Source organism: Gemmatimonadota bacterium (assembly GCA_016719105.1).
In the GTDB taxonomy this organism is placed as follows: Bacteria; Gemmatimonadota; Gemmatimonadetes; order Gemmatimonadales; family Gemmatimonadaceae; genus SCN-70-22.
On the sequence record JADKAQ010000020.1, the window covers coordinates 115,343 to 173,013 of the forward strand.

The following is a 57,671-nucleotide window of genomic DNA, read 5'->3' on the forward strand; positions in this document are numbered from 1 at the left end:
ATCAGGTGGTGATCGTCGACGCCGACCAGAAGCGGCGCGTGACGATGGCGCTCCCGGCGACGATGCTCCAGTCGATCGCCAAGGACCTCGGTCCCTGGCAGCGTTAGGCGCTCAGCGCCTCGCTGGCCACGCGCGCGCACTCGGCGAGCACCGCCGCCCCTACGAAGATCGCCCCGTCGGCGGCGTGGAAGCGCGGCGAATGCGCGGCGACCGCCTCGCCCCCGGCTTCGCGTGCGCCGATGCGCAGGAAGCACCCCGGGATCTTCTCCATGTAGAAGGCGAAGTCCTCGCCCCCCATGTTGGTGATCCCGAACGGGACCACGGCCCCGTCGCCGAGTACCGAGGTCGCCGCCGCGCGTGCCCACTCGGCTTCGCGCACCGGGTTGACGATCGGCGGTGTCCCCAGCTCCACCACGACCTCTGCCTTCACACCGTAGGCCTCGCCCACCTGCGTCGCGAGTCGTCTCACCTCTTCGCCCAGGCGCCGGCGCGTGTTGGGGTCCATCGCCCGCAGCGTTCCGGTGAGGATGGCCCGTTCGGGGATGACGTTGGAGGCGACCCCCGCGTGGATGCTGCCGACCGTGCACACGGCCGGAGCCGCCGGGTCGAGGCGGCGGGCAACGATGGTCTGCAGCGCGGTGATGACGGCGGCGGCGGCGACGACGGCATCGGCCGATTCGTGCGGGCGTGCGCCGTGCGCGCCGCGCCCCACGAGGGTGATCGTGAAGCTGTCGGCCGACGCGGCGAGCGGCCCGGCCTCGGCGATCACCTGCCCGACCTCGAAGCGGCGGTCGACGTGTCCGCCGAAGATGGCCGCCACGCCATCGAGCGCGCCGCTCGCCAGGATGGCGGGGGCGCCGCCACCGACCTCCTCCGCCGGCTGCAATACCACGAGGACGTCACCGCGTGCCGGGCGGCGCGCCAGCTCCATCGCGGCGCCGATTGCCCAGGTGGCGTGCACGTCGTGGCCACAGGCGTGCATCACCCCCGGCACGGCGGAGGCGTAGTCGAGCCCTGTCTCCTCCTGGATCGGGAGGGCGTCGATGTCGCCGCGCACGGCGACGACAGGGGCCGACGGGTCGCGACCCTTGAAGCGGGCGACGACCCCGGTGTTGGCCACCCGCGTCACCGACATCGCCCCTAACGACTCGGCGACCGCCGCCAACCGGTCGGAGGTGGCGTACTCCTTCCACGAGAGTTCGGGGTGCCGGTGCAGCTCGCGCCGGAGCGCGACGAGGCGGGTGATCTCCTCGTGAGTGAAGCGGTCGCGCGCGCGCGGTGGGGCGTCGAGGTAGATCGGGACGCCCGTGGTGGGCGTCACGATCATCACGGGCTCCCTACTCACCCAGGCGCTCCAGGCGCACGGTGAGGTCGTCGATGCGGCCGACGTCGATCGTGACGCCGAGTCCGGGGCGGTCGAGCGGGACCTTGACCATCCCGTCCGGCGTCATCGTCCATTCGGGGGTGACGACGTCGCGCGCCCAGTAGCGCGCGCTCGGGCTCACGTCGCCCGGCTTCTGGAAGTTGGGGAGCGAGGCCAGCGCCACGTTGTACGCGCGCCCGATCCCGCTCTCCAGCATCCCGCCGCACCACACGGGGACGCCGTTGGCTTCGCAGAAGTCGTGGATGGCCAGCGACGGGCCGAAGCCGCCGACACGTCCCGGCTTGATGTTGATGATGCGGCCGGCACCCAGCGTGACCATGTCCTGCGCGCGGTCGAGCGAGGTGATCGACTCGTCCAGGCAGATGGGCGTCTTGAGGCGGCTTTGCAGCTCGCGGTGACGGACGATGTCTTCCCAGTCGAGCGGCTGCTCGAACATCATCAGGTCGAGGTCGTCCATCGCCACGAGGGCGTCGGCCGTGTCGAGCGTGTACGCGTTGTTGGCGTCGGCCATGATCGGGGCGGTGGGAAACGCCTCGCGCACGGCGCGCACGTAGGCCACGTCCTTCCCCGGCTTGATCTTGATCTTGATCTTGCGATAGCCCTCGGCGAGCGCGGCCCCGGCCTTCTCGACCAGCTTTTCGGGCGTGGCCTGGATGCCTAACGAAATCCCCACCGGGATCTCCTCGCGCGTCCCCCCGATGAGGCGGGCCAGCGGGATCTGCAGGCGCTCGGCCTCTACCCCCCACATTCCCATCTCGACCGCCGCCTTGGCCATCATGTGCCCGCGGAAGTCCTGCTCGAGCACGGCGTGGACTTCGCCCGGACCCTGAAACGGCTTGAACAGCACCCGCGGCGCCACCCACTTGGTGATCGCCATCCACGCCGTGTCGATCGTCTCGGACGTGTAGTTGGGCGTGTCGTCGGCCACGCACTCGCTCCAGGCCACGGCGCCGCTGGCGTCGCGCAGCTCGAGCAGCGCGCAGCGACGCTCGGTCATGGTGCCCGAGGAGATCTGGAACGGCTCACGCAGGGGCAGCCGGATTTCACGCAGGGTGATGCCTGTCAGGTGCAACATGCGAGTGGAGACCGGGGACGGGAGAGAGGAGCGCGCTAGCGCGCGACTTCCAGGACGTAGTACGGATGGGCGCCGCTGGCCGGACGCACGAAGCGCGTGACCGTGTGGCCGCTCGCGTGGAGGGCATTGAAGGCCCCGCGCACGGCCAGACGCCAGTACATGGCGTCGTCCACGCTGTCGCGCTGCACCACCGTCAGGTCGTGCGGCACCTGCACGCGAACCGCCGGGCCGACAGCCTCGGGATCGAAGGCGGGGCGTCCGTCACTCCCGAGCGGGTTGGCGAGCGGGAGGGCACAGTCGCCTGGCCCCTCCGCGTCGAGGGTGCTGGACGGGGAGTACGGCTTGCTCAGCGCCCACGAGATCACCAGGCGATCGGTGGGAAGCTCGCCGTGCAGCGTGCTCCCCGTATTGGCGCCGTAGATGTTCTCGACGTACTCCACCGGCCGGGCGCCCAGGCGGTTGATATTGAAGTGCGCGTTGCGCGCCACGAGCGGGTCGGCTGTCCATAACATCGTTTCGACGCCAAGTTTCTGGACGCGTTCGCGCTGGAAGTGCTTGAGGCGGTCGCCGATGTGGCGTCCGCGCGCTTCCTCGCGCACCGCCAGCATGTCCGACCAGTGCGCGGGCTTCCCCTCGCGAATGCCGGTCATGCCGAACACGAACCCGATCATTCGTCCGTTGCCATCGAACGCCCCGGCGGTCACCCCGCCGATCTTCTGGGAGACCCGCAGGATGGCGCCGGGGACGCGCTCGGAAAAACCACGCCCCCAGGTCTCTTCCTGCAGGTCGACACAGGCGGTGTATTCATCGAGCGTCGCGAGGTCACGTATGGTGACGCTGTCGAGCGGATCGGTCATGCCATGGCCTCGAGGGGCGAGTACTCTTGCGTCACATCCGGGAGGGTCATAGATAAATGCACAGGGCAGAATTGTATACAAATTTCGGCGAGGAGAAAAGGGCCGGTTTTTCTCGAGCGGGGGAGGGCGTGTGACGGGAGCGACGAAGAAGGGACCACCGCAGCGTGCCGCACGACCCGAGATTGTCTATCGCAAACTCCGGGAACTCATCGTGCGCGGACAACTTGCCCCCGGAACGCGCATTGTCGAGACCGACGTGGCGCAGCGGCTCGGCGTGAGCCGAACTCCCGTACGGGGCGCGCTCCAGCGCCTCCAGCAGGAGGGGTACATCCTCGACTCCCCGGCCCTGCAGCAGTCGCGCCCCACGGTTGCCCCACTCACGCGTGAGGATGCGCGTGAACTCTTTTCGATCGTGGCCGAAATCGAGGGACTCGCGGCACGTTTTGCCGCACAGCTCCCGGCCGCCGCTCGCGAAAAGCTCGTCGCCGACCTGACCAGCATCAACGAGCAGTTCCGGAAGGCGGCCGACGCCAAGCAGCAGAACCACAATCGCCTGTGGGAGCTGGACGAGAAGTTCCACCGCCGCTACGTGGAGAGTGGCGCCGGCGTCCGACTCCTCACCCTCCACGACGCCGTCAAGCCGCAAGCCGAGCGCTACGAGCGCATCTACGTCTCACTGCTCTCCCGCGACCTCTCGCCCTCCGTGGCCGAGCACGTGGCCATCATCAAGGCGATCAAGACCGGCAATGCGGATGCAGCCCAGCTCTGCGTGCAGTCCAACTGGCGCAACGCCGCCGACCGACTCGGCAGCGTGATCACCAACGTGGGCGAACGCGGGCAGTGGTAGACCGCCACCGGCGGCCCAACCTCCCGTTCCCCGAGACGACATGAACGAGGCGTTCCAGCTGCACGCGACCGGTGGAGTCCTCACGGTCACCTTCAATCGCCCGGAGCGCCTCAACGCCTTCCGCCGAGCCGAGTATCATCGCTTTCGCGACCTGCTGGCCGATATCGAGGACGACCCGTCGGTGTGCGCCGTCGTCCTCACCGGGAGCGGGCGCGGCTTCTGCGCCGGCGAGGACCTCAAGGAGCTCGACGCCAGCGTCGCCGAGGCGCCGTCGGTCACGCGTGAGAACGCGTTGGTGCTGCAGGACATCACGCGACGGATCGTGCGAAGCCGCCTGGTCTACATCGCGGCGGTGAACGGGGTCGCCGCGGGGTTTGGTGCCGAGGTGGCGTGCGCGTGCGACGTGCGCCTGGCGGGCGATGGGGCGCGCTTCGTCTTTCCCGAGGTGAAGCGAGGGCTCTTCATCACCAACGGCATCTCGTACACGTTGCCGCGCCTGGTGGGCGACAACTGGGCGGCGACGCTCCTCCTCACCGGCGATCCCATCGACGCCGCGACGGCGCTGCGCATCGGGCTGGTCTCGCAGCTCCTTCCCGGCGACGGACTCGTGGCCGCGGCGCAGGCGATGGCGGCCACGGTTGCGGGCAATGCGCCGTCGGCGGTGCAGCACACCAAGCAGATCCTGCGGGGCGACGGCGACGCCCTGGAGCACGCGCTGGCGCAGGAGGTCGAGTATCTGGAGCGCGTCCTCGCGACCGGCGAGTATCTCGAGGGGGCGCGCGCCTTCGTCGAGAAGCGCCCTCCGCGCTTTGGCGAGCGCGGTCGATAGAGAGTTCGTCCGGTCGCAACCACGCCTGGGGTCGTCATGCTGAAGCGGATCGTGCTGGGGATCGTTGGCCTGGTCGTTGGCCTCGTCGTCGCGGTGCTGGTCCTTGCGGCCATGGCGCGCGACGCCGGCGACGTGCGCGTCCCCGCGGGGATGCGGCGCAACCAGGCGCTCTATGTTCCCATGCGCGATGGTGAGCAGATCGCCATCGACGTCTGGTACCCCGCGACCCTTGCAGCTGGCCAGCGCATTCCGGCGCTGATCAAGGCGACGCGCTACGTGCGCGCCACGCGCCCCGGGCTCCTGGCCAGGGCGGCGATCGCCATCGGCCAGTTCTCGTCGCTCGACCGGCGATTGGGGTCCATCCTCGATGCCGGCTATGCGGTCGTCCTCGTCGACGCGCGAGGGAGCGGCGCCTCCACCGGGCGTCGGGCCATCGAGTGGTCGCCCGACGAGCTGGCCGACTACGGAGAGATCGTCGACTGGATCGTGAAGCAACCGTGGTCCAACGGGCGGGTCGGCGCGTGGGGGGTGTCGTACGACGGGAACACCGCCGAGATGCTGGCCGCAACCGGGCGCCCGGCGGTGAAGGGGGTGGCGCCGCTGTACGACGACTACGATCCGCCGCTCGACCTGGCGATGCCCGGGGGGGTCCTGCTGTCCGGCTTTCTCTCCGAGTGGGGGGGCGCGAACAACCGGCTCGACGCCAACGACTACTGCGGGCTCACGCGCGCGACCGGACTCACATGCGCCGTCCAGCGGCTCTTCATCCAGGGGATCAAGCCGGTCGATGCCGACGTGGGGGGGCGCATGCTCGACTCCATCGTGGCGGCGCGCAGGAACTACGACATCATGACCGACATGCGGGCGATCGAGAACCCGCGCGACACCTTCCCCACGTCGCGGCTCACCTTCGGCGACATCTCGCCCTACGGGATGCGCGACAAGGTGGAGCCGCTGGCCACGCCGATGCTGGTCCGCGTGGGATGGCTCGACGCCGGGACGGTGAACGTGGCGTTAGGCAGGTTCTTCTCGCTCAAGACGCCGCAACGCCTCGAGATCGGGCCGTGGAGCCACGGAGGGGGCGAGCACATCGACCCGTTCCTCCCCGACTCGACGGCGACCGTCCCGTCGTCGGCGGAGCAGCAGCGCGAGATGCTGGCCTTCTTCGATGGGTTGTTGAAGGAACCAGGTGGGAAGGTCCCCGCGCATGAGATCCGCTACTACACGATGAACGACGGGCGCTGGCGCACGACGACGCAGTGGCCACCGGCGGGGATGGCGCCGGTGCGCTGGTACCTCGGGACCGGGAAGACGCTCGGACGGGTCGCGCCCACGGACAGTGTCGGGGCGGACACGTACACCGTCGACACGACGGCGACGACGGGGGCGCACACCCGCTGGCACACGCAGCTCGGGGGCGACGACGTGACCTATGGCGACCGTGCGGCGGCGGACGCGAAGCTCCTGACCTACACGAGCGAGCCGCTGCCGGCCGACGTGGAGATCACCGGGGTCCCGGTGGTCTGGCTGCGCGTGGCGTCGACGCACGATGACGGCGCCTTCTTCGCGTACCTCGAGGCGGTTGCGCCTGACGGCAAGGTGACCTACGTGACCGAAGGGATGCTGCGGGGGCGGCACCGGAAGCTGTCGACGGCGCCGCCGCCGTACCGCACCTTTGGTCCCGTGCACGCGTTCACCCGGGCCGACGCGATGCCGCTCGTCCCCGGCGAGGTGGCGGAGGTCCCCTTCGAGCTGTTCGCGACGTCGGTGCGGTTGCGGAAGGGGGACCGCATCCGGCTGGCGTTAGGTGGGGCCGACCGGTCGATGTTCGCCCTGTATCCCCCGGCGGCGACCCCGACGTGGACGGTGCACCGACACTCGGCAGCGCCGTCATGGCTGGAGCTCCCGATGCAGGAGGTCGGGGCGCCGCAGCCGTAGGGGCGGCGCCGGCGGGGGGTGTTGAGCGGGCCGCTGCCGTCGGCCTCCGCCGTCTACCTGGGCAGTCGACCTACTGGTCCGTCTCCCCGGTCCGCCTCCCTTCCGGCCCCCCGTTTGACCCCCCCGACGAGCGCCCCCGGTCAGAATTCCGCCGCTGCGCGACGCCTTCGGCCCCGGGGGGCGACGGGCGCTCGCGTTGCGCGCGGCACGCGGAATTGTATACAATTGTAGGCCTCCCGATCCGGACACACCCTGCATGGTTCCGCCCACCGTCCCGCCGTCGTCGCGTGCGGCGCGCGCGTGAGGATGGCGTACCCGGTGGCAGCCCGCGTCGCCCGGTCGTTGGTCGTTCGATGATCCTCTCCCTTTCCCGGCAGCTTCCGATGGCTTCTTCCCTGCGTTCCCTGCTGGCGTGCGCACTCGGTGCCGCGACGCTGGCCAGCTGCAAGACCGCCCCGACGCCGGCGCCCTCGCCCGCGGTCTCGGCGCAGGCGAGCCGAGAGGCGCTGGATGGGCGCGCGCGACTGGGCGGCGCCGACTATGACGTAGTGATCCGCAACGGCCGGGTGATCGATGGGATGGGAAACCCCTGGATCCTGGCCGACGTGGGGATCATCGGCGGCAAGTTCGCCACCATCGGCAAGATCGCCGGGCGAGGCGTGAAGGAGATCGACGCCAAGGGGCTGTACGTATCGCCCGGGTGGATCGACATGATGGACCAGTCGGGAGGGGTGCTGCCGCGCAACGGGCTGGCGCAGAACAAGCTGTTGCAGGGGGTGACGACGGCGATCGGCGGCGAGGGGGGCTTCCCCGTCCCGGCGTCGCAGATTCCGCAGTACTTCTCCAACCTGGAACAGCAGGGCATCAGCATCAACTTCGGCAACTACTACAGCGCCACGCAGGCGCGCGTCGCGGTGCTCAAGTCGTTCAACCGCGCCCCCACGCCGGGCGAGCTGGACCAGATGCGGGCGAGCATGGACACGGCAATGCGCGCCGGGGCGATGGGAATGACGACGGCGCTCATCTATCCGCCGAGTTCGTACAGCACCACCGAGGAGCTGGTCGAGCTGGCCAAGGTCGCGGCGCGCTACGGCGGGACGTACGCGAGTCACATCCGCGGCGAGGGGAAGGAGGTCGTGCAATCGGTGCTCGAGCTGATTCGCATCGCCGAAGAGGGGGGGCTCCCCGGGGAGGTCTTCCACCTGAAGGTGGCGTATCGCCCGGGGTGGGGGGTGCTCATGGACTCCGTGCGCCAGGTGATCGAGGCGGCACGCGCGCGCAACGTGGACGTGGCGGCCGATCTCTACGTCTACACCGCTGGTGGGACCGGGCTCGAGGCGACGATTCCCGCATGGGCGGCCGACGGCGGCCGCGACTCGCTGCGCAAGCGGCTCGCCGACCCGGCCATTCGCGCGCGGCTCAAGCGCGAGGTGGAGACCGGGTCACCCGGCTGGTGGAACATCATCGAGGCCGCTGGCGGGTGGGAGGGCGTGGTGCTGGTGAACGCGCAGAATCCGGCCAACACCCGGTACCAGCGGAAGTCGATTGCCCAGATCGCGAAGGAGATGGGGAAGGAGCCGGCCGATGCGGCGTGGGACCTGGTGCTCGAGGGGACCGGCCGCGTGATGGCGATCTACCACATGATGAGCGAGCAGGACATCGAGACGGCGCTGCGCTTCCCGTGGACGAGCATCGGAAGCGACGCCGGTGCGGCGCTCAATCCCGGCGCGGTGGACCAGACGGGGCTCCCGCACCCGCGCATGTACGGCAACGCGGTGCGCGTCGTCTCGCGGTATGCACGCGATCGCAAGGTGCTGTCGGTGGAGGAGGCGATCCGCAAGCAGACCTCCTGGCCGGCGACGCGCATGCGGCTGGCGGGGCGTGGCTCGATCAAGGAAGGGAATTGGGCCGACGTGACGATCTTCGACCTCGCGACGCTCGACGACAAGGCGACGTACGACAGCCCGCTTGCGACGCCGACGGGGATCGCCTACGTCCTGGTCAATGGCGTGGTCTCGGTCGAGCAGGGGAAGCACACGGGGGTGCGCGCCGGGCGGGTGCTGTACGGTCCCGGGCGCGTCGTCGCGCGTTAGGCATGGTGTCCCGTGGCCCGGCACCAGCCGGGTGCGCGATGGCAGGTGGAGGGTGTGGTCAGGCAGGTCACGTTGGCCCGCTGTGGTGCGACCAATGACGGGCGCGCGCGGCGTGGCATCACTCTAAGGAGCGGGAGAGACGTACGATGTTGACTGGCGAGCGGAAGACGCGGAGGATGGCAGCGCGTGGCCTGGTGGCGTTGCTGCTGGCGAGCATGGCCGCAGCGCCGGCCGGGGCGCAGAAGGCGAAGGGCGCCGCCGCGCGATATGCGCAGCTCGACGCCTACGTGGCGGCGGCGATGAAGGACTGGAAGGTGCCGGGGATCGCCCTCGCGATCGTCAAGGACGACTCGATCGTGTACGCCAAGGGGTACGGCACGCGCACGATCGGGAAGCAGGAGCTGGTGGATGCCAACACCATCTTTGCGATCGGCTCCGCCTCCAAGGCGTTCACCGCCGCCCTGGTGGCGATGGCGGTGGACGAGGGGAAGATGAAGTTCGACGAGAAGGTGACGGCCTATCTCCCCGGCTTCCAGCTGTACGATGGCTACGCCGGGCGTGACCTCACCATTCGCGATGCGCTGTCGCACCGCAGTGGCCTCTCGCGTGGTGACCTCATGTGGTATGCGGGCGAGTTCTCGCGCGACGAGATCCTGCGTCGCGTGCGCTACCTCAAGCCGAGCTGGGGGTTCCGCGGGCTGTTCGGCTACCAGAACATCATGTTTCTCGCCGCCGGCGAGTCGGTGGCGGGGGTGGAGAAGCGCTCGTGGGATGACCTGATCAAGAGCCGGATCTTCACGCCGCTGGGCATGTCCTCGTCGTCGACGTCGGTGCGTGAACTGGCGGGGAAGGACAACGTCGCGACGCCGCACGGTGAGGTGAACGACACGGTGGTGGCGATTCCGTGGAAGAACATCGACAACATCGCCCCGGCCGGCTCCATCAACTCGAACGTGCGCGACATGGCGCAGTGGCTGCGCCTGCAGTTGGGGCGCGGCAAGCATGGCACGCAGCAGTTGATCACGACGGGGAACCATGGCGAGATGTGGATCTCCAACACGACCATCCGCATGGAAGGGCCGCTGGCGCACTACATGGCGCCCGGTGGCAACCTGTCGGCGTACGGGATGGGGTGGTTCCTGCAGGACTTCAGCGGGCGCCTGGCGGTGCACCACGGCGGCAACATCGACGGGATGTCGGCCATGGTGGCGATGCTGCCTGACGAGAAGCTGGGCGTGGTGATCCTCACCAACAAGAACGGGACGCCGGCGCCGGGCGCGATCTTCCCGTACGTGTTCGACCTGTACACCCGTGACACGCCGCGCGACTGGAACGCGGAGTATCACAAGATGATCGACCCGGTGATGAAGATGGCCAAGGACGCCGAGTCGGCGGCCGACAAGGCGCGCGTGCTGGGGACCAAGCCGTCGCTCGAGCTGGCGAAGTACGCGGGGACGTACGCCGACTCGATGTACGGCGACCTCACCATCCGCCAGGCCGCGGGCGGGCTCACCCTCAAGTACGGGATCTTCGCCGGGACGCTGGAGCACTGGAACTATGACACCTTCCGTGGCACGATGAACAACCCGTCTGCGGGGAAGCCGCTGGTGACGTTCGTGCTCGGCGCCGACGGCAAGCCGGTGGAGGTGAAGATCCAGGGGTTCGAGGACGGGACGTTTCGCGCCAAGCCGCCGGCCGCCAGCAGCAAGCCCGGCGTGTCGCTGACGCGTGAACAGCTGCAAGGCCTGGTGGGGCGTTACAAGCCGGAGCAGCTCCCGCTCGATGTCGACGTGCAGCTGGTGGGCGAGGCGCTCAAGCTCACCGTCCCCGGGCAGCCGACCTACACGCTGGTTGCCGAGTCGCCGACGCGCTTCCGCATGACGGGGCCGCCGGGGATGCCCGACGGCTTCTTCTTCGAGTTCGACGTCACGAATGGAAAGGCGACCGGGGCCACGCTGGTGCAACCGGCGCCGCAGCCCTCGCTCAAGCTCAAGAAGCAGTAGCGGGGGCGCGGGGGGCGCCGACCGCGCCCCCCGCGTTCCACCGCTGCCCATCGTCGCGCCATCCCGCGCGCGCGATACCCAACCACCCACCGTCCTCCCCAGGGCCTGCACATGCACGGAGCACTTTCCAGAGCGGCGTTAGGCATCGTGACGCTTTCCACCGTCTCGCTGGCACAGCGGCCGGCGGCGCGCGGCATCCCGGCGGACTTCGATGCGACGGTGGCCCGGGCGATGGCGACCTTCAAGGTCCCGGGGCTCGCCGTGGCCGTCGTGAAGAACGACTCCGTCATCTTCGCCAAGGGCTACGGAGTGCGGGCCCTCGGCGCCCCGGAGCCGGTGACCCCCCACTCGCTCTTTGCCGTCGGGTCCACCTCGAAGGCATTCACCGTGGCCGTGCTGCAGCAGCTCGAGCAGGAAGGGAAGCTCAGGCTGGACGACCCGGCCACCCAGTACCTGCCGTCATTGCAGCTGTACGATCCCTACGTCACGCGCGAACTCACCGTGCGTGACCTCGTCACGCACCGCAGCGGGCTGCCGACGGCCAACGCCGTCTGGTACGGGACGCCGTACTCGCGCGAGGAGATCCTGCGGCGCCTGCGCTATCGCAAGCCCAGCGCCTCCTTCCGTTCGACGTGGCAGTACCAGAACGAGATGTTCCTCGCCGCGGGACAGGTGATTGCGGCGGTGGACGGGCGCAGCTGGGACGACGCAGTGAAGGCGCGCCTCTTCACCCCGCTCGGGATGCGCGCGTCGGGGACGTCGGTGCGCGAGCTGGCTACCATGCCCGACGTGGCGCAGCCGCATCTCGAGCGCGACGGGACGGTGCGGCGCATTCCCTATCGGAACATCGACAACATCGCCCCTGCCGGCTCGATCAACTCCAGCGTGCGCGACATGGCGCAGTGGATCCGCTTCCAGCTGGCGAAGGGGAAGTGGGACGGCGCGCAGCTGCTCAACGAAGCGGCGTTCGATGATGCCCGCCGCCCGTACATGGCGATGCCGTCCTCCCCGTTCAGCGAACTCACTGCGCCCGGGGCGCAGCTCGTCTCCTACGGAATGGCATGGATGCTCTACGGCTGGAACGGTCGCACGATCGTGGAGCATTCCGGCGGGATCGACGGGATGACCGCGGAAGTCGCGCTCGTACCGGAGGAACGGCTGGGGCTCGTGATCCTCGCGAACCTGTCGACCGTGGCGCCGCAGGTGCTGCAGAGCTACCTGCTCGACAGCTTCTTCGGCGCACCCAAGCGGGACTGGACCGGCGAGGTCTCGACGAAGATGGCGGCGCTCGAGAAGGCCGGCGCCGACGCGATGGCCAAGGCAGAGCGGGAACGCACGAAGGACTCCCGCCCGACGCTGCCACTCTCGGCGTACGCGGGGACGTATGCGGACTCGTTGTACGGCGACGTGGTGGTGCGCGAGGCGAACGGGGCGTTGCAGCTGACGTTCCTCGGCAATCGCGAGGCGCGCCTCGAGCACTGGCAGTTCGACACGTTCCAGGCACGATGGGACGACGTGATCCTCGACAAGACGATGGTGCAGTTCTTCCTCGACGCGTCGGGGAAGGTCGATCGTGTGCGCATCGGGATGTTCGCGGGCGAGACGGGCGATTTCGGCCGCCGGCCGGCGAAGTAGCGAGTCGATTCCCCCACGTAGCGCATACGCCGTTCACGCGTCGGGTACGCGAAGCACGGCAGGCTGCACCTGACGGACCGCGCGCCCCCGGATGCCAGGCATCCTGGGGCGCGCGTCATTCCCGGGCTGCCGGGGCGATTGGTGGGACTGCGTCGCGCGGCGGGCGACCCTTACGCGAACAGCCCGACCTGTCCCCCGGTGTGCCAGAACATGACCGTCTCGCCATCACGGAACGTCCCGCCCCGGGCGTACGCGATGAGCCCGGCGAGCGCCTTGGCGGTGTACCAGTGGTCGGTGAAGAGCGCCTCGGTGCGGGCGGCCAGCGATTGCGCCTCGCGCGACGCGTCGCTGGGGATGCCGTAGGCGTCGCCCACGAACGACGCATCCGCCGCGAAGCGCGATTCAGCGCCGAGGGCGCCGGCGGGGAGGGCGAGCAGCGTCTCGATCCCGCTGCATAACGAGATGACGATCTGGCCGATATCGGCCACGGGGTCGTCGGCGCTGATCCCGATGACGCGGGTGGGGAGGCCGAAGAGGGCACAGCCGGCGATGAGGCCGGCCTGGGTCCCGCCGGAGGAGGTGGCGTGCACGATGACGTCGGGGACGATGCCCTGGCGCACGATCTCGCCGACGCCGAGGGCGAGGCCAAGGGCGCCGAGCGGGGTCGACGCGCCTAACGGGACGATGAGCGGGTTGCGCCCCTCGGCACGCAGCGTGGCGGCGAGCGCTTCCATCGCCGGGATGCGGTCGGTGCGCTGGGCGACGTAGGTGACGTGGGCGCCGAGCAGCTGGTCGAGGAGGGCATTCCCGGACAGGCGTTCGGGCGGCGTCCCGTTGGCGACGATGTGGCAGGCCATCCCCAGACGGGCGGCCGCGGCCGCGGTCGCGCGGCAGTGGTTGGACTGGACACCACCACAGGTAATGAGGGTGTCGACGCCGTCGCGCTGTGCCTGCGCGGCGACGAGCCCGAGCTTGCGCACCTTGTTGCCGCCGAATCCGAAGGGGAGGGCGTCGTCGCGCTTGACGACGAGCCGGGCTCCCATGCCGATGGCCTCGCGGAGGCGGGGGGCGTCATCGATGGGGGTGGGGAGGGCGCCCAGGGCGATGTGGGGGAGGGCGAGGAGGCGATCGCGGGCGGCGGCGAGAGGCATCTCGGGAATGGGAGGCGGGATCAGGGGGTGTTCAGGGGGACGGCCTGTGCGGCGCGGGTGACGCGAGCGGCGCGGGTGGCGGCGGGGGCCCCCCCCCGACAACAAGATGCGTGCAAACTGCCGTTTCGCACCATCGATCCATCTCGGGCATCACCATATCATTCCTTCGGCCGGGCGGACGGCATCGCTGCGCGTCGCGCCTCTCTCTGCATCACCTGTTCGTCGCACGCGTGTCTTCCTCGATCGACGCTGAACTGTCCGACAAGTGGCGACGTGGCCCCGGCATCTTCGTGGTCATCGACGCCCGTGGTCCCGCCGGCGATCGCATTCACGCGATCCAGCGCGCATACGACCCCAAGCTGGCCAACTACCTCCCGCCGCACCTCACGCTCGCCGGATCGTCCGGCGTGGGGCCGATCGATCCCAAGACGTCGCGCGAGCGGCTGCGCGAGGTGCTGGGCGAGATCGCGGCCAGCACGGCGCCGATGACGCTCGCGTTCAAGGCGCCGATCCGCTTCATGCAGTCGGACATCATCGTCCTGCCGCTCGATCATCACGGGCCGCTGCGCGACCTGTACGAGCGCATCGCCACGAGCGGGCTCGCCTTCCAGCCGGCGCGCTTTTCGTTCACCCCGCACGTGACGCTCTCGTTCTTCCGCACGCTCACCCCGCTGCAGCGGCGCGAGCTGCTCGCCGTGCGCCTCGAGGAACCGCTGGTGGTGGACCACATCCGCTGCTCGCTCACCGACGAGCCGCTCCCGCCGCGGGCGCTGTTCGAGCTGCCGCTCACCGGGGATCGTTAGGCCACCTGATGCCCGACTCGCCCACCGTGCCGACGTCCCCGCCCTCGTTGGCCGAACCGACGCCCGAGGCGTTGCTCGCCACGCTCACGGCGGACGCGTCGGCCGAGGCGGCGCACGCCATCGTCGACCTCGCCGTGGAGTACCTCGCGCGTGCCGGGAGCGGGGAGGGGGCGGTGTCGCGGGGGACGCCGCCGCTGCAGCTGGCGGCTCGCTTCGAGGAACCCCTCCCCGCGCACGGGGTCCCGCTCGCCGTCGTGGCCCAGCGCCTGCGCGACGACGTGCTCGCCGAGGGGAACCGCCTCGTGCATCCCATGTACGTCGGGCACCAGGTCTCGCCCCCGCTACCGGTGGCGATCTGGACCGACGCGGTGATCTCGGCGCTCAACAACAGCCAGGCCGTGCGCGAGATGTCGCCGGCCGGGACGTTGGTCGAGCGGCAGGTGATCCGGTGGATGGGGGCGCTGGCCGGTTTCGGCCCCGCGAGCGGCGGAACCTTCACCTCGGGCGGGACGGAGGCCACGCTCACCGCCCTCCTTGCCGCGCGCGGCCGGGCGATGCCTAACGCCTGGGAGGACGGCGTGGGGGCGGTGCCGCCGGTCGTGCTCTGCGGCGCACACGCGCACTACGCCGTGAGTCGGGCCGTGGGGATCATGGGGCTCGGCGTAAAGCAGGTGATCGTCGTCCCGTCCGACGGCTATCGCATGGACGCGCGCGAGGTCGCCCCCACGCTCGCGCGCCTGCGCGACGCCGGGCGCCCGGTGCTGGCGGTGGTGGCGACGGCGGGGAGCACGGCGACCGGCGCCTTCGACGATCTCGAGCGGCTCGCCGACGCCTGTGCGGCGCAGGGGACGTGGCTCCACGTCGACGCGGCACACGGGGCGTCGGCGCTCTTCTCCGCGCGGCACCGCGACCGGTTGCGCGGGATCGCGCGCGTCGACTCGCTGGCCTGGGATCCGCACAAGATGATGCTGATGCCGCTGGCGGCCGGGATGGTGCTCGTGCGCGATGCGGCGGTGCTCGATCGCGCCTTCGCCCAATCGGCCCCGTACCTCTTTCAGCACGGGGCCGAGGCGATAGTCCCGGACATCGGGCCGCGTGCGTTCCAGTGCTCGCGTCGCGGCGATGCCGTCAAGGTGTGGGCGGCACTCCTGCGTTACGGGCAGACGGGGATCGCCGGTTTCTACGACCACCTGTGCGCGCTCACGAGCGCCTTTCACGGGATGGTGGAGGCGCATCCCCGGTTCGAAGCGTTGCACCTCCCGGAGACCAACATCCTCTGCTTTCGCTACACGGGCGGCGCGGCGACCGACGAGGGGGCGCTCGACGAGTTGAACCGCCGCATGCGCGAGCGATACAACATGTCCGGAGAGGGGTGGATCACGTCGACCCTCCTCGACGGACGGCGCGTGCTGCGCGTGACGATCATCAATCCGCGCACCACCGAGGTGCACCTCGCGCAGGTGCTGGACGGGCTCGATCGGGTTGGCGCCGCGCTCGCCTGACGAGTCGCGGCGCAGTACTAAAGCGCCTTCTTGATCGCCGCCTCGATGTCCTGGTCGCCGCCGGCCCCCGCGTAGACGATCTTCCCCGCCTTGTTGACGACGATCACCGTCGACGTCGCCTTCACGCCGTACACCGCGTCGGCTTCGCCCTTGCGATCGTAGAAGGTCTCCACGTCGAAGCCGTACTTCTCCATGTGGAGCTTCACGCGCTGCGGCGACTGGTTGAACGAGACCGCGAGCCCGAGGAACTTCACCTGGGTGCCGTACTTCTTCTTGGCGGCAATGATCTTGGGCTCGAGCTGCTTGCAGTTCTCGCACCAGGTGGCCCACACCTCGATGAGGAGGGGCGACTTCCCGATGAACGGCGCCAGGTTCGCCGGCTTGCCGTCGAGCGTCTCGACCTTGAGGTCTGGGAGCGTGGAGCCTAACGGGAGGTCGATGGCGTACTGCGCCCGGGCCACCGCCGGCGCGGCGAGCACGGCGCCGCCCACGAGTGCGACGATAGCCAGTCGACGCGCGAGGGCGCGGGCACGGAGAACGATCATATCAGGAGTTGCCCCATCTTCACGAGGTAGTACTCGGCGACGCCGAGCATCACGATGCCGAAGACCTTCTTGACGCGCACCATCCACAGCCCGGCTTTCGGGAGGCGCGACACCGCCCCCGACGATACCCCCACGACGACCAGGAGGGTGCACATCCCGAGCGAGAAGGCGAACAGATAGATGAAGCCGAGCCACGCGCTTTTCGTTTCGGTGACCCAGGTGAGGACGGCGATCATCACCGGCGCCGAGCAGGGGGCGGCGACGAGTCCCGACATCGCCCCCATGGCCAAGGCCCCGCCAAAGCGGCCACCGCTCCCCGCCGTGGCGGCGCGCTGCGTGAGAAAGGCCGGGAGGCGCACCGGGATCACGTCGAGCATCGAGAGCGCGGCCAGCATCAGGACGTTGGCCATCGCGAAGTACAGCCACGGGTTCGTGCTGACCCGCCCGAACATCGTCCCGGTCATCCCGGCAAAGAGCCCCAGTCCGGCGTAGACCAGCGAGAGCCCAAGGACGTACGTGAGGCTCAGGAGCAGCGGGCGCAGGCGCGAAGTCGGGGCTCCTGTGCTACCGGCCGTCTCGCCGCCGACGATCGCCGCCGTGATCGGGATCATCGGGTAGATGCACGGGGTCAGCGACGTCAGGACCCCGGCCAGGAAGAGGAGCGGGAGGGCGGTGGCCGGAGAGCCCGAGAGCTTGTCGGTGATGGCGGAGAAGTCCATACGTGGGATGAAGGCTATCCGTCGGACCCCGGTTCCGCTCGCCGCGGCCCCGACGCTCTCCGCAGTGCGAGATCGCTAGGCGACCGGTCGATCGAGGATGGTCCTCACGCGCCGGACGAGCGCTTCGGGTGCGAAGGGCTTTTCCAGCAGCTCCATCCCCGGCGCGAAGGCCCCCCGCTGCAGGAAGGCGTTCTCCGTGTAGCCCGAGACGTACAGCACGCGCAGAGACGGCTGCGACTGCAGCATCTCCTGCACCAGGGCGAGCCCGCTCATGCGTGGGAGGACGATATCCGAGACCACCATCGCGATGCGTTCGCGTTCCTGCCCGAAGATCGCCAGCGCCGACTCGGCCGAGTGCGCCTCGAGTACGCGATAGCCGAAGCGCTTGAGCGCGTAGCTCGACACGCGACGCACGCGCTCGTCGTCCTCCACCACGAGCACCGTCTCGGCGCCGTTGAGTCGTGCGACGACTTCGGGGGCGCGGCGCGGCGCGGGGACGTCGTCGTCGGCGGCGCGCGGGAGGTAGACCTTGAACGTGCTCCCCTTCCCGAGTTCGCTGTACACCGAGATGTGCCCGCCCGACTGGCGGACGATCCCGTAGGACGTGGCCAGCCCCAGCCCGGTGCCGCGGTCGCGGTCCTTCGTGGAGAAGAACGGCTCGAAGAGGCGCGAGATGGTGAGCGTGTCCATGCCGCTCCCCGAATCCGTGATGGCGATCATCACATGTTCGCCCGCCGCGGCGTCGGCATGCGTGGCGGCGTAGGCCTCGTCGAGCATGAGGTTCGCGGTCTCGATCGTGAGCAGTCCGCCGTCCGGCATCGCGTCGCGCGCGTTCACCACCAGGTTCATGATGACCTGCTCGAGCTGTCCCGGGTCGACCATGACCGGGGTGATGGCGGTGTCGAGGAAGGTCTGCACCTCGACGTCCTCGCCCAGGACGCGCGTCAGCATCTTCTGCAGGTTGCCGATGATCTCGTTGACGTTCACGAGATGTGGCTGCAGCACCTGGCGCCGCGAGAAGGCGAGCAGCTGTCGGGTCAGCGCGGCGGCGCGGTCGGCGGCCTGCAGGACCTGGTCGATATCCTCGCGCGCGCGACTGGAGGGGAGCTGCTCGTCCATGGCAAACGAGGCAAAGCCACGAATCGCCGTGAGCAGGTTGTTGAAGTCGTGCGCCACGCCGCCGGCGAGCCTCCCGACCGCCTCCATGCGCTGGGCGATCGCCAGCTGTTCGCCCACCTGCTGCTCGACCGTGATGTCGGCGATCGAGCCGATGACGCGCTCGGCGATGCCGCTGACCCAGGCGATCACGGCGCGCCCCTCGACCATGGCGAACGTGCCATCGCCCCGCTGGAAGCGGTAGCGTCGCGTGCAGTGCTCGTGCTGCGAGCGAATAGCCTCGGCGAGCAGGCCGGTCGGCGCCGGCGCGGTCCTCGGGATGCATGCGCGACTCGAACCAGGCCATCGACGGCTCCACCTCACCCGGGGCGTAGTGAAACAGGTCGTAGATGGCGGCGTTCCACTGCAGCTCGCCCGTGGCCGGATTCCACTCCCAGATGGCCTCCTTGGTGACGCTGGCGAGCAGGCGGTGCCGTTCTTCGGAGATGCGCAGCGCCTCGAAGGCGAGCACACGCTCGGTGACGTCGCGGGCATGTGCCATGCGCGCGGGACGCCCGTCGAAGTCGACGTCGTGCGAGTCGACCTCGACCGAGAGAAGCGAGCAGTCCTTGCGACGGTGGGTGAAGGTGCCGGAATGCCGCACGCCGGGGCCGACCTGCTGAGCGCGATCCGCACACTCCGAATTCCGACGCCGGGCGGATGTCGAAGATCGTCATCGCCAGGAACTCGTCGTGCGAGTAGCCATAGGCGTCGATCGCCGCCTCGTTCACGGCGAGGAACCGATGGGACTCGCGGTCGATGACCCAGAGTGGGACCGGACTCCCCTCGAACATGCTGCGATATCGCAGCTCCGATGCCTCCAGTCGCGCACCAGACTCCACGCGCTGCGCCAGCTCCTGCTGCAGCGAGCTCACGAGCTGCGCGTTTTGGACGGCGAGGGCTGCGTGTTGCGCGAGGGTGGCAACGAGATCGGCATCGTCCGCGGTGAACGGTCGCGCGTCTCCCAGGGCGAGCAATTGCAGGATGCCGAAGGTCCGCCCGTGCGCATGGAGTGGCGCCACGAGGAGTGCGGCACGAGGAGATGCGGACTGCCTCTGTCACCCGCTGGCGCCGACGGCCAGGGGAGGTCGGCGCTGGAGCTGATGCGGTAGATGCGCGTCTCCCCGGCGTCGAGCAGCGCACGCGTCGCGGCATGATCGAGCGACAAGGGCTGCAGTAGTCTGGTGGCAGCCGTGCCGGCAGCGTCGGTGGCGTCGGGTGAGGAGGCGGTGGCGACCCGGTGCAGCGCCCCGTCCTGCACCAGGTCGAAGGTGGCGGCGTTGGCGAGCTGCGGGACCACGAGTTCCGCGAGACCATGGAGCATGCCCTGAAGGTCGACGCCGGAGGCGACGAGCGAGGTCATGCGCGAGGAGCGAGAGGCGCTCCCGGTGTTCGGCAGGTGCCGAATCGGTCATCGGGGCCACGGGTCGGGAGCCGTGAAGGGCAGGGCGCGGGGGCGGGACGCGTGAAGCGGAGTCTGGGGGGAGGAATGGCGGCCGCGTGAGCGTGAAGGCCGGAATGGAGCTGCCGCGAGGCCATCGCGGCGTCGCCGACCTCGTCCCCTGATTGTCGGCGGGGGCGAAGGCCTCGGGTCGGCGGGCCGCTCCCCGCCCGTCTGCGGTTAGATTCCGTATCCCGTCGACGCCGCGTGCTGCAGGCGCGCCGTCCGGGTCCCCGTCTCCCGTCCCCCGTCTCCAAAGCAATGGCTCCGCAGTTCATCTACGTCATGAAGGCGTTGACCAAGGTGGTCCCGCCGTCGCGCGTCATCCTCAACGACATCTGGATCTCCTTCTATCCCGGGGCCAAGATCGGCGTCCTGGGGAGCAACGGGGCCGGGAAGTCGTCCCTGCTGCGCATCATGGCCGGGGTCGACAAGGACTGGAACGGTGAGGCCTGGGCGGCGCAGGGGACGAAGATCGGCTACCTCCCGCAGGAGCCGCAGCTCGACCCGACGCTCACCGTGCAGGGGAACGTCGAGTTGGCAGTGAAGGAGCAGCGCAACCTGCTCAACCGCTTCAACGAGATCTCCATGGCCTTCGCCGAGCCGATGAGCGACGAGGCGATGCAGAAGCTCCTCGACGAGCAGGCCAAGGTGCAGGACAAGATCGACCACATGGACCTGTGGAACCTCGACAACAAGATCGAGGTGGCGATGGATGCGTTGCGGCTGCCGCCGGCCGACGCCGACGTGACGACGCTCTCGGGCGGTGAGAAGCGCCGCGTGGCGCTCTGCCGCGTCCTGCTCGAGCAGCCCGACATGTTGCTGCTGGACGAGCCGACGAACCATTTGGACGCCGAGAGCGTGGCGTGGCTCGAGCACTTCCTCGCCGACTTTGCCGGGACGGTGGTGGCCATCACCCACGATCGCTACTTCCTGGACAACGTGGCCAAGTGGATCCTCGAGCTCGATCGCGGGAGTGGCTTCCCGTACGAGGGGAACTACACGCAGTGGCTGGAGCAGAAGAAGACGCGCATGGCGCAGGAAGAGAAGTCGGCCAGCGCGCGCCAGAAGACGCTCGAGCGCGAGTTGGAGTGGGTGCGCATGGGGGCCAAGGCGCGTCAGGCCAAGAGCAAGGCGCGTATCCAGAAGTACGAGGAGCTGGCCAGCGAGGCGCAGCAGGAAAAGGTGACGCAGAACGAAATCGTCATCCCGCCGGCGCCGCGGTTAGGCAACGACGTGGTGATCGCCAAGGGGCTCAAGAAGTCGTACGGCGACAAGCTGCTGTTCGAGAACGTGAACTTCGACCTCCCGCGCGGTGGCATCGTCGGGATCATCGGCCCCAACGGGGCGGGGAAGACGACGCTCTTCCGGATGATCACGGGGCAGGAGACGCCCGACGAAGGGACGCTCAAGATCGGCGACACGGTGCAGATCTCGTACGGCGACCAGACGCGCACGCTCGATGGGGCGCGCACGGTGTGGGACGAGATCTCCGGCGGGCGCGAGATGATCCCGGTGGGGAAGAAGGAGATGAACTCGCGCGCCTACGTCGGCTCGTTCGGCTTCAAGGGGAGCGACCAGCAGAAGCTCGTCGCCAACATGTCGGGCGGCGAACGCAACCGCTTGCACCTGGCGAAGACGGTGATGATCGGCGGCAACCTGCTCCTGCTCGACGAACCGACCAACGACCTCGACGTCGATACGCTGCGCGCGCTGGAAGAAGCGGTGCTCGACTTCGCCGGCTGCGCGGTGATCATCTCCCACGATCGCTGGTTCCTGGACCGTGTGGCGACGCACATCCTGGCCTTCGAGGGGAACTCGGAAGTGGTCTGGTTCGAGGGGAACTACCAGGGCTACATCGAGGACCTCAAGAAGCGGAAGGGGCCGGATGCCGACCAGCCGCATCGGGTGCAGTACCGGAAGCTGGTGCGGTAGCCCCAGAAGACGGGAAGACGGGAAGACGGGAAGACGAGAGGGAATACCCTCGAGCGCCGAGTGCTGCGCCCGCGGGTCCGTATCTCGTCTTCCCGTCTTCTCGTCCTCCCGTCTTCCCTCTTCTCAGGCGAAAGGCACCACCGCCACGCTCATCGGCGCGTGATGCAACACGCCGCGCGATACCGACGCTTCCCACAGACGTTCGAAGCCGTGGCGCTGGTGCGAGCCGACCACGAGCAGGTCGACGTGTCGCGCGTGGGCGAATTCGATCAGCGCGCTGTCGATGCGCCCCAGGTTGGGCTCCAGCTGCAACTCGACGGGGGCATCGGGGAGCACCACGGCGACGCGGGCGGCGAGCTCGCTGGTGAGCGCGTCGAGCGTCGCCGGGAAGAGTTCGATCCCCGCCCCCGGCCCCGACGCGCCCAGGCGCTCGTTCTCGAAGGCGGGGTGGACGACCTGGCACACCGTCAGCTGCACGTTGCCCAGCGACGCCAGCCACCCGGCCCAGGCCAGCGCCCCCCGCGCCGAGGTGCCCGAGTCGAAGGCGACGGCCACGCGGAGCGGCGCGCTTCCCGCGCGCCAGCGCTCCCATGCCCCCCCCTCGCGCACCACGAGCACTGGGACGGGCGACGACATGGCCACCCGTCCGGCGACGCTCCCGAGCAGCAGGCGCTCGATCGCCGAATGCCCGACGGCCCCCAGTACCACCAGCGGGACGTCGTGCGACCGGGCGCGCGACACCAGCGCATCCTCCGCGACCCGCGGGTCGAGGTCTCCGTCAGCCGCAACCCCCGCGGCCCGGACGCGCGCGACCTCGGCGGCGAGGCGCTCGGCACGCGTGGCGGCGAGCCCCCCCGCCCCCTGCGACGTGTCAGGGAACGCGGCGGCGTGTAGCCGGGCCCCGGTCGCGCAGACCACCTGCACGGCACTTCCCGCGCGACGGGCCACCTCGGTCGCGGCCAACAGCGCGTGGCCGGCGGCCGGCGAAAAATCGGTTCCGCAGAGGATTGGCATGGCGTCCCTCCTGTCGACGGCAGCCTAACGATGCGCGGGGACGCGCACCAGCACCGGGACCGTTGCCCCGCGCACCACCTTGTCGGCCACGCTGCCGATGAGCAGTCGCGCCGTCGCCCCGCGCCCGTGTGACGTCATGGCGATGAGCGAGGCGCCGCACTCGTGCGCGTAGGCGAGAATGGCCTCGGCCGGGCTCTGGTGCACCGGGATGTGCGTCCGCACCTGCACCCCGTGCGCGCGCAATCGCTCGGCGACCGCGGCGACGTGCCGCACCGCCGCATCGCGCTTGGCGCTGAGACGCTCGGCGGTGTCGGCCGAGTCGACCGCGTCGGCGGCGTCAGCGCTGCCGGCGGTTACGACCTCGAGCGCAGACGGCGGTGGGAGCCAGCGCACCGGGACCACGACGTGCACGAGGTGATACGTCGCCTCGTGGCCGGCGACGGCGAGCGCGTCGGCGATGATCTCCTCGCTGACACTCCCGTCGTCGATCGGGATGACGACGGTCGCGAAGGAGCCAGCGTCGGCCGGCGGGGCGGCGGCTGAGACGTCACGCAGCAGCAGGAGCGGGGTGAGCGTGCTGCGCAGGAGCCCGTCCGCCACGCTCCCCAGCCAGGCGCGACTGATCCCGCTGCGACCGTGCGTGGTCATCACGATGAGGTCGTGCCCCCCAGCCAGCACGCGAGTGGCCAGGCGCTCCACGGGACGTCCGTGCAGGAGGGTGACGCCGGTTGCGACGTCCGGCGCCATCTGCGGGAGGCGGAGGCGGAGCGCGGCGGCGTAGCGCTCGGACTCGACGCGGAGGTCGTGATCGAGGCGGGCGTCGGCGACCGGGGCGCCGCTCGTGGCGAGCGGGTCGGCGGCCTCGGGGACGACGATGACCGCATCGACACGCGTGGCCGCGGTGCGCCGCGCGAGGGCGATGGCGGTGGGGAGGGCGGTCTCGGCGAGCGGCGAGCCGTCGACTGGGACGAGGATAACGCGCATGGACGCCTTCTCCGGTTGGCGATGGAGGCCGAGCGGCGTCGACGATCCGGAAAACGCACGGCCCGCGGGCGCGTGGCCTCTGTCTAACAATGGAGAACCAGAACCGGGACGGCAACGGCAGGCCATGCCCCGAACGCCGCGATTCCCCTACAGCGCGCCCCCGCGCCGGTCGGTTCGCCCGTCGTGGCTACCGGTCGAGGAACTCGCGCGCGGCCATGAAGCCGAGGAAGGTCCCGGCCAGTGCGAGCACCACGCTCGTGACGGCATAGGTCGCGGCCTTGCCGTAGTGCCCGCTCTCCAGGAGGACCGCGGTCTCGTAGCTGTACGTCGAGAAGGTGGTGTAGCCGCCGCAGAAGCCGACGGTGAGCAGGGCGCGCAGCTCGGGCGACATCGCGCTCGAGGCCATCGCCACGCGCATCAGGAAGCCGAGCAGGAGCGACCCGGTGAGGTTGATCGTGAAGGTCCCCCACGGGAAGGTCCCCGCCGCGCGAGGTTGCAGCAGCGCCCCCAACAGGAAGCGCGCCACGCTCCCCGCCGCCCCCCCGATGGCGATGACGCCGATCAGGCGCATGGGTTTGCAGCTGACGAAGTGGAGGACGTCCTCACGCGTCGATCACGGGGCGGAGTCGTGGAACTTGACACTCGTCTCGCGCTCCAGCGCCCAGCGCAGCCCCCACGAATCCTCGAAGAGGATCAGCGGGGCGCCGAAGGCGTCGTACAGGATGTTGCGCCCGCGCTCGCGCCCCACGCGCTCGATGGCGTCCTTGGGGCCGGTGACCCAGCGCGGATAGCGCCCGGCGATCTTCTCCAGGCGGCAGCGCACCCCGTACTCATGCTCGAGGCGGTGCAGCATCACGTCGAACTGCAGCATGCCGACGGCGCCGATGAGCGGCGTGGGACCCGAGACTTCGGTGGGCGAGGTGAAGAAGACCTGCGCCGCCCCTTCCTCAGTGAGCTGTCGCAACCCCGCGTCGAGCTGCTTGCGCTTCATCGGGTCGATGAGGACGACGCGCGCGAAGTGCTCGGGGGGGAAGCGCGGGATCCCGGTGAACTCGGGATTGCCGTCTTCGGCGAGCGTGTCGCCGATGCGGAGGTTGCCGCGGTCGATCACGCCGATCACGTCCCCCGGCCAGGCCTCTTCCACTGCGGTGCGTTCGCGCGCCATGAACTGCTGCGGCGCCGAGAGTCGGACCTTCTTCCCGGTGCGCACCTGGGTGACTTCGAGCCCGGCGACGAAGCGCCCCGAGCAGATCCGCACGAAGGCGATGCGGTCGCGATGCCGCGGGTCCATGTTCGCCTGGATCTTGAAGACGAAGCCCGTGAAGCTCGGGTTGGTCGGCTCGATGATCCCGGTCGTGCTTTCGCGCGGGAGCGGCGGCGGGGCCAACTCGAGGAACTCCCGCAGGAACGGCTCGACCCCGAAGTTGGTCAGCGCGCTGCCGAAGAAGACCGGGGAGAGCTCGCCTCGCATCACGGCGTCGCGATCGAACGGATGCCCCGCGGCGTCGAGCAGCTCGATGTCGTGCAGCAGCTGCGCGTACGGTTCGTCGCCCACGCGCGCGCGCGTGTCGGCGGAGTGCAGCGGGAGGCGCTGGGCGATGGCGCGCGTGGCGCCGTGGTGCTCGTCCTTGCCGAACAGGTGCACCTGGTCGAGCCGCCGGTCGTACACGCCCACGAAGGCGTTGCCGTGGAAGATGGGCCAGGTGATGGGGTGACAGTCGATCCCCAGGTCGGCCTCGACGTCGCTCAGCAGCTTGAGCGAGTCCTCGCCCACACGGTCGCACTTGTTGACGAAGGTGAAGATCGGGGTCCGCCGCTTCTTGCAGACTTCGAAGAGCTGGCGCGTGCGCTCCTCGACCCCTTTGCGGTTGTCGAGGAGCATGACGGCGCTGTCGGCGGCGACGAGCGTCCGGTAGGTGTCTTCGGAGAAGTCCTCGTGCCCTGGGGTGTCGAGGAGGTTGACCGCGAAGCCGTCGTACTCGAACTGCATGACGCTCGAGGTGACGGAGATGCCGCGCTCCTGTTCCAGCTTCATCCAGTCCGACGTGGCGTGCCGCTCGGCGCGGCGCGACTTGACCGCGCCGGCCAGGTGGATGGCTCCGCCGTAGAGGAGGAGCTTTTCCGTGAGCGTGGTCTTCCCAGCGTCGGGGTGGGAGATGATGGCGAAGGTGCGCCGGTGGGAGACGGCGCGTTCGAGCTCGAGGGCGACTTCTGTGGGCATCCTCAAAACTACTGCGTGAGAAGACGAGAAGACGAGAAGACGAGTGGGGTCTGGAGGCCAGGACGCGCGTCCGTCTCCATTGCGTCTTCCCCCCTCCCGCGCTTTTGGCATCTGGCGCGTATACTCTGCCGAGGTCCGTCCCGGGGCCTGTCACAGCATCACCGGAGCCCACATGTCACACTCGCTGGTCCGTTCCCGTTCGTGGCGCCTCGCGGCCGCCGTCCTCACGGCGACGCCGAGCGTCCTGTTCGCGCAGCAGAACGCCGATGCCACCTGGCAGCCGCGCGAGGTCCTGACGAAGGAGACGTACGTCGCGCCGCCGTCGTCGATTGCCCGGCTGGTGAGCGCGCCGCGCCAGAACCAGGCGCCGCTCACCGACCTGAGCCCCGATCGCCGGTACTTCCTGCGGACCATCACGGACGGGCTGCCGTCGGTGCAGGTCTTCGGCAAGCCGCATTACTACTTCGCCGGGTTGCAGGTGGACTACCAGGCCAACCGGGCGCGGTCGCTCACCAATCGTGGGGCGACGTCGCTGGCGCTGGTGGAGGCGACGACGGGGAAGGTGACGACGATCGAGGCGCCCAAGGGGGCGACGATCGCCTCGCCGGCCTGGTCGCCCGACGGGTCGCGCATCGCGTACCTCGCCGACTTCGACAACGCGACCAAACTGTATGTAGCCGATGTCGCCACGGGGAAGTCGCGCCCGCTCGGCACGGGGTCGCTCCTGGCGACGCTGGTCACCGCGCCGGAGTGGTCGGGCGACGGGAGCAAGGTCTTCACGGTCCTCCTTCCCGACGGGCGCAAGCCCGAGCCCAAGCGCCCGGCGATCGAGACCGGGCCGCTGGTGCGCATCACCGACGGCGACAAGAACAAGACGCGCACGTATGCGTCGCTGCTGCGCGATGCGTTCGAGCGGGAGCTGATGGAGTACTACGTCACGGGGCAGCTCGCGGCGGTCGATGCACGGAGCGGGGCCGTCAGCAAGATCGGCGCGCCGGCGATGATCGCCGCGATCGACCCGTCGCCCGACGGCAAGTACGTGCGCGTGACGCGCATGGATGCGCCGTTCTCGTACATCGTGCAGTACACCAACTTCGCGCAGCGCGAGGAGCTGTGGGACGCGGCCGGCAAGGTCGTGACCACGCTGGTGGTGCGTCCGCTGCGTGAAGGGGACACGCCGGTGGCCGATGGCCCCGTGGCGTCGCAGGCGGCCGACACCGCCAGGCGCAACTTCGCCTGGCTCCCCAACGGGGGCGGGCTCACCTTCCTCAAGCAGGATCCGGCGCCAGCGCGCGGGGCCGGTGCCGACACGGCCGAGGCGCCGCGCGGCCCGGGGGCCAACGGGGCGCGCCGCAAGGACAAGCTCTTCACCTGGGCGGCGCCGTTCGCGACCGGGACCGAGAAGGTCGTCCACGAGAGCGACACCCGCATGAGCGGCGTCCTCTTCACCGACGACGCCAAGGTGGCCTTCGTCGCCGAGAACGCGACGGGGACGGGGCATGTGTACGCGGTGTACGTCGACGAACCTGGCAAGCGCTACACGCTGTGGCGCCTGCGCGGGATCACCGCGAGCGTCGGGCGTCGCGGTGGCTTCTTTGGCGGCGGCGGACGTGGCGGGGCGGGCGATGACTCGCTCACGTTCTACCAGAACCCCGGCAACCTGATGGTGCGGCGTGGCAAGATGGGGGTCGACGTGGCGATGCTGTCGAGCGATGGCACGCACGCGTACCTCGAGGGGACGCGCTACTTCAAGGACTGGCAGACGCAGGCCCCGCGCGGCTTCGTCGACAAGGTCGAGATCAAGTCGGCCAAGAAGACGCGCCTCTTTGAAGGGGCGGCGGACACGTTCGACAACGTGGTGGCCGCGCTGGACGACGACTTCAGCAAGGCGGTGCTGACGCGCGAGTCGCCGTCGATGGTCCCCAACACCTTCGTGCGCGAGATGGCGTCGGGGACGCTCACGCCGGTGACGAACAACGCCGACCTCACCCCCGAGTTCACCAACGCCGTGCGCAAGCGCGTCGAGGTGACGCGTGCCGACGGGATCAAGTTCATCGTGAACGTGACGCTTCCCGCCGGCTATGTCGCCGGGACGCGCCTCCCCGGGATGCTCTGGCTCTATCCGTACGAGTACACCGACCAGGCGGGCTACGACCGCACGCTACGCACGGAGAACATCAACCGTTTCCCGCAGGCCGGGCCGCGCACGATCGAATATCTCGTCACGCAGGGGTACGCGGTCGCCAACTTCTCGCCGCCGGTGATCGGTGCGGCGGGGCGCATGAACGACAACTACGTCACCGACCTGCAGAAGAACCTGTCGGCTGTCATCGATGAACTCGACCGGCAGCAGTTCATCGATCGCACCAAGCTGGCGATCGGCGGGCACAGCTACGGCGCCTTCACCACGGTGAATGCGCTGGTGCACACGCCGTACTTCAAGGCGGGGATTGCCGGCGACGGGATGTACAACCGCACGCTCACCCCCAGCGGCTTCCAGAGCGAGCGTCGCGACTTCTGGGAAGGGCAGGAGACGTATCTCGAGATGTCGCCCTTCTTCAAGGCCGACCAGCTCACGGGGGCGCTCCTCATGTACCACTCCATCGAGGACCAGAACGTCGGGACGGCCCCGATCTCCTCGGAGCGCCTGATGCACGCGCTCGAGGGACTCGGCAAGACCGCGTCGCTGTACATGTATCCGTACGAGGACCACGGCCCGGCCACGAAGGAGACGCTGCTGGACCAGTGGGCCCGCTGGACCGCCTGGCTCGACGTGTACGTGAAGCAGGGCGAGAAGAAGCCGGTGAAGGCGCAGAAGCCTATCTCCTGAGAGGACGGGAAGACGGGAAGACGGGAAGACGAGAGAACGGACCTGGGGGGCTGGCACTCGCGTGCCGGCCCCCCAGTGCTCTTGAGCTCACTCGTCTTCTCGTCTTCCCGTCTTCCCGTCTTCCGCTCTCTAGAGCGCTCCAACCTCCGCGTCCTGCGCCGCCAACAGTCGAGCGATCGCTTCTTCCGGCACCGGCCGGGAGAAGAGCGTCCCCTGGCCCAGCTCGCAACCCAGAGCCTGCAGGCTCACGCGTTGCGCCTCGGAGTCGACTCCTTCGGCGACGGTCTCCAGCGACAGGGCCTTGCCTAACGCCACGATGGTGCGGGCCAGGGCGGTCTGCGAGCCGCCGCGGGCGACCCCGCCCACGAAGACGCGGTCGATCTTGAGCATGTCCACCGCCGTCCCCTGCAGGTAGCCGAGCGACGAGGCCCCCATCCCGAAGTCGTCGATCGCCAGGCGCACCCCCAGGTGGTGCAGGCGCTGCATCTGGTCGCGGGCCGCGGCCGACGCCTGCATGAGCGCGGCCTCCGTCACCTCGAGGACCAGCGACGATGCGGAGAGCCCCGACGCCGCCAACGTGCTCCGCACGTCGGCGTAGAAGGTCGGGGCCTGCAGCTGTCGGAGCGACACCTTGGTCGACAGCACCAGCGCCCCGCGCGAGCGGGCCCCGTGCCCGGCGGGAACGGGCCACCGCGCCACCGCGCTGCAGGCGCGCTGGAGCAGCGCCTGCCCCAGTTCCACGATGATCCCGCTCTCCTCGGCCGCGGGGAGCCAGACCGCGGGGGACACCGTGCCGCGCTGCGGGTGCTCCCAGCGCATCGTCGCCTCCACGCCGCGCAGGTCACCGGTGGCCAGCTCGTGGATCGGCTGGAACAGCAGCTGCAATGCGCCGGTACGCACCGCCTCCCGCAGGTCGTCCTCCAGCAGGCGGCGTGCGCGCTCCTCCTCGTGCATCGACGACTCGAAGATCACCCAGCACGACTTCCCCGCCGTCTTGGCCCGGTACAGCGCCACGTCGGCCTCGTGCAGCAGCACCTCGACCGGGTCGCGGTGCCGGTCGCCCGCCACGGCTGCCGCTGCCGCCGTGCCATCGCCGTCCGCGTCGGCCGGGTCGCCGACCGCGATCCCGATGCTCGTCCCGACCCCCACCATCCGGTCGCCGACGGTGAAGGGCTGCGACACCGCTCGCAGGATGCGGTCGGCCACCACCACCGCATGCGCCTCGTCGGGGACGTGCTCCAGCAGGACGGCGAACTCGTCACCGCCCAGCCGCGCCACCAGGTCGCTCCCGCGCGTCGCACTCAGCAGGCGATCCGCGACCTGCTGCAGCACCTTGTCGCCGGCCGCGTGACCTAACGAGTCGTTGACCCCCTTGAAGCCGTCGAGGTCGAGCGCCAACACCGCCACGCGTTCTGACGGGCCGCTGGCCAGCGCCTGCACCACGCGCGCACGAAAATGCCGGCGGTTGGCCAGCCCGGTGAGCCCGTCGTGGTGCGCCTGGTGCGACAACGCCTCGCGCGACGAGCGCAGCTCGTCGACCAGCAGGATGTTGCTCAGCGCCGTGGAGGCCAGCGCCGCCAGCGCCTCGAGGACCGCCACGTCGGCGGGACCGTACGCCTCCGCCTCCCGGCTGCAGATCGCCAGCACCGCCGCCACCTCCTCCCCCACGATGACCGGCGTGCGCATCATCGACCCGGCGCGCGGTTCCGTCGCCACCGTCTTCTCCCTCGCCCCTGACACCCCGCCGCACTCGTCCACCGAGATGAGCGTGCCGCGCTCGTCGATCACGCGGCGCAGGTCGCCCTTGAGCGGAAGCGCGACCGTCTGGTCGTCGTCGGGGGAATCACCGAGCAGGTGCAACGTCCCGGTGCGCGCATCCAGCAGCGCCAGCGCGAACTCCTGCATGTCCAGCACGCGCTCGCACGACTGGCGCAGCACGTCGCGCAGCGCGCGCGCCGAGCCGGCCGCCAGCACGCCGGCCGCGGCGTCGGCCACCGCGGCCATCCGTTCTGCCATCTGCGTGGCGTCGTGGCGGGCGGCGCGCATCGACTCCTCGGCGCGGGCGCGCTCCTCCACTTCATCTTCGAGCGAACGCACCGCCGTCCCCAGCTTCTCGGCGGTGACGTTGAAGCTCACCCCCAGGAATCCGACGTCATCCAGCGCACGCGTCGGCAGGCGCACCGAGAAGTCGCCCTCGGCCAGATCGGCCAGCGCCCGCCGCGCCCGCCGCACGCGATGCATGTAGCGAATCGGGTTCTGCATCGAGAGCCACGAGATGGCCCCCAGGCAGAACGTCTCGACGAGGATGTGCGCGACCGCCTGCTCGTGCGGCCCCATCACGCGCATGCCGATGTAGTGCGCGACCGGGTAGATCGTGCATCCCAGGACCAGCTGCACCCGCGCCGCGCTGGGATGCCCCATCGCGTACCCGGCGACGGCGTAGATCAGGAACGGAATGACGAGGTGCCCGTCGCCGCCGAACGAGACCACGAGGATCCCGAACATGATCGAGTCGAGGAGCTGCATCCCCCACAGGTGGCGCTCGTCGGCGACGCCACGCCGGTTCCAGCTCCCGACCAGCTCGTTGATGAGCAGCATCAGCACCGAGTCGACCACCAGCACCTGCCACGGCCCGTCCAGCACGTCGAACGCGAGATCGAGCGCGCCCAGGGCGAGGCACAGGATCACCAGGCGGAAACGCACCTGAATCGCGCGCTTCAGGAGCTCCCGCTGGAAGATCGTGCGCTCCCGGGCGATCAGGTCGTGCGCGGAGACGCTGGAGCTGGTGGGGGTGACGGGACGGGGCAAAACGGTCCGAGCGACGGGAGGGACGAGCGGGGGGCGAGGGCGGCAGCCTTGGGGATGAGTTTCGGCCGCCCGCTTCCCCCGCTGCAGCGCGCCAGCGCTCATGTGAAACGGCACATGAGGGGGCATGTGGACTTCACAAGTATTCGGCGACAACGTCTCCTCCCCGACAACGCTCCTCCACGAAGCCGCGTAGCTCCGGTGAGCCCTCCAGGCCCGGACCGACGTGCGGTAGGTGGAGGCGCAGCCTCCAGCACCTTCGTCGCGACTCCATGCGGCATTTCGAGATATCCGTGGGCCTCGTCAGTCGCTTTGCGGCGTGTGGGGCCCTCGTCCTCGCCAGCGCGTCGTGCGCCTCGGCGCCGCCACGCACCGTCGGCGGCGTGGCGAGCGTCAGCCCGGCCGCCGGGCGCCCCTGGTCGCCGCCGGCCGGCGCCGGGGCACCGTTCACCCCCGCCGAGCGCGCGGCGTCGCCGCGCGGGGGCGCGCCGCGCGAGGCCAGCGTCCCCGCCGACGTCGCGGGGCGGATCCAGCAGCTGTCGCTGGCCGACGTCGTCGATCTGGCGCTGGGCAACAGCCCGCTCACGCGCACCAGCTGGGCGCAGGCACGCGCCGCGGCGGCGGCGTACGGCTCGGCGAACGGGCGCTTTCTCCCGACCATCACCGGCGACGTGGCCGGCGGGCCGGCGCGCGCCATCTCGGCCAACCCGGCGCGCCTCCCCTCCAACCGCACCACCTGGGTGCCGTCGGTGGCGCTCCAGTACCTCCTGCTCGACTTCGGGGGGCGCGGCGGCGCCGCGCGCGGGGCACGCGAGGCGCTCTTTGCCGCCGATTTCGCCCATAACGCGACCGTGCAGTCGGTGATGCTGCAGACGCAACAGGGGTACTTCGCGTACCAGTCGGCGCGCGGTGTCCTGCTCGCGGCGCTGGCCACGGTCCAGACGGCGCGCGAGAACCTCGCGGCGGCCGATCGCCGCCACGAGGTGGGGCTGGCCACGATCGCCGACGTGCTGCAGGCGCGGACGGCGCTGGCGCAGGCCGAGCTGGCGCAGCAGGGGGCCGACGGGGCGCTGCAGGGGGCGCGCGCGACGCTCGCGCTGGCGATGGGGCTCGAGGCCAACCGTCCCTTCGAGGTCGCCATCGACACCACCCCACTCCCGCTGCGCGAGCTCGGCGAGAGCGTCGACTCGTTGATCGCCCGTGCCGAACGAGACCGTCCCGACCTGGCGGCCGCGCGGGCGCTGGCGCGACAGGGGGAAGCGCAGGTGCAGGTCGCCCGATCCGCGACGCTCCCCAGCCTGACCATGGGAAGCTCGGCCGGGCGCAACTTCTCCAACGCGCCCGCCCTCGAGGGGCAGACCTATGCGCTGTCGTTCGGGGTGCAGATCCCGATCTTCAGCGGGCTCGCGCGGCAGTACGACGTGGTCGTCGCCCGCGAGAACGCGGCCGCCGCACTGGCCCGTGCCGAGCAGGCGCGGTTGCAGGCGGCGGCGCAGGTCTTCACTTCCTACCATGCGCTGCGCACGGCGGCGCAGCGCGTCACCACCTCGGCCAACCTGCTGGCGAGTGCCACGCAGTCCGAGCAGGTGGCGCGCGGGCGGTATGCGGAGGGGGTGGGGAGCATGCTCGACGTGCTGACGGCGCAGGGGGCGCTCGCCGATGCGCGGGCGCAATCGGTCACGGCGCGCTGGACCTGGTATTCGGTGCTCGCACAGCTCGCCCGCGATGCGGGAGCGCTCACTCCGGCGGGGGCCATGGCCCCTCGCGTTTCTCCCGACTCTACCGCTGGATTGCCTCGATGACGTGGTTCGTTTCCCTCGCGCCTGCGGTCGTTCGTTCCCGGTCCGCGACGCTGCTGCTCGCCAGTGCGGCCCTGGTGGCCGTCGGCTGCAAAAAGCCCGCGGCACCCACCCGGCCGCCCGTGGCGGTCACGGTGGCGACGTCGGCGCGTGGCGCGGCGCCGTATGTCGTGACCGCGAACGGGCTGGTCGAGCCGCAGCAGTCGGTGGCGCTGCAATCGCAGGTGGGGGGCGTCCTGCTCGCGGTCCACTTTCGCGAGGGGGACGAGGTGCAGCAGGGGCAGCTGCTCTTCACCATCGACCGGCGTCCGTACGAGGCGGCGCTGCGGCAGGCCGAGGCGGTGTTGGCGCGCGACGTGGCACAGGCGGAGAATGCGAAGCGCGATTCGGCGCGTTTTGCCGCGTTGGTGCAGAAGGACTACGTCACGCGCGCGCAGGCCGACCAGTCGGCGGCCAACGCCACGGCGCTCGCCGCCGTGGTCGATGCCGATCGCGCCGCGGTCGCCAACGCCCGCTTCAACCTCGACAACGCGACGATTCGCGCCCCCATCGCTGGCAAGACGGGGAGCTTGCTCGTGCGCGCCGGCAACCTGGTGCGCCCCGGGGCGGTCCCGCCGCTGGTGGTGATCAACCAGATCCGCCCCATCCTGGTGCGCTTCTCGGTGCCGGAGCGCGAGTTTCCACAGGTGCAACGGTATGCGGGGCAGGGGGCACTCCCGGTGCGTGCCCTCCATTCGGCCAACGATTCGCAGCCGATCGTCGGGCAGCTGAGCTTCGTGGACAACGGGGTCGACACGACCACGGGCACCGTCACGCTCAAGGGGCGCTTCGCCAACGACGACCGGCGGTTGTGGCCCGGGCAGTTCGTGCGTGTGGAGCTGGAGCTGTTCAGCGATTCGAGCGCGGTGCTGGTCCCGAGCCAGGCGGTGCAGGCGGGACAGGACGGGACCTTCGTCTTCACCGTCGATGCGAAGGGGGCGGCGGTGATGAAGCCGGTCGTCGCCGGCCGTCAGGTGGGTAACCAGACCGTCATCGAGCAGGGGCTCGACGCCGGCGAGCGCGTGGTGACCGACGGGCAGGGGAAGTTGGCGCCGGGCTCCAAGGTGAGCATCAAGGCGGCTGGGGGGGCGGCCACCGCCGCTCCCGCCAAGCAGGGCGGGACCCCATGAACTTCACCGCGCTCTTCATCCGTCGTCCGGTCATGACCACGCTGGTCATGATCGCCATCCTCGCCTTCGGGACGATGGCGTATCGGCAGCTGGCGGTGAGCGACCTCCCCAACGTCGACTACCCCACGCTCACCGTCACGGCGTCGCTCCCCGGCGCCAGCCCGGAGACGATGGCCTCCGCGGTGGCGACGCCGCTGGAAAAGCAGTTCACGACGATTGCCGGGATCGACAACATGGTGAGCTCCAGCTCGTTAGGGGCCACGAGCATCACCATCCAGTTCACCCTCGATCGCAGCATCGACGCGGCGGCGCAGGACGTCCAGGCGGCGATCTCCAAGACGCTGCGGGAGCTCCCGCCGGGGATCGTCCCGCCGTCGCTACAGAAGACCAACCCCGCCGACGAGCCGTTCCTCTACCTCAACCTGCGCTCGAAGTCGTTGCCGCTGTCGGCGCTGGACGAGTACGGGCAGACGGTGCTGGGGCAGCGCATCTCGACCATCAGCGGCGTGGCGCAGGTGTCGATCTTCGGGACGCAGAAGTACGCGGCGCGCATCCAGCTCGACCCGCGCGCCCTGGCCTCACGCGGGATCGGGATCGACGAGGTGGCGAGTGCCGTGTCGCAGGGGAACGTGAACCTCCCCACCGGCGTGCTCTGGGGGCCCAACAAGGCCTACACCGTGAGAGCCGACGGGCAGCTGGAGAACGCCGCGCAGTTCGCCGAACTGGTCGTCGCCTATCGCAACGGGAACCCCGTGCGGCTGCGCGACGTGGGGCGCGTGAAGGACGACGTCCAGAACAACCGCGTGGCCGCCTGGTTCAACGACACGCGTTCCGTCACGCTGGCCGTGCAGAAGCAGCCGGGGACCAACACCGTGCAGGTGGCCGAGGCGGTGCATGCGCTCCTCCCCACGCTGCGCGCGCAGATGCCGGAGTCGGTGGAGATCGAGACCTTCTTCGATCGCTCCGAGGGGATTCGCGAGTCGGTGGCCGACGTGAAGTTCACGCTGGTGCTGACGCTCGCGCTCGTCGTGATGGTGATCTTCCTCTTCCTGCGCAACGTGCCGGCGACCGTCATCCCGTCGCTGGCCCTCCCCATGTCGCTGGTCGGGACGTTCGCGGTGATGTGGTCGCTCAAGTACAGCCTCGACAACCTCTCGCTGATGGCGCTCACCCTGGCGGTGGGCTTCGTGGTCGACGACGCCATCGTGATGCTGGAGAACATCGTCCGGCACATCGAGATGGGAAAGAAGCCGATGCAGGCGGCGCTCGACGGCGCCAAGGAGATCGGCTTCACGATCCTGTCGATGACGATCTCACTCACCGCGGTCTTCATCCCGCTGCTGTTCATGAGCGGGATCGTCGGGCGACTCTTCCACGAGTTTGCGGTGACGATCGCGGCGGCCATCCTCGTGTCGGGGTTCGTCTCGCTCACGCTGACGCCGATGCTCTGCGCCCGCTTCCTCAAGGGGGGGCACCACGGCGAGCAGGAACTCCACAACCCGATCTTCGACGCCTTCGAGCGTGGCTACGAAGCGGTGCTGCACTTCTACGAGCGCACGCTGCGCTGGGCGATGGGACATCGCCGCTCGGTGATGGCCTTCTCGCTCGTCACGCTCATTGCGACGGTCGTTCTCTTCCAGATGGTCCCCAAGGGATTCATCCCCAGCGAGGACACCGGGCGCATTCGTGCGTCGACCGAGACGGCGCAGGGGACGTCGTTCACCGACATGGTCGCGCACCAGAAGCTCGCCGCCGATCGCGTGCGCAAGAACCAGTACGTCGATGCGGTGCTGTCGAACATCGGGACGGGGTCGGGCAACTCGACCGGGTTGCCGAACCAGGGGCGCCTCACCGTGCGCCTCAAGCCGCGCGGTGAGCGCCCGAGCGCCGACGAGATGGTGCGCATCCTCGCCAAGGAGACGGCTGACATCCCCGGCATCTCCGTGTACTGGCAGAACACCCCGATCATCCAGCTTGGCGGGCGCACCGCCAAGGCGCTGTACCAGTACACGCTGCAGGGGGCCGACCTCGACGTGCTCTATCCGGCGGCGCAGGCCATGGAAGCCAAGCTACGCACGCTCCCCGCCCTCACCGACATCTCCACCGACCTGCAGATCCGCAACCCGCAGGCGACCATCACCCTCGACCGCGACCATGCCTCACGACTGGGCGTGAGTGCGGAGCAGATCGAGCAGGCGCTGTACAACGCGTACGGGTCGCGGCAGGTCTCGACGATCTACACGCCGAACAACCAGTACTGGGTGATCATGGAGCTCCTCCCGGAGTTCCAGAGCGACCTGAGCGCGCTCGACCTGCTGTACGTGCGGTCGCGCAGTGGCGTGCTCGTGCCGCTCTCCACCGTGGCGCGCGCCGACCGGACGATCGGCCCCCAGCTGGTGAACCACACGGGACAGATCCCGTCGGTCACGCTCTCGTTCAACCTGCGCGAAGGAGCGTCGTTAGGTGAGGCGGTGAACGAGGTGGAGGGGGCGGCGCGCGAACTCCTCCCCGAGGGGATCAGCACCGGCTTCGCCGGTGCGGCGCAGGCGTTCCAGGACACGCAGCGCGGGCTGGGGATGCTCTTCCTGGTCGCGATCTTCGTGATCTACGTGGTGCTCGGGATCCTGTACGAGTCGTTCATCCACCCCATCACGATCCTTTCCGGCATTCCGTTCGCGGCCTTCGGCGCCTTCCTCGCCCTGCTCCTCACCGGGACGGAGCTGAGCGTCTACGCGTGGGTGGGGGTGATCCTCCTGGTGGGGTTGGTGAAGAAGAACGCGATCATGATGATCGACTTTGCGCAGGAGGCCGAGCGCTCCGGCGGGAAGAACGCCTTCGAGGCGATCTTCGAGGCGTGCATGGTGCGCTTCCGCCCCATCAGCATGACGACGATGGCGGCGCTGGTGGGGACGCTGCCCATCGCGTTAGGCGCTGGCGCCGGCGCCGAGTCGCGGCGCCCGCTGGGGATCGCGGTGGTGGGCGGGTTGGCCTTCTCGCAGCTGGTGACCCTGTACGTGACGCCGGTCATCTACACGTACTTCGACGACTTCATGAAGCGCACGCGGCGGCGCGACGAGCCGGTGGAGGAGGGCGTGGCGGCGGAACCGCCGGTGCTTCGCGCGGGAGGCGGGCAGTCGGCGGCGGCGTCGGTGGTGGCGCCGAGGGTGACCTGAGGGGACGGGAGACGGGAGACGGGAGTGCAAACGGCGCCGAGCGGCGCCGTTTGCGTTGCATCTGCTAGGTGAAGTTGTACCACGGGTGGGTGGGTGCGAGCTTCGAGCGGCGCGCCGTGCGCGCCGCCCAACGCTCTTCCCGTCCATCCCGCCCGGGAAGCCCCCAGCCTCCAGACAAGCACCGGGCGCCACGCCGCCGCACTCCGTCTCCCGTCTCCGTCCCTCAGTCCGTCCCCGTCCCGAACTGCTTCGTGTACTTCACCACGAGGGACCGCGAGCGCGGCCGCTCCCAGCTGAAGAACGAGTTGGCCACCTCGCCGTCGTTGAAGACGACAAACAGCCCGGTGCCGGCGGTGTTGAGCCACCCGAAGCGCGCGTTCGCGGTCCAGATCTTCTGCTGATTGTTGAACTGCGTCAGCGACTGGATGAAGATGCGCGGCGTGAAGAAATAGGCGGCCTTGAGCCCCACGAGCGACCGGGTGAAGCTGAAGTCGGGCAACCGGACGTCCTGGTAGTCGAGCAGGAGCGACGACGAGATGTTCGGCCCACTCCGCGCGGTGATCGTCACCGTCCCGCCATTGCGCGTCCCGGTGTAGAACTGCCCGAAGTCGCCGCGCACGATCATCGAGAGATTCGCGCTCGGGTTGGTCTGCCAATCGAGGCCGAGCTGCACCCAGTCATAGCCCCCGATGCCGAGCGAGTCTCCCGGGTTGATCTCGAAGGGCCGCTGCAGTCCCTCGTGGAAGACGTTGACCTCGGGGCCGAAGCGGGCGCCACTCGAGAACTCGATCTCCGTGAAGTCGAGGTGGAACTGCCCGCTCTGATAGAAGTCGTCCAGCCCGTAGTAGCCGCGGTAGTTCACGTGCGGGTTCCACTGCCGGAACCACGACGCCCACTCCGTCTTGCGCACGTAGCGCATGAAGTTGACGTCGTAGAAGCGGTAACCGGCCGGGCGGCTCAGGAACCCGACCTCGGGATTGAAGTCCTCGCCGATCTGCAGGAAGCGCACACTGTTGTTCCAGTCGCGTGTGGTGTACGCCGCGCGCGCGCTGTAGCCCAGTTCGTCACCGCTGCGGTTGGGCGTCTGGGTCGTCGCCCCCCACCAGTCGAGCGTCCACGCATCGCCGAGTCCCACGCGCCCGTCCACCGCAAAGGTCCGGTTGTAGCTGCCGGAGCTGTCGGTGGTCATGCGCTGCACGCCCATCACGCCAATGCGCGAGCGGCGCGACACCTCGCGCAGCGCGCGCAGCACCGTGTACGACTGGCCGGCCAGCGTCCCCCCCGGGGCGTCGTCGGTGAAGATCTGCATCGCGCCGACCGTCGTGCTCCCCACGCGCCCCGTGAGGCGCCCGCCGCCGATGATCGGGACCGGCGTCCCGTTGTCGATCCCGATCTTGCGGCTGAAGAAGAGGTCGACCGCCTGCGGCGTTCCGGCGGAGAAAACGCCGGCGTTCTCGAGGAAGAAGGGACGCTTCTCCGGGAAGAAGAGCGGGAAGCGCGTGAGGTTCGTGCGCTGCTCGTCCACCTCCACCTGGGCGAAGTCGGTGTTGTACGTGAGGTCGAGCGTGAGGCTTGGCGTGAGGCCGTACTTCATGTCGGCCCCCCACTCCACCGGGTACTTCGCCTTCGTCTGCGACACGAAGTCGCGCGTCGCCGATCCCAGTACGTACGGCGTGACGGTCGCCACCCGGCGCACCGGGACCGTGAGCCCTTCCAGCGTCCCCGCGAGCGACATGCGGTACAGGTTGAACTGCCGCGGGACAAACGACCAGAACGACTCCTCGTTCTTGCGGCGAATCATGCGCGCCACGTTGAGCCCCCACGTCTGCACCGCGGCGCCCCCGTACCGCAGCGTCGAGAACGGGATGCGGAACTCGGCGTACCACCCCAGCGAGTCGCTCGTCGTCGCCACCCGCCAGCTGCCATCCCAGTTGAGGTTGAACCCTCCCATCGATCCCGCCTGCATCCGGTTCTGCCCGGATTGCATCACCCCGCCCCCTTCGCCTTCGCGAATGATCTGCCCGTCGTATTCGATCCCCGCGGGGGTGGTGGCGAAGAGGAAGCCGTTCTGCTTGTCGTGGAACGTGTCGAGCATGATGGCCACGTAGTCGCTGTTGGTCAGCGTCACGTCGCGCACCTTCTCACCCGGGACGATCCCCGCGGGCTCGCGGTCGTACAGCCACGCGCCGATGTACAGCGCCTCGCCATCGGTCAGGAAGCGAATCTCGGTGCGTTCGGTGGCCGGCGCCCCCTCGCTCTGCTCGCGCTGCACGAAGCCGCGGAACGGCTCACCGTCCTTCCACTCGGCGTCGTCCAGGCGACCGTCGATCACCGGCGCCTTGGTGATGGTGTGCGCGGCCCCCACTCGGGCGGTCCGCAGCGCGCGGTTGGTGGCGGATGGCGTCACCTCCTGCGCACGGCTGGTGACGGGAATCGCGAGGGCCAGTAGGCAGGAGACGGCGACCGGGGTCAGCCTGACACCGGTCGTGAAGGCGGACAGCTGCATGAAGAAGTCGTGAGGAGGAGAGGAGACGTCCCCGTCCATACGTCGAACGCGGGCGCGGCGCTGCGCTGCGCGACGGTACAACGCGACGGCGAGGCGACGGGGCGAAGCTGCGCCTCGGCACGCCTCATCGGAAGGCACCGCCCCCCGCCGCAGATCGAGTGAACGGAGCGTGCCGGGCGGCGTGCTGGCGCACTACCTTGGGCACGCTTGCGGGGCACCACCATGATCGTCCCCCGCCTTTGAGCCCCGCCTGAGGACCGACGCCCGCTTCGCATGCCCGACGCCGCCCCCCCGCGCCCGTTGACCGACCTGCAGGAACTGGCCCCCGTCGCCCGCGAGCTGGTGGAGCGCGAACTGGAGCGCCGCCTCCCCGATCAGCACACGTCCATCCGCTTCTATCGCGAGTGGAGCGGCGGGTGGCGCGTGCGCGTCGAGATCGGCAGGCCGGCGCGCGGGAAGCTCGATTTCGTCCTCTTCGAGATCGCCCAGGACGCGATCGTCGCCATGCCGCACCCCATCCCCGACGCCTGGCGCGATGCCAGCGGCGTGGAAGCCTCCGATGGGTCGCGGTGGTTCTGGAACGACGAGGGGTTCCCCGAGCGCGTGCCGCCCGCGAGCTGAGCTGGACTTCGCGCTCACCGGCGCGCTCACCGGCGCGCTCACCGGCGCGCTCACCTGTGCGATCATCGGCGCGCGCCCCACAAACTCACCCCCCCAAAACGACACGGTGATTTGACGGCGCGTCGGGGGCGATGCACGTTGCCGCCGCCCGCCCACCCGAGGATCTCCCATGTCGTCACTCCGCTCCCGACGCGCGACGGTTGCCGTCGGCGTCGCGCTCGCCCTTGCCGCCGTGTCGCCGGCCCACGCGCAATCGGCCGGTACTCGGCTTCGCATCGCCGTCACCCTTCCCGCCACCATCCCTGGCGGGATCCCCGGCGGTGCGACCGGGCTGGACGGGCGCCTCGTCGTCGTCTTCTCCGCCGACTCGAGCGCCGAGCCGCGCTTCCAGGTGGGGTACGGCGTCAGCACGCAGCCGGCCTTCGCCATCGACGTCACCGACTGGAAGCCCGGTGACACGCGCGTCATCGATGCCAGCGCCTTCGGCTTTCCGCTCGCCTCGTTAGGTGCGCTGCCGCGCGGGACGTATCGCGTGCAGGCGCTCCTCAACCGCTACGAGACCTTCAGGCGTGGCGACGGCGTCACGGTGTCGCTCCCTCCCGACCAAGGCGAGGGGCAGAAGTGGAACGCCAAGCCCGGCAACCTCTACTCGGTCCCGCGCAGCATCGCCGTCGACCCGGCGCGCGGCGGCGAGTTGCGCCTGACGGTTGACCAGGTGATCCCCGCGATCCCGGCGTTCCAGGAGACGAAGTACGTCAAGCACGTGCGCATCCGCAGCGAGCGCCTGTCGCGCTTCTGGGGACGCGACATGTACCTCGCCGCCTTCGTGACGCTCCCCGAGGGGTTCGAGTCGCACCCGCAGTCGCGGTACCCGCTCGTCATCAACCACGGGCACTTCTCCACCGTCCCCGATAACTGGCGCGAGACCCCGCCCGACCCGAACCTCAAGCCCGACTACAGCGAACGCTTCTCGCTCGCCGGCTACAACCGGATCCAGCAGGAGGAGTCGTACAGGTTCTTCACCGAGTGGACCGGCCCCGGCTTCCCGCGCGTGCTGCTCGTGCAGATCCAGCACGCCACGCCGTTCTACGACGATTCGTATGCCGTCAACTCGGCCAACAACGGCCCGTATGGCGACGCGATCCAGTACGAGCTCATCCCCGAGATCGAGAAGCGCTTTCGTGGCCTGGGGCAGGGGTGGGCGCGCTTCGTCTTCGGCGGCTCGACCGGTGGGTGGGAGTCGATGGCGGTGCAGATGTTCTATCCGGACGAGTACAACGGCGCCTGGATCGCCTGCCCAGACCCGATCGACTTCCGCCACTACACGGTGGTGAACATCTACAGCGACACCAACGCCTACTGGGCCGGTTCGCAGTGGAAGCGCACGCCGCGCCCCGGGCACCGCAACTACCTGGGCCACGTGGACGCGACGCTCGAGGAGATGAACCGGTACGAATACTTGTTAGGCACCAAGGCGCGGTCGGGCGACCAGTGGGACGTGTGGGAGAGCGTCTACTCGCCCGTGGGCCCCGACGGATATCCCCGCCGCATCTGGGACCGCCTGAGCGGAAAGATCGACCCCGTCACGGCGAAGTTCTGGCGCGACAACTACGACCTCTCCTACATCCTGCAGCGCGATTGGGCCACGTTAGGCCCCAAGCTCCGCGGCAAGCTGCGCATCTTCGTGGGCGACATGGACAACTACTACCTCAACAACGCGGTCTACGAGGTGGAGAAGTTCCTCAAGACGAAGCCCGAGGCCGAGGCGGTCGTGGACTATGGCGACCGCGACGAACACTGCTGGAACGGTGACCACACCCGCAGCAACGCCTACTCGCGGCTGCGCTATCCACAGATGGTGCTCCCGTGGGCCGTCGAACGCATGCTGCGCACGGCGCCGGCAGGGGCCGACCTGCGCAGCTGGCGGTACTGAGGGGCGGCGCAGCCGGACGGGCCGGCGACGAGGGGTCGTACGACGAGGGGTCACTCCGCGACCCCTCGTCTTTTTGTTTCCTTTGCGAGTCGGGGAGACGTAAACGATTGACCTGCAATGCTTTCGAAATCCTTGCACGCTCGGGGCGTTGCGCCCGCAACGCACTGCGTTTCATGAACGCCACATGAACCTCACGTGAACAGTCGATGAAATGGGGGAGAACGGGCACAATCGGCCGATTTCCGCTTGGCCCCGCGATTGCCCTTTCCTTCCGGGCGATCTGTGCGCTGGCGCACAGCGCGACCGTGACGCGCGACCAGTTCACCGAGCGAGCCGCCGGCCGGGTTCCCCCCAACTCCTCCACGTCCGATGAGGCCCCCCGTGAGATCCACCTCTCGTCGTTTCACATCGGCCCTCGGCGCCCTCGCCGCCGCCGTGCTCGCCGCATGCGACAACCAGGCGATGACCGAGCCTGTGCGCGCCGAGGAGCCGCTGGCCGCCGTGTGGTCCTCGAACACGACGCCGCCGGCGTCGATGGTCGAACTCGGCGACATGATCTTCAGCGACCAGAACCTCTCGCTGCGCCGCAACCAGTCGTGCGCGTCCTGTCACGACGCGCGATTCGGCTTCACGGCCCCCTCCAGCACGGTCAACGCGCACGGCGCGGTCATGGCCGGCTCCGTCCCCACGCGCTTCGGCAACCGTCGTCCGCCGAGCGCGGCGTATGCGGCGTTCAGCCCCGTGCTCTTCTTCGATGACGCAGACGGCGCGTGGGTCGGCGGCAACTTCTGGGATGGGCGCGCCACCGGCGCGCGCCTCGGAAATCCGGCGGCCGAGCAGGCGCTGGGTCCCTTCCTCAATCCGGTCGAGATGGCCCTCCCGGACGCGGCGTGCGTCGTCTATCGCATCTCGCAGTCGCGGTACGCCGCGCTCTGGCGCGCCAGCTGGGGCAACTCCATCGGTTCGATCAACTTCCCGGCGGCCTCCCGCATGGCCGAGCTGTGCGGGCGAGAGGGGACGACCGTTCCCCTGTCGGCAACCGATCGGCAGCAACTCATGAAGGAGTACGATCGCGTGGGGTACTCGATCGCCGCCTTCGAGGCGTCGTCACGCGTGAGCCCCTTCAACTCCAAGTTCGACCAGGTGATGCGTGGCACCGCGCGTTTCACGCAGGACGAGATGGCCGGGTTGGCACTCTACAACGGGAAAGCAAACTGCGCCGCCTGTCACCCCATCGACGGCCAGCGCGCGATGCTGACCGACTTCACCTTCGACAACCTCGGTGTGCCGGCCAATCCCGAGAACCCGGCGACCCTCGCGGGCGGCTTCCGCGACTTCGGGCTCGGTGGTTTCCTGCGCGACGGCGACTTCTACGGTGCGCAGAAGGTCCCCACGCTGCGCAATCTCGACAAGCGCCCCTCGCCGGTGATGGTGAAGTCGTTCATGCACAACGGCGTCTTCAAGTCAATCGAGCAGGTCGTGCACTTCTACAACACCCGCGACGTCCTCCCGCGATGCGCCACAGGGATCGGGCCCAGCGATCCCCGCTTCGGCGTGACGTGCTGGCCCCGGCCGGAAGTCGCGGACAACGTCAACGGCGACGAACTCGGCAACCTGGGGCTGACGCCGGTCGAGGAGCGCATGCTCGTGCGATTCCTGCGCACGCTGAACGACAGGTAGTGGGGTACTGAATCGACGCGAGGAGGGGACGCAGGTTCCGGCTCTGGCCGGGGCGCGCGTCCCCTCTTCCGCGTTCACGCCACGCCGGCGATTCCGGCGTTCCCGCGCGAGATGTCGCTGGCTCCCTCGCCCGGGGCGCACGGTCGCGTCGTCGTCGCCGTCGTGAAGCCGATCTCGGCAACGATCGGTTGCCGGTCATCCGGGTGCGCGTCGACGGCACTCACGGTCACGGGTCGCGAACCGACGCACGCTCCGCGCGCGCCTTGATCCCCAGCAGCATCCCGCGCTCCATGATGAAGTGCGCCGGCTCCAGGAGGTAGAACCCTAACGCGGCCAGCGGAATCGCCGCGAACGATGGGCGTCCCGGACCGCGCGTGTGCACGAGCAAGCGGGACGTGGCGCTGTCGACCGGGACGACGACAAATCGCCCCCATTGGTCCAGCGTCATCGACCGCGGCGGATCCCACTCCGTGATACGCCACCCCAGCTCGGTGCCGAAGCGTCCCCCCAGGTAGTCCGGCTGCGTGGCGCGCACGAGGTCGCCCACTTGTCGCGACTGCCACGTCGGGACGAGCGAATCCACGTTATGCACCTCGTCGCCAAAGGCGCGCTCGAGCCAGTCGTAGCTGTAGAAACCGGCCCGGTCCTGCCCCAACTGCGCCAGCCACGGCCAGACACGGTCGGCCGGCGCGTGCACGGTCACGCCATGGTCCACGCGATACGCGGGAGCCTCCTCGAAGGGCGTGGCAGGTGCAACGCGCACCGCCCGTTCGCTCGCCGTCGTCCCCCACGCCATGTGCCACGGGCGCGCGACGATCAGGACCGCGGTAACGGCGAGCGCGCCGTACGCCACGCCGGCGCCGAGTCGGTCGCGCAGCCGGGGGCGGTCCAGGACGATCGGGTAGTCGCCGGTGGTGAAGGTCGGCGTGTGGATCTCGGGGTGCGTGCAACGCGCCCACCAGCGCACGAGGGCACAGAAGGCCAAGCCGATCGCCAGCCCCAACAACGACCACAGGCCGATCCCCGCCAGCCGCAAGAGACCGGCGGAGGCGAAGGTGGCGGCGAAGGTCACGACCTCGGCGCGACGTCGCAGGCGCTCGACGCCGAAAATCGCACACGCGGCGAAGAGGAATCCCCCCATGGACACGAGCCACAGCGGGGTGACGATCCACGGCGACGCACGACCGGCCGCCCACATCCCGGCCCCGGCGTGCGCCAGGGCGTGCAGCAGGAGGAAGCCGGCCAGGAGAAGCGGACGCATGATCCCCAGCGTCGCTGGTGGCAGGGAGGCTGTCAATGGCGTCGCACCCGAGGCGGCCCGACACGACACAGGGGGCGAACCCGAAGGTTCACCCCCTGTGCGCCCGAAGCGATGACGGCTTGGTCCAACGCTTCAGCGTGCCAGCACTTCGTTGCCACCAGGTACAACCGAGAGACATGTCAGGGACATACTCTGGGGAGGGGCTGTACCGAGGATTGCCGCCGTGGCGGGAAACTGTCGACGGTGTTCGTCGCGCGCCAGCCGGATACCTGACTTTGTTGAGAGCATTTACAATCGACTTAACGTCGGCCCGGTTTCGGCATCAAATGGGGTGAGGCATTCACACACCCTATCGCCCGGACGCAGACGCGCCGGCGATCGTATTCGGAGGCAATATGACACGCACCACTCGCCACATCAGCGCCGCTGCGGCTGCGCTCACCCTTCTCGTGTCGGCCGGCGTTCAGGCGCAGACCGCCGATAGCACTCAACCCCCTCCGGCTCGCGGCATGCGCGGCGGGATGGGCCCACGCATGGCGCCCGGTGGCGACGTCGGCCCCGGCCAGGGCGGCGGGATGCGCGGCATGCAGCAGGGACGTCGCGGTGGCGGCATGCGCCAGGGAGCGCCCGGACGGCGTGTCGGCGGCCAGTTTGGCCCGGGACGTGGGGCCTTCCTCCGCGGGATCACCCTCTCGACCGACCAGGAGAAGGCGCTGCGCGCGACGCAGGCCAAGCACCTGCTCGAGACCAAGCCGCTGATGCTCGAGATGCTCTCCGCTCGGACCGACGAGCAGCTCGCGCGGCTCAACGGTGACCAGAAGGCGCTCGACGCCGCGTCGGCGCGCGTGACGGCCACGCGCACGAGGCTCGATACGCTCCGCACCAAGCGGTCGCCGATCGAGACGCTGCGCTCGGTCCTCACCCCCGATCAGCAGAAGATTCTCGACAAGAACCTGGCCGAGGGGCCGCAGAACCGGATGGGGCGTGCGGGGCAGGGCGGGCAGGGGATGCGCGGCTTCCGTGACGGGGCCGGCCCGCGTGGCTTCCGCGGTGGTCCGCCGCCGCGCCGCCCGGCGGGCGACGACGTCGAGCCGAACGACGAGCGGTAAGCACCGACGCTGACGGACGAGGGCGGGGCCACACCGAGCATCGGGTGGCCCCGCACTTTTTCCCCGTTGGCCGGATATGCTTGGACACGATGAACGCTCCCTCCCGCTGGCGTCGATGGCTCTCCCCGTGGAACCTGTTCACCCTCGCGGTGCTGGTGTGGGCTGCCCCACGCCTCCTCCCGCATCTGGGGGCGGTGGCTGGCGTTCGGTCCGGCGGGAACGCGCGCCCGTCGTATCGGGTCGCCACCCTCGCCGGCGATACGCTCGGGTCTGAGTCGCTGCGCGGACAGGTCGTCCTCGTGAACTTCTGGGCGACCTGGTGTGGGCCCTGCCGTGTTGAGATGCCGCTGCTGGAACGGATGTACGTGCGGCACCGCGATCGTGGCTTCGTCCTCCTGGGGCTGAGCGTCGATCGGGGGGGCGAGCAGGCGGTACGCGACTACGTGCGCTCACGCGGGGTGACGTACCCGGTCGCCGTCGTGGGCGCGCGCGAGGAGGGCGCATTCGGCGGGGTGCGTGGCTATCCCACGTCGTACCTGCTGGATCGAAACGGCGTGGTGCGCCACGTGGTCATCGGCCCGCTGGCCCCCGCGACGCTCGAACTGGCGGTCCGTCGGCTGCTCGACGAGCCGGCGCCCACCGGTCGCTGAGTCGCGTCGGGGATCGGTGAATCGCCGCCGGCGGGCGCGGTGCGCCCCGCCGGCCTAACGAACGCCGACGGCCCCGTTGGCCGTCAGGACCGGAGTGGCGGCAGGCGAACGCACCCAGGCCAGGAAGCGCGCGGTCGCCCCGGACGGGACGGCCGCGGCCACGAGGTACGAATCGCGCACCAGGGGGTAGCGCCCCGAGGCCACCGCCTCGGGCGTCGGCTCCACGCCATCGAGCGCCAGCGCGCGAAGCCGTGCACCACCTTGCCGCACCACCGTGGCCGTCGTGATCCCGATCGCCCCCGGCGACGCGAGGAGGGCCCGCTGCATGGCGTCGGTGTCGGCGACGATCGCCACGTGCGGCGCCATCGGTGCGCTCGTCAGGCACGCGACGCCGCGGCGGAGCACCTCCATGTCCACCTCCGACTCCGCCCGCGCCACGACCGACATGGCCACGGGTTCCTCGCGCCCGGTGACCGTGCGCCAGGCTGGCGGGCCACCGGTGAAGACGGCGCACAGCTGCGTGGCGCTGATCGCTCGCGCCGGCGCCCCTGCATTCACGCCGATGACGACGGCGGTCGTCGCCACTCGATGCGGGGTGAAGCCCTCGCGGACGAGGGCGGCGGTGTCGAGCCCGTGGCTCGCGAGGGCGATGTCGATGCGCCCCTCGCGCAGCGCCGCCAGGCGCGCCCCGCTCCCCATCCCCTTCCCGATCACGATCACCGTCGCCGGGTGCTCGCGCTGATACGCCTCGGCCAGGGCGGCGACGAGTGGCAGCACCCCGTTGGAGCCGTCCACGCGCACGGTGTCAAAAGCGACTGATGGGGGCGGCCCGGCGGCCGCGGCATCGAGCCCCCTCGCGGAAAGGACGGCGACTCCGGCGAGTGCCAGCAGGAACGGTGACGAGAAGGGGAGCCGGGGCACGGACGTGTAGGCGCGAGGGAGGTGAGGGGAGGTCCGCCGGAGGATGCGTGCTCGCCCCCGTGGTCGCAACGGTGCGGGTGCCTGCTCCGTAGCTTGCGAGCAACTCACCCCAACCCCGGACCCCCATGCGTCGCCTGCGCCTCGCGTGCGCCCTCCTCGTCGCCCCGGTCGTCGTCGCCACCCCCGCGGTCGCACAGCCAGCGGCCGCCGTCTCGCTGGACCGCCTCACGCACTACCCGTTTCCCTCCGAGCTGAACGCCGCGGCACGCGCCAATCGGATGGTCTGGGCGTTCAACGAGGCCGGGGTCCGCAACCTGTACGTGGCCGAGGGGCCCGACTTCACCCCGCGTCGCCTGACCAACTACACGCAGGATGACGGGCAGGAGCTCACCTCGGTGCAGCTGACGGCCGACGGCCGCTACGTGGTCTACGTGCGCGGCGGTGACCACGGCTCCAACTTCGACGACGCGCTCCCGGTCAACCCGCTGGGGACGTTGCAGCCGGTGCGCGTGCAACTGTGGAGCATCCCGTTCGAGGGGGGCGAGCCCCGGTCCCTGGGCGAGGGGGACTCGCCGGCCGTGTCGCCCAAGGGCGACGTCGTCGCCTTCGAACGCGACAACCAGGTCTGGTCGGTCCCGATCGACGGCTCGAAGCCGGCGGCCCGCCTCTTCACGGCGCGCGGAAGCAACGGTGATCCGCAGTGGTGTCCCGATGGGGATCACCTCGCCTTCGTTTCCAATCGTGGCGACCACGCCTACATCGGGATCTACCACGGCCCCGAGTCGCCCCTCACGTACGTGTCGCCCTCCACCAACCGCGACGGGTCGCCACGCTGGTCGCCCGACGGCACGCGCATCGTCTTCGTGCGCCGCCCGGGCGCAGGCGGCCCGGCGCAGAACATCCTCGAGCAGCGCCCGACGGCCTGGTCACTCTACACCGCCGATGCCGGCACGGGCGATGCGCGACTGCTCTGGACGTCGCCCAACACGCTGCGCGGCTCCGTCCCCAATACGCATGGCGGGACGAACCTGCATTGGGCGGCGGGAGGGCGCATCGTCTTCCTCTCCTACATGGATGGGTGGCCGCACCTCTATTCGATCGCCGAGACGGGCGGGACGCCGCTCCTCCTCACGCCGGGGAACTACATGGCGGAGTACATCCGCCTCTCGCCGGACGGGAAGACGCTGGTCTTCGCGGGTAACACGGGCCCCTCGCCCGACGACCTGCACCGCCGGCACGTGGTCGCTGTCCCGGTGGACCGTGCCGCCCCGCGCGTGCTCACCCCGGGGGCAGGGCTCGAATGGACGCCGATCATCCTCGGCGACGGCGCGACGGTCGCCTACATCGCCGCCACGGCGCAGCGTCCCCCGCTTCCCACGGTCGCCCCGTTAGGCGGTGGCAGCGCGCGCACCCTCGCGGCCGATCGCGTCCCGGCCGACTTCCCCAGCGCCCGGCTCGTGACCCCGAAGGCGGTGACCTACACGGCGGAAGATGGCCTCGTCGTGCAGGCCCAACTGTTCGATGCCGCCCCGGTCGCTCGCGGGGGCGCGGCGACGCGTCGCCCGGCCATCGTCTACGTGCACGGCGGCCCGCCGCGCCAGATGCTGCTCGGCTGGCACTACTCCGATTACTACACCAACGCGTACGCGATGAACCAGTACCTCGCCTCCAAGGGGTACGTGGTGCTGTCGGTCAACTATCGCCTGGGGATCGGCTACGGCTACGAGTTCCACCAGCCACCGGCGGCCGGGGCGCGCGGCGCCGCCGAGTACCTGGACGTGAAGGCGGCGGCGCTGTACCTGCGCACCCTGCCGCAGGTCGACTCCACGAAGATCGGGATCTACGGCGGCTCGTACGGCGGCTACCTCACGGCGCTGGCGTTAGGCAGGAACTCCGACCTCTTTGCCGCGGGGGTCGACATTCACGGCGTGCACGACATGTCGGCGTCGGCCTCCGGGGCCGGCGCGGCGTTGCAGGCCGCGATGGGCGGCGGCTCGCGCTTCGAGCCCACCGACCGCGACAAGGCGCTCGAGGTGGCCTGGCAGTCGTCGCCGGTGTCGGCGGTGAAGGGCTGGCGCTCCCCTGTCCTGCTCATCCACGGCGACGACGATCGCAACGTCCGCTTCTCGCAGACGGTCGACCTCGCGCGCCGCCTCGCGATGCAGGGGGTCGACTACGAAGAGATGGTCATCGTCGACGACACGCACCACTGGATGCGCCACGCCAACCAGCGTCGCGTGAATGCCGCCATCGCCGCCTACTTCGACCGCAAGCTGAAGGGCGCGGTGCAGTAGCCGAACGCCGAGGGGAGGTCGCGAGATGAAAAGGCGGGCCGTCGCACACACGCGACGGCCCGCCTCGCATCTGCCGGCCACTCAGCGCCCGCCCTTGCCGCCGTACTCCTTCAGGACCGCATCCATCCCCTTCACGAACACGTCGGTGGGGAGCGCCCCGGGGACGACCTCGCCATTGATGAAGAAGGTCGGCGTCCCGCGCACGAAGAGCGAGCGCGCGAGGACGTTGTTGCGTTGCAGCTGCTCGCCCACCGCCTTCCCCTTCATGCACGTCCCGAAGCGCGACATGTCGAGCTTGATCCGCGTGGCGTACGTCGACATCTGCTCGCGCGCGTTCGCCGCCTTCATCCACTCCTTGCGCTTGTCGTACAGCACGTCGTGCATCGGGAAGAACTTCCCCTGCTCGGCGGCGCAGATCGACGCCTCGGCGGCATGCTCCGAGTTGGGGAACATCCCGATGGTGAACGGGACGAACTTCCAGTACACCCGCCCCTTGTTGATGTACAGCGAGTCGAAGACCGGCTGCGTTTCGCGGAAGAACTTCTCGCAGTAGCCGCAGCCGAAGTCGGCGAATTCGACCACCCACACGTCGGCCGAAGGATTCCCGCGCTGGTACCCCACGCCATCCAGCGCGACGGTGCGCTCGCCGGACTTCACCAGCATCCGCGAGACCATCTGCGCGTGCGCCGGGGCGGCGGCCAGGGGGAGGGCGGCGAGCACGCCGAGCAGGGCGGCGATGCGGGTGAGGCGGTGCAGGGACATCGGGGCGAGGATCGGGGTGCGGTGCGGCATGCCGGAAAGCTACAGGGCATCTCACGAATAGTCGCCGGCACGCCGGCGCCCGGTGCCGGCCACCAGCAGGTCGTGCGGTGGAGTCTAGTGCCCGAAGGTACCCGCGGCAGCACCCCCGGGTCCGGCGGGGGGATCGATGATCCCACGTCCGGCCCCCCCTCCCCGCACGATGGGAGCGAATCGGCCGCACCAGGTATTCATCCCTTTGGACCCGAACCGATGAGGATGGGCGTGGCGAACGAGACGAAACGTGCGACGTTAGGCGGCGGCTGCTTCTGGTGCCTCGAAGCCGTCTACCAGGAAGTGGACGGCGTCTCCGGGATCGTCTCCGGGTACGCGGGGGGGCATGTCCCCAACCCGACGTATGAGCAGGTGTGCGGCAAGAAGACCGGACACGCCGAGGTGGTGCAGCTGGAATACGACCCGGCGCGCGTGTCGTACCGCACGCTGCTGGAAGTCTTCTTCGCGATCCACGATCCCACGACCCCCGACCGCCAGGGGAACGACGTCGGGCCGCAATATCGCTCGGCGATCTTCACGCACGACGAGGCGCAGGCCGACGAGGCGCGCGCCATCATCGCCGAGCTCACCGCGGAACGCGTCTTCGATGCCCCGATCGTCACGGAGGTCGCCCCGCTCCCCATCTTCTATCCCGCGGAGGCGTACCATCAGGACTACTACCGGCAGCACACGCGGCAACCGTACTGCGCCTTCGTGATTGCCCCCAAGCTCAGCAAGTACCGTCAGCACTTCGCCAAGCGCGCCTCGTCGTGAGGTGCGGGCCGGGGGGTGGCGCGCACACCGCGCCGCGCCTCCGCTAGAGCGCGTGCTCCGCGACCGCCACCTGCGCCCCCGCTCCGCCGTTGTAGGCAATCCCGGCGTTCCGCATCTCCTGCGCGTTCCACAGGGCCAGCGGGTCGACGATCACCGGGCGCGTCATCAGGCGCCGCGCGCGCGACAGGTCGATGGCACGCATCGACGGAATGTCGGACAGGACCACCAGGGCATGGGCCGAGGCGAGCGCCGCCAGCGGCGCGTCGGTGAGGTCGACCAGGCCGCCTAACGAAGCCCGTACGTCGTCCTCGCTGCCGGGGGCGTGGATCACCAGGTGCGCCCCCGCGCCCAGCAGCGAGCGGAGGATGCGAAGTCCCACCGCGGCGTCGGGGTCGTCGCCCGCGGAGACGCCCGCCATCCCCCACACCCCCACCCGCTTGCCATCGAGCTCGTCGTCCAGGGCGGCGCGCAGGCGTTGTATCACCCCCTCGGCCGTATGCGGCACCTGCTCCAGCGCCGCCTCCAGCGTCCACGGTGCGCACCCCCAGTTGTTGGCCAGTTCGACCATGGCCCGGGCCTCCCGAATGTCGCGCGTGGCCGGGGCGGCCCCCAAGGAACGCCTCAGGAGGCGGGCCCCGCCCTCGTCGCCCACCATGTGGGCGAGAACCTCCGCGACTTCGGCACCGCCCTCCTCACAGAAACCGGCGATTTCGCGCGTGACCCCGAACAGCGCGACCCGCAGCGCAGCGGCGGCGTACCGCAGCGTCTCGGCACTTCGCTCGTCGACCGTGACCAGATGCGCCCCGTCGCGCAGGAAGGGGGTGTAGCAGCGGCGAAGGACGCGCATCGCGTGCTCCGTGGCGCCGCCGACAACGATGCGTCGCGGCGAGAGGGCCTCGGCCACCGCCGCCCCGTGCGTAAAGAGCGACGGCACCGCGACGACGTCGAAATCGCGCCCGACGCGCCGCCCGTCTTCCTCCAGGATGGTGCGCAACAGCTGCGTCCCGCCCGGGCGCACGGTGCCGGCGACGATCACCACGGTGTACGGACGAAGCAGCGACGCGAGCCGCCCGCCAACGGTCGCCCACTCCGACATGTCGGTGACGCCATCGGCGCCGATGGGAGAGGGGAGCGCGAGAATCACGACCTCCGCGCCACGCACCCCCTCGCCGAGACTCGAGTTGAAGTCGAGTCGTAGCTCCTGGCTGTTCCGCCGCACCAGCGCCGCGAGCCCCGGCTCCTGGAACGGGAGTATCCCCTCGCGGAGCCGCGCCAGCATGCCGCGATCGGTGTCGATGCACGTCACGGCGTGCCCCATCTCGGCGAGGGTGGCGCCGGTGACGAGTCCGGTGAAGCCGGTTCCTACGATGGCGACTTTCATGAGGGTCCTCCGCGGGCGGGTGCTTCGATCTCCTCCCTCAAGAAAGCGCGCGCGACCCCGCCCCCCCGGCCGCCTTCGACCAATCGGCCAGATGGGGCGACGAGCGCGCCCCTCCGCTCGACGAACAGGGCGATTGCCCCCCCTCGGGCGAGTACGTGCGGGTGCCGACACTACCAAGGAAGTCCCGATCGTCGGCGCCTCATCCCCTCCCCTCGTGTCCGATCCCGTCAATCTTCGACTGCACGTCCTGATCGCGAGCTTGAGCGAAGCGGTGCTCGTCGAGGACCAGCATCGCCGCATCTCCCTCACGAACGGCGCGTTCTGCCGGATGTTCGGCATCCCGGCACCGCCGGAGGCGATGGTGGGCGCGGACTGCTCGCAGGCGGCCGAAGAGTCGAAGCACTACTTTCGCGATCCGGCGTCCTTCGTCTCGCGGGTGCAGGCGGTGCTCGACGCGCGTGAGACGGTGATCGGCGACCGTCTGGAGATGGTGGACGGTCGCGTGCTGGAACGGGACTACGTCCCCGTCTTCCAGGATGGCGGCTACCTGGGGCACCTGTGGAAGTACCGCGACGTGACGGACCAGGTGCGTGCCGAGGAGCGACGAGAGGAGCGCAAGAAGTTCTACGAACGCGTGCTCGATGCGCTCCCCGCGCAGGTGGCCGTCTTCGATCGCGATGGCACCTACATGTACGTGTCGCCGAGCGCGATCGCCGACGAGGAGATGCGCGCGTGGCTCGTGGGGAAGACCGACGCGGACTACTGCGCGCGCCGAGGGCTAGATGCCGCCATCGCCGAGCGTCGCATGGCGCGCGTGCGTCAGGTGGCGGACACCGGAACGGAGGCGCGCTTCCAGGAGACACTCCCGGTGCGCCGTACCAACGAGGAGCGCCATCTCGTGCGCTTCTACACGCCGGTGATCGGTGGCGATGGCGGGACCGAGCTGGTGCTCGGCTACGGGCTCGACATCACGGACCTCGTGCGCGCCGAGGAGAAGCTGCGCGAGGCGACGCGGCTCGCCGAGCAGTCGGCACGCGCGAAGGAGAGCTTCCTCGCCAACATGAGCCACGAGATCCGGACGCCGCTCAATGCGGTGATCGGGACCGCACACCTGCTCGACTCGACCCCCCTCGACGAGCTGCAGCGACGCTACGTGGATGCCATTCGGTACTCGGCCGACACGCTGCTCGCGCTCATCAACGACATCCTCGACCTCACCAAGATCGGGACGGGCAACATCGCCTTCGAGTCGGTCCCCTTCCGCCTGCCGGACCTGGTCAACTCGGTCGGGGATGCCTTGCGCGCCACCGCAGAGGGGAAGGGGCTGTCGCTGCACGTCACGCTCGATCCCGCGCTCCCCCCGGTCGTGGTGGGTGATCCAACACGCCTGACGCAGGTGCTGCTCAACCTCCTTGGCAACGCCGTGAAGTTCACCGAGCGGGGCGGCGTGACGTTAGGCGTGGGCGTGGCTCGTAACGTTGCTGGCAATGCGGGCGACGCGCTCACCCTCGAGTTTCGCGTGGCCGACACCGGGATCGGGATCGCCGAGCACCAGCGGGAGGCGATCTTCGACGCCTTCACGCAGGAGCGCGCCGACACGACCCGCCGGTACGGCGGGACCGGGCTTGGGCTCGCCATCGTGCGTGAACTGGCGACGCGTCAGGGCGGGGGCGTGCGGGTCGAGAGCGCGGTGGGTGAAGGGAGCACGTTCATCGTCACCTTGCCGGCACGCGCCGGGACGATGCCGGCGCTCTCGCCCGATGGCGCAGGCGCGGACGGCGTCGTCGATCTCTCCGGCGTGCGCATCCTGCTCGTCGAGGACAACGCCCTCAACCAGTTCGTCGCCACGCAGCTCCTGTCGCGTGCCGGGGCGGAGCTCGTGGTGGAAGGGAACGGCGTCCTCGCCCTCGATCGGTTGCGCGCGGACCGCCGCTTCGACGTCATCCTCATGGACATCCAGATGCCCGAGATGGACGGCTTCGAGGCGACGCATCGCATCCGCACGGAGCTGGGGATCCGCGGCATCGAGATCCCGATCCTCGCCCTGACCGCGTCGGCGCTGGTGGAACAGCGCTCGCGGGCGGTCGCGCTCGGGATGGACGACTTCGTCATGAAGCCGTTCGCGCCCGACGACCTCAAACGGCGCATTGCCGCGGCGGTCTGGCGGTCGCGTCATGCGCGTGCCCTCGCGGCGTCGACGCGCGCCGGGCGCGACGGCGAGCCGGGAGGCGAGGGCGACGGCGAGGGGTCGGTGGACTTCGAGGTGCTCGAGGCGCAGACCCTGGGGCAGGCGGAGTTCACGATCGAGATGATCGACGTCTACCTGGCGCACCTGCCAGTCCAGTGGGCGTCGGTTCGCGACTCGGCGGCGGCGATGCAGCGTGAGGCGTTGCAGGGGGCGGCGCACAAGCTCAAGTCGGCCTGCGCGGTTGTCGGTGCCGGGGGGCTGCACGCCACGTTGCAGTCGCTCGAGGACCTCGCGCTCTCGGCCAGCGCGACCCAGGTCGCGATGCTCGTGCAGGAGGCGGCACCGGAGGTCGAGCAGGTGCAACGTGTGCTGGCGCGCGCGCGCGCGCGGTACGAGGCCCAGCTCGCGTGACCGCCGCGACGCGCACCGTCCCGCTCCGGGCCCTGGTCGTCGACGACGATCCCGTGTCGCGTGCCCTGCTCGCGCGCTATGTGGGGCAGCACGATGCGTTGCAGCTGGTGGAGGTGTGCGCCTCGGCGGTCGAGGCCGTCCCCTTCCTGCGCGCCGGCGCCGTCGACGTCGTCTTTCTCGATGTGGAAATGCCGGAGATGTCGGGGTTGGAGCTCGTGCGCGCCCTCGACCGGCGGCCGCACGTCGTGCTCGTGACGGGCAAGGCGCAGTATGCCGTCGAGGCGTTCGCCGTGGCCGTGAGCGACTACCTGCTCAAGCCGGTGCAGTTCCCCCGCTTCCTGCAGGCGGTCGAGCGCGTGATGCGTGCCCGGCAGGCCGAAGCCCACCTCGACGCGCCGCCCACACCCCCTGCGCCGCAGGGGCCGTCCGCGCCGGAGGAGGCAGCGACGGCGTGGTCGCGCGACATCCTCTTCGCGCGGGTCGACGGGCGGTTGATGCGCATTCCCCTCCGTGAGGTGCACTGGGTCGAGGCCAAGGGCGACTACGTCCTGCTGCACGCCCCAAAGCAGCGCTACATGGTCCATGCGACGATGAAGACGATGGAGGCGCGACTCCCCGCCGCCGACTTCGTGCGGGTGCATCGTTCGCACATCGTGCGACTGGACCGCATCGTGGACCTGGAGGAATCGACGATCGTCGTGGAGCGCGATGTGGTCCCGGTCGGCGCCTCCTACCGCACACCCTTGTTGATGCGACTCAACACGCTGTGAGCGACGATTCGTCGCCCCGCCCCCCCGCGTGGAGACGCGTCCCTCGCCTTGGCACCCTCGGTAACCGGAAGCGTCGATCGTTCGTCTCCCGATGAGGGGGCACGGTCACGGGGTAATGATGAGGATCTTCTCATTCGTGCGATACCTTGGCCGAACGCCTAAAGGTCGATTGCGCGTTCCGGTCGTTGGTCCGTAGTTTTGCACGCGTGCGACTCGCGAGCGGCGTGCGCGAGATTCGGGGGACTTCGGGAGGCGAACGGTGCCGCAGCACCAAGAGGCGATAAGTGTGGCGGACGGAACCTCGTCTGGCGATGGCGCGGTGACCGCGCTGCCCCCGAAGGGGATGGCCGATCGCGAGCGCATGCACGAGCTTCGCCTCCTGCTGCAGTCGGTCGCGTCCGGCGGTGCGCTCCCCGACGTCCTGACTCGCGTGGCGGAGTGGATCGAACGCATCAGCCCGGGGTCGCTCTGCT

43 protein-coding genes (2 of these 43 running past the window's edge) are annotated in these 57,671 nt (G+C 69.7%); 24 read left to right on the top strand and 19 right to left on the bottom strand.

What is annotated here, in order from left to right; all coding sequences use genetic code 11:
- Nucleotides 1-107, top strand: the end of a protein-coding gene (locus tag IPN47_19465) for a protein kinase (GenBank protein MBK9410179.1). Its footprint begins 2,716 nt before the window's first position; the window shows 107 of its 2,823 coding nt (coding positions 2,717-2,823); the start codon falls outside the window, past its left edge; its stop codon occupies nt 105-107.
- On the opposite strand, the gene IPN47_19470 is transcribed toward IPN47_19465, so the two are convergent.
- From IPN47_19470 to IPN47_19480, 3 genes are read right to left on the bottom strand one after another with little or no spacing between them, the layout of a single operon-like run.
- Nucleotides 104-1,345 (bottom strand): amidohydrolase, encoded by a 1,242-nt coding sequence (locus IPN47_19470; protein MBK9410180.1) that lies wholly within the window; start codon nt 1,343-1,345, stop codon nt 104-106. The two genes, IPN47_19465 and IPN47_19470, sit on opposite strands and share 4 nt — an antisense overlap.
- On the bottom strand, nt 1,338-2,459 hold the full coding sequence (gene menC / locus IPN47_19475) for an o-succinylbenzoate synthase (protein ID MBK9410181.1): 1,122 nt from the start codon (nt 2,457-2,459) through the stop codon (nt 1,338-1,340). Before menC ends, IPN47_19470 begins: the two co-directional genes overlap by 8 nt.
- 35 nt (nt 2,460-2,494) lie before the next feature.
- On the bottom strand, nt 2,495-3,316 hold the full coding sequence (locus IPN47_19480; GenBank protein MBK9410182.1) for a hypothetical protein: 822 nt from the start codon (nt 3,314-3,316) through the stop codon (nt 2,495-2,497).
- A gap of 130 nt (nt 3,317-3,446) precedes the next feature.
- Between IPN47_19480 and IPN47_19485 the strand changes: the two genes are divergently transcribed.
- From IPN47_19485 to IPN47_19510, 6 genes are all read left to right on the top strand, one after another.
- Nucleotides 3,447-4,163 (top strand): GntR family transcriptional regulator, encoded by a 717-nt coding sequence (locus tag IPN47_19485; protein MBK9410183.1) that lies wholly within the window; start codon nt 3,447-3,449, stop codon nt 4,161-4,163.
- A gap of 40 nt (nt 4,164-4,203) precedes the next feature.
- Nucleotides 4,204-4,992 (top strand): enoyl-CoA hydratase/isomerase family protein, encoded by a 789-nt coding sequence (locus IPN47_19490; protein ID MBK9410184.1) that lies wholly within the window; start codon nt 4,204-4,206, stop codon nt 4,990-4,992.
- A 36-nt stretch (nt 4,993-5,028) separates the two neighbouring features.
- Complete coding sequence (locus IPN47_19495; protein MBK9410185.1) at nt 5,029-6,930, top strand: CocE/NonD family hydrolase; 1,902 nt, start codon at nt 5,029-5,031, stop codon at nt 6,928-6,930.
- A gap of 383 nt (nt 6,931-7,313) precedes the next feature.
- On the top strand, nt 7,314-9,023 hold the full coding sequence (locus IPN47_19500; GenBank protein MBK9410186.1) for an amidohydrolase family protein: 1,710 nt from the start codon (nt 7,314-7,316) through the stop codon (nt 9,021-9,023).
- A 176-nt stretch (nt 9,024-9,199) separates the two neighbouring features.
- Complete coding sequence (locus IPN47_19505; GenBank protein ID MBK9410187.1) at nt 9,200-11,026, top strand: serine hydrolase; 1,827 nt, start codon at nt 9,200-9,202, stop codon at nt 11,024-11,026.
- Nucleotides 11,027-11,137: 111 nt separating this feature from the next.
- Nucleotides 11,138-12,661: a serine hydrolase gene (locus tag IPN47_19510; protein ID MBK9410188.1), complete on the top strand. Its 1,524-nt coding sequence runs from the start codon at nt 11,138-11,140 to the stop codon at nt 12,659-12,661.
- Between the two features lie 170 nt (nt 12,662-12,831).
- Here IPN47_19510 and IPN47_19515 read toward each other — a convergent pair whose 3' ends face one another.
- Nucleotides 12,832-13,812: a pyridoxal-phosphate dependent enzyme gene (locus tag IPN47_19515; GenBank protein MBK9410189.1), complete on the bottom strand. Its 981-nt coding sequence runs from the start codon at nt 13,810-13,812 to the stop codon at nt 12,832-12,834.
- Nucleotides 13,813-14,042: 230 nt separating this feature from the next.
- Between IPN47_19515 and IPN47_19520 the strand changes: the two genes are divergently transcribed.
- The gene (locus IPN47_19520; protein MBK9410190.1) at nt 14,043-14,615 is read left to right on the top strand and encodes a 2'-5' RNA ligase family protein; all 573 of its coding nucleotides are present in this window, start codon (nt 14,043-14,045) and stop codon (nt 14,613-14,615) included.
- Between the two features lie 8 nt (nt 14,616-14,623).
- Nucleotides 14,624-16,117 (top strand): pyridoxal-dependent decarboxylase, encoded by a 1,494-nt coding sequence (locus IPN47_19525; protein ID MBK9410191.1) that lies wholly within the window; start codon nt 14,624-14,626, stop codon nt 16,115-16,117.
- Nucleotides 16,118-16,134: 17 nt separating this feature from the next.
- Here IPN47_19525 and IPN47_19530 read toward each other — a convergent pair whose 3' ends face one another.
- From IPN47_19530 to IPN47_19545, 4 genes are all read right to left on the bottom strand, one after another.
- On the bottom strand, nt 16,135-16,662 hold the full coding sequence (locus IPN47_19530) for a TlpA family protein disulfide reductase (protein ID MBK9410192.1): 528 nt from the start codon (nt 16,660-16,662) through the stop codon (nt 16,135-16,137).
- Entirely contained in the window at nt 16,659-17,381 is a 723-nt protein-coding gene (locus IPN47_19535) for a sulfite exporter TauE/SafE family protein (GenBank protein ID MBK9410193.1), read from the bottom strand. Before IPN47_19535 ends, IPN47_19530 begins: the two co-directional genes overlap by 4 nt.
- A 75-nt stretch (nt 17,382-17,456) precedes the next feature.
- Entirely contained in the window at nt 17,457-18,707 is a 1,251-nt protein-coding gene (locus IPN47_19540; GenBank protein ID MBK9410194.1) for a response regulator, read from the bottom strand.
- A gap of 149 nt (nt 18,708-18,856) precedes the next feature.
- Nucleotides 18,857-19,558: a PAS domain-containing protein gene (locus tag IPN47_19545; GenBank protein ID MBK9410195.1), complete on the bottom strand. Its 702-nt coding sequence runs from the start codon at nt 19,556-19,558 to the stop codon at nt 18,857-18,859.
- A gap of 680 nt (nt 19,559-20,238) precedes the next feature.
- Here IPN47_19545 and ettA point away from each other — a divergent pair.
- Nucleotides 20,239-21,912: an energy-dependent translational throttle protein EttA gene (gene ettA, locus IPN47_19550; GenBank protein ID MBK9410196.1), complete on the top strand. Its 1,674-nt coding sequence runs from the start codon at nt 20,239-20,241 to the stop codon at nt 21,910-21,912.
- A 123-nt stretch (nt 21,913-22,035) separates the two neighbouring features.
- Here the strand turns inward: ettA and IPN47_19555 are convergent, their stop codons facing one another.
- The 4 genes from IPN47_19555 to IPN47_19570 form a co-directional block, all read right to left on the bottom strand.
- Complete coding sequence (locus IPN47_19555; protein MBK9410197.1) at nt 22,036-22,926, bottom strand: universal stress protein; 891 nt, start codon at nt 22,924-22,926, stop codon at nt 22,036-22,038.
- 24 nt (nt 22,927-22,950) lie between these two features.
- Entirely contained in the window at nt 22,951-23,910 is a 960-nt protein-coding gene (locus IPN47_19560; GenBank protein ID MBK9410198.1) for a universal stress protein, read from the bottom strand.
- Between the two features lie 187 nt (nt 23,911-24,097).
- Entirely contained in the window at nt 24,098-24,481 is a 384-nt protein-coding gene (gene crcB, locus IPN47_19565; protein ID MBK9410199.1) for a fluoride efflux transporter CrcB, read from the bottom strand.
- 42 nt (nt 24,482-24,523) lie between these two features.
- Nucleotides 24,524-26,131 carry a peptide chain release factor 3 gene (locus IPN47_19570; GenBank protein MBK9410200.1) on the bottom strand — a complete coding sequence of 536 codons (1,608 nt, stop codon included), beginning with the start codon at nt 26,129-26,131 and terminating at the stop codon, nt 24,524-24,526.
- Between the two features lie 172 nt (nt 26,132-26,303).
- Here IPN47_19570 and IPN47_19575 point away from each other — a divergent pair, with 172 nt between their 5' ends.
- On the top strand, nt 26,304-28,961 hold the full coding sequence (locus IPN47_19575) for a prolyl oligopeptidase family serine peptidase (protein MBK9410201.1): 2,658 nt from the start codon (nt 26,304-26,306) through the stop codon (nt 28,959-28,961).
- 129 nt (nt 28,962-29,090) lie between these two features.
- Here the strand turns inward: IPN47_19575 and IPN47_19580 are convergent, their stop codons facing one another.
- Nucleotides 29,091-31,769: an EAL domain-containing protein gene (locus IPN47_19580; GenBank protein ID MBK9410202.1), complete on the bottom strand. Its 2,679-nt coding sequence runs from the start codon at nt 31,767-31,769 to the stop codon at nt 29,091-29,093.
- Between the two features lie 290 nt (nt 31,770-32,059).
- Here IPN47_19580 and IPN47_19585 point away from each other — a divergent pair, with 290 nt between their 5' ends.
- From IPN47_19585 to IPN47_19595, 3 genes are read left to right on the top strand one after another with little or no spacing between them, the layout of a single operon-like run.
- Nucleotides 32,060-33,568 (top strand): TolC family protein, encoded by a 1,509-nt coding sequence (locus tag IPN47_19585; protein MBK9410203.1) that lies wholly within the window; start codon nt 32,060-32,062, stop codon nt 33,566-33,568.
- Nucleotides 33,565-34,734: an efflux RND transporter periplasmic adaptor subunit gene (locus tag IPN47_19590; protein MBK9410204.1), complete on the top strand. Its 1,170-nt coding sequence runs from the start codon at nt 33,565-33,567 to the stop codon at nt 34,732-34,734. Before IPN47_19585 ends, IPN47_19590 begins: the two co-directional genes overlap by 4 nt.
- A complete protein-coding gene (locus tag IPN47_19595) occupies nt 34,731-37,907 on the top strand; it encodes an efflux RND transporter permease subunit (protein MBK9410205.1) in 3,177 nt (1,058 codons plus the stop codon). Before IPN47_19590 ends, IPN47_19595 begins: the two co-directional genes overlap by 4 nt.
- A gap of 223 nt (nt 37,908-38,130) precedes the next feature.
- On the opposite strand, the gene IPN47_19600 is transcribed toward IPN47_19595, so the two are convergent.
- Nucleotides 38,131-40,413 (bottom strand): carbohydrate binding family 9 domain-containing protein, encoded by a 2,283-nt coding sequence (locus IPN47_19600; protein ID MBK9410206.1) that lies wholly within the window; start codon nt 40,411-40,413, stop codon nt 38,131-38,133.
- 273 nt (nt 40,414-40,686) lie between these two features.
- Here IPN47_19600 and IPN47_19605 point away from each other — a divergent pair, with 273 nt between their 5' ends.
- The 3 genes from IPN47_19605 to IPN47_19615 all read left to right on the top strand — a co-directional run bounded on the left by IPN47_19605 (nt 40,687) and on the right by IPN47_19615 (nt 44,647).
- Complete coding sequence (locus tag IPN47_19605) at nt 40,687-41,034, top strand: hypothetical protein (GenBank protein MBK9410207.1); 348 nt, start codon at nt 40,687-40,689, stop codon at nt 41,032-41,034.
- Between the two features lie 169 nt (nt 41,035-41,203).
- Entirely contained in the window at nt 41,204-42,967 is a 1,764-nt protein-coding gene (locus IPN47_19610) for a hypothetical protein (protein MBK9410208.1), read from the top strand.
- A gap of 381 nt (nt 42,968-43,348) precedes the next feature.
- Nucleotides 43,349-44,647, top strand: a complete 1,299-nt coding sequence (locus tag IPN47_19615; protein ID MBK9410209.1) for a cytochrome C — start codon at nt 43,349-43,351, stop codon at nt 44,645-44,647.
- 74 nt (nt 44,648-44,721) lie between these two features.
- Here the strand turns inward: IPN47_19615 and IPN47_19620 are convergent, their stop codons facing one another.
- Nucleotides 44,722-44,871: a hypothetical protein gene (locus IPN47_19620; GenBank protein MBK9410210.1), complete on the bottom strand. Its 150-nt coding sequence runs from the start codon at nt 44,869-44,871 to the stop codon at nt 44,722-44,724.
- Nucleotides 44,872-44,873: 2 nt separating this feature from the next.
- Nucleotides 44,874-45,908, bottom strand: coding sequence for a hypothetical protein (locus tag IPN47_19625; protein ID MBK9410211.1), 1,035 nt, complete (start codon nt 45,906-45,908; stop codon nt 44,874-44,876).
- Nucleotides 45,909-46,303: 395 nt separating this feature from the next.
- Here IPN47_19625 and IPN47_19630 point away from each other — a divergent pair, with 395 nt between their 5' ends.
- Entirely contained in the window at nt 46,304-47,017 is a 714-nt protein-coding gene (locus IPN47_19630) for a hypothetical protein (protein ID MBK9410212.1), read from the top strand.
- 89 nt (nt 47,018-47,106) lie between these two features.
- The gene (locus IPN47_19635; protein MBK9410213.1) at nt 47,107-47,667 is read left to right on the top strand and encodes a TlpA family protein disulfide reductase; all 561 of its coding nucleotides are present in this window, start codon (nt 47,107-47,109) and stop codon (nt 47,665-47,667) included.
- Between the two features lie 54 nt (nt 47,668-47,721).
- Here IPN47_19635 and IPN47_19640 read toward each other — a convergent pair whose 3' ends face one another.
- Complete coding sequence (locus tag IPN47_19640) at nt 47,722-48,588, bottom strand: substrate-binding domain-containing protein (protein ID MBK9410214.1); 867 nt, start codon at nt 48,586-48,588, stop codon at nt 47,722-47,724.
- Nucleotides 48,589-48,713: 125 nt separating this feature from the next.
- Between IPN47_19640 and IPN47_19645 the strand changes: the two genes are divergently transcribed.
- The gene (locus IPN47_19645) at nt 48,714-50,882 is read left to right on the top strand and encodes a S9 family peptidase (GenBank protein ID MBK9410215.1); all 2,169 of its coding nucleotides are present in this window, start codon (nt 48,714-48,716) and stop codon (nt 50,880-50,882) included.
- Nucleotides 50,883-50,963: 81 nt separating this feature from the next.
- Here IPN47_19645 and IPN47_19650 read toward each other — a convergent pair whose 3' ends face one another.
- Nucleotides 50,964-51,674, bottom strand: a complete 711-nt coding sequence (locus tag IPN47_19650) for a DsbA family protein (GenBank protein MBK9410216.1) — start codon at nt 51,672-51,674, stop codon at nt 50,964-50,966.
- Nucleotides 51,675-51,905: 231 nt separating this feature from the next.
- Here IPN47_19650 and msrA point away from each other — a divergent pair, with 231 nt between their 5' ends.
- The gene (gene msrA / locus IPN47_19655) at nt 51,906-52,448 is read left to right on the top strand and encodes a peptide-methionine (S)-S-oxide reductase MsrA (GenBank protein MBK9410217.1); all 543 of its coding nucleotides are present in this window, start codon (nt 51,906-51,908) and stop codon (nt 52,446-52,448) included.
- A 43-nt stretch (nt 52,449-52,491) separates the two neighbouring features.
- On the opposite strand, the gene IPN47_19660 is transcribed toward msrA, so the two are convergent.
- On the bottom strand, nt 52,492-53,829 hold the full coding sequence (locus tag IPN47_19660) for a UDP-glucose/GDP-mannose dehydrogenase family protein (protein ID MBK9410218.1): 1,338 nt from the start codon (nt 53,827-53,829) through the stop codon (nt 52,492-52,494).
- 214 nt (nt 53,830-54,043) lie between these two features.
- Between IPN47_19660 and IPN47_19665 the strand changes: the two genes are divergently transcribed.
- From IPN47_19665 to IPN47_19675, 3 genes are all read left to right on the top strand, one after another.
- Nucleotides 54,044-56,428 carry a response regulator gene (locus IPN47_19665; protein MBK9410219.1) on the top strand — a complete coding sequence of 795 codons (2,385 nt, stop codon included), beginning with the start codon at nt 54,044-54,046 and terminating at the stop codon, nt 56,426-56,428.
- Nucleotides 56,425-57,198 (top strand): response regulator transcription factor, encoded by a 774-nt coding sequence (locus tag IPN47_19670; GenBank protein MBK9410220.1) that lies wholly within the window; start codon nt 56,425-56,427, stop codon nt 57,196-57,198. The genes IPN47_19665 and IPN47_19670 overlap by 4 nt, the downstream gene beginning before the upstream one ends.
- A gap of 319 nt (nt 57,199-57,517) precedes the next feature.
- Nucleotides 57,518-57,671: the start of a PAS domain S-box protein gene (locus IPN47_19675; protein ID MBK9410221.1), read on the top strand. Its footprint extends 2,285 nt past the window's final position; the window shows 154 of its 2,439 coding nt (coding positions 1-154); the start codon lies at nt 57,518-57,520; the stop codon falls past the right edge of the window.

Excerpts from the sequence above, each read along its gene's own strand:
- IPN47_19490 (MBK9410184.1), top strand. The coding sequence starts at position 4,204 with ATGAACGAGGCGTTCCAGCTGCACGCGACCGGTGGAGTCCTCACGGTC.
- IPN47_19605 (MBK9410207.1), top strand. The coding sequence starts at position 40,687 with ATGCCCGACGCCGCCCCCCCGCGCCCGTTGACCGACCTGCAGGAACTG.
- IPN47_19500 (MBK9410186.1), top strand. The coding sequence starts at position 7,314 with ATGGCTTCTTCCCTGCGTTCCCTGCTGGCGTGCGCACTCGGTGCCGCG.
- IPN47_19660 (MBK9410218.1), bottom strand. The coding sequence starts at position 53,829 with ATGAAAGTCGCCATCGTAGGAACCGGCTTCACCGGACTCGTCACCGGC.
- IPN47_19510 (MBK9410188.1), top strand. The coding sequence starts at position 11,138 with ATGCACGGAGCACTTTCCAGAGCGGCGTTAGGCATCGTGACGCTTTCC.
- IPN47_19600 (MBK9410206.1), bottom strand. The coding sequence starts at position 40,413 with ATGCAGCTGTCCGCCTTCACGACCGGTGTCAGGCTGACCCCGGTCGCC.
- IPN47_19570 (MBK9410200.1), bottom strand. The coding sequence starts at position 26,131 with ATGCCCACAGAAGTCGCCCTCGAGCTCGAACGCGCCGTCTCCCACCGG.
- IPN47_19575 (MBK9410201.1), top strand. The coding sequence starts at position 26,304 with ATGTCACACTCGCTGGTCCGTTCCCGTTCGTGGCGCCTCGCGGCCGCC.
- IPN47_19595 (MBK9410205.1), top strand. The coding sequence starts at position 34,731 with ATGAACTTCACCGCGCTCTTCATCCGTCGTCCGGTCATGACCACGCTG.
- IPN47_19625 (MBK9410211.1), bottom strand. The coding sequence starts at position 45,908 with ATGCGTCCGCTTCTCCTGGCCGGCTTCCTCCTGCTGCACGCCCTGGCG.
- IPN47_19560 (MBK9410198.1), bottom strand. The coding sequence starts at position 23,910 with ATGCGCGTTATCCTCGTCCCAGTCGACGGCTCGCCGCTCGCCGAGACC.
- IPN47_19495 (MBK9410185.1), top strand. The coding sequence starts at position 5,029 with ATGCTGAAGCGGATCGTGCTGGGGATCGTTGGCCTGGTCGTTGGCCTC.
- ettA (MBK9410196.1), top strand. The coding sequence starts at position 20,239 with ATGGCTCCGCAGTTCATCTACGTCATGAAGGCGTTGACCAAGGTGGTC.
- IPN47_19515 (MBK9410189.1), bottom strand. The coding sequence starts at position 13,812 with ATGCCTCTCGCCGCCGCCCGCGATCGCCTCCTCGCCCTCCCCCACATC.
- IPN47_19540 (MBK9410194.1), bottom strand. The coding sequence starts at position 18,707 with ATGGTCGAGGGGCGCGCCGTGATCGCCTGGGTCAGCGGCATCGCCGAG.
- IPN47_19610 (MBK9410208.1), top strand. The coding sequence starts at position 41,204 with ATGTCGTCACTCCGCTCCCGACGCGCGACGGTTGCCGTCGGCGTCGCG.
- menC (MBK9410181.1), bottom strand. The coding sequence starts at position 2,459 with ATGTTGCACCTGACAGGCATCACCCTGCGTGAAATCCGGCTGCCCCTG.
- IPN47_19645 (MBK9410215.1), top strand. The coding sequence starts at position 48,714 with ATGCGTCGCCTGCGCCTCGCGTGCGCCCTCCTCGTCGCCCCGGTCGTC.
- IPN47_19530 (MBK9410192.1), bottom strand. The coding sequence starts at position 16,662 with ATGATCGTTCTCCGTGCCCGCGCCCTCGCGCGTCGACTGGCTATCGTC.
- IPN47_19555 (MBK9410197.1), bottom strand. The coding sequence starts at position 22,926 with ATGCCAATCCTCTGCGGAACCGATTTTTCGCCGGCCGCCGGCCACGCG.
- IPN47_19590 (MBK9410204.1), top strand. The coding sequence starts at position 33,565 with ATGACGTGGTTCGTTTCCCTCGCGCCTGCGGTCGTTCGTTCCCGGTCC.
- IPN47_19505 (MBK9410187.1), top strand. The coding sequence starts at position 9,200 with ATGGCAGCGCGTGGCCTGGTGGCGTTGCTGCTGGCGAGCATGGCCGCA.
- crcB (MBK9410199.1), bottom strand. The coding sequence starts at position 24,481 with ATGCGCCTGATCGGCGTCATCGCCATCGGGGGGGCGGCGGGGAGCGTG.
- IPN47_19535 (MBK9410193.1), bottom strand. The coding sequence starts at position 17,381 with ATGGACTTCTCCGCCATCACCGACAAGCTCTCGGGCTCTCCGGCCACC.
- IPN47_19630 (MBK9410212.1), top strand. The coding sequence starts at position 46,304 with ATGACACGCACCACTCGCCACATCAGCGCCGCTGCGGCTGCGCTCACC.
- IPN47_19650 (MBK9410216.1), bottom strand. The coding sequence starts at position 51,674 with ATGCCGCACCGCACCCCGATCCTCGCCCCGATGTCCCTGCACCGCCTC.
- IPN47_19480 (MBK9410182.1), bottom strand. The coding sequence starts at position 3,316 with ATGACCGATCCGCTCGACAGCGTCACCATACGTGACCTCGCGACGCTC.
- IPN47_19525 (MBK9410191.1), top strand. The coding sequence starts at position 14,624 with ATGCCCGACTCGCCCACCGTGCCGACGTCCCCGCCCTCGTTGGCCGAA.
- IPN47_19635 (MBK9410213.1), top strand. The coding sequence starts at position 47,107 with ATGAACGCTCCCTCCCGCTGGCGTCGATGGCTCTCCCCGTGGAACCTG.